At 65.8% G+C, this 40,971-nt stretch carries 34 protein-coding genes and 2 pseudogenes; 12 read left to right on the plus strand and 24 right to left on the minus strand.

The window, feature by feature from the left end; translation table 11 throughout:
• Both AC1DR7_RS12215 and AC1DR7_RS12220 read left to right on the plus strand, forming a co-directional pair.
• Positions 1–1,572 (plus strand): hypothetical protein (locus AC1DR7_RS12215; RefSeq protein ID WP_478076501.1); only part of this gene is annotated, 1,572 nt, incomplete at its 5' end.
• 24 nt (positions 1,573–1,596) lie between these two features.
• Positions 1,597–2,589, plus strand: a complete 993-nt coding sequence (locus tag AC1DR7_RS12220; protein ID WP_457318211.1) for a glycosyltransferase family 2 protein — start codon at positions 1,597–1,599, stop codon at positions 2,587–2,589.
• 95 nt (positions 2,590–2,684) lie between these two features.
• Here AC1DR7_RS12220 and AC1DR7_RS12225 read toward each other — a convergent pair whose 3' ends face one another.
• The 14 genes from AC1DR7_RS12225 to AC1DR7_RS12290 all read right to left on the minus strand — a co-directional run bounded on the left by AC1DR7_RS12225 (position 2,685) and on the right by AC1DR7_RS12290 (position 20,827).
• The gene (locus AC1DR7_RS12225; protein ID WP_478051684.1) at positions 2,685–4,400 is read right to left on the minus strand and encodes a hypothetical protein; all 1,716 of its coding nucleotides are present in this window, start codon (positions 4,398–4,400) and stop codon (positions 2,685–2,687) included.
• Positions 4,397–4,807 (minus strand): GtrA family protein, encoded by a 411-nt coding sequence (locus tag AC1DR7_RS12230; protein WP_457321047.1) that lies wholly within the window; start codon positions 4,805–4,807, stop codon positions 4,397–4,399. The genes AC1DR7_RS12225 and AC1DR7_RS12230 overlap by 4 nt, the downstream gene beginning before the upstream one ends.
• Before the next feature lie 28 nt (positions 4,808–4,835).
• Positions 4,836–6,743, minus strand: coding sequence for a hypothetical protein (locus AC1DR7_RS12235; protein WP_478076502.1), 1,908 nt, complete (start codon positions 6,741–6,743; stop codon positions 4,836–4,838).
• A 77-nt stretch (positions 6,744–6,820) separates the two neighbouring features.
• Positions 6,821–7,765: an NAD-dependent epimerase/dehydratase family protein gene (locus tag AC1DR7_RS12240; protein WP_478052595.1), complete on the minus strand. Its 945-nt coding sequence runs from the start codon at positions 7,763–7,765 to the stop codon at positions 6,821–6,823.
• Between the two features lie 32 nt (positions 7,766–7,797).
• Positions 7,798–8,466 (minus strand): class I SAM-dependent methyltransferase, encoded by a 669-nt coding sequence (locus AC1DR7_RS12245; protein ID WP_478051432.1) that lies wholly within the window; start codon positions 8,464–8,466, stop codon positions 7,798–7,800.
• Between the two features lie 237 nt (positions 8,467–8,703).
• Positions 8,704–9,996: an NAD(P)/FAD-dependent oxidoreductase gene (locus AC1DR7_RS12250; RefSeq protein WP_457319619.1), complete on the minus strand. Its 1,293-nt coding sequence runs from the start codon at positions 9,994–9,996 to the stop codon at positions 8,704–8,706.
• A gap of 69 nt (positions 9,997–10,065) precedes the next feature.
• On the minus strand, positions 10,066–12,366 hold the full coding sequence (locus AC1DR7_RS12255; RefSeq protein ID WP_457319618.1) for a hypothetical protein: 2,301 nt from the start codon (positions 12,364–12,366) through the stop codon (positions 10,066–10,068).
• 1 nt (position 12,367) lies between these two features.
• Positions 12,368–13,099, minus strand: a complete 732-nt coding sequence (locus AC1DR7_RS12260; RefSeq protein WP_457319617.1) for an SDR family oxidoreductase — start codon at positions 13,097–13,099, stop codon at positions 12,368–12,370.
• A 2-nt stretch (positions 13,100–13,101) separates the two neighbouring features.
• A complete protein-coding gene (locus AC1DR7_RS12265; RefSeq protein ID WP_478076503.1) occupies positions 13,102–14,409 on the minus strand; it encodes an FAD-binding oxidoreductase in 1,308 nt (435 codons plus the stop codon).
• Positions 14,406–15,797, minus strand: a complete 1,392-nt coding sequence (locus AC1DR7_RS12270) for a UbiA family prenyltransferase (RefSeq protein WP_478051435.1) — start codon at positions 15,795–15,797, stop codon at positions 14,406–14,408. The genes AC1DR7_RS12265 and AC1DR7_RS12270 overlap by 4 nt, the downstream gene beginning before the upstream one ends.
• 118 nt (positions 15,798–15,915) lie before the next feature.
• Positions 15,916–16,902, minus strand: a complete 987-nt coding sequence (locus AC1DR7_RS12275; protein WP_457321522.1) for a lysylphosphatidylglycerol synthase transmembrane domain-containing protein — start codon at positions 16,900–16,902, stop codon at positions 15,916–15,918.
• A 165-nt stretch (positions 16,903–17,067) separates the two neighbouring features.
• Positions 17,068–18,750, minus strand: a complete 1,683-nt coding sequence (locus tag AC1DR7_RS12280) for an LTA synthase family protein (protein WP_478052592.1) — start codon at positions 18,748–18,750, stop codon at positions 17,068–17,070.
• Positions 18,751–19,142: 392 nt separating this feature from the next.
• Positions 19,143–20,081: an electron transfer flavoprotein subunit alpha/FixB family protein gene (locus AC1DR7_RS12285; RefSeq protein WP_457320411.1), complete on the minus strand. Its 939-nt coding sequence runs from the start codon at positions 20,079–20,081 to the stop codon at positions 19,143–19,145.
• On the minus strand, positions 20,081–20,827 hold the full coding sequence (locus AC1DR7_RS12290; RefSeq protein WP_256775331.1) for an electron transfer flavoprotein subunit beta/FixA family protein: 747 nt from the start codon (positions 20,825–20,827) through the stop codon (positions 20,081–20,083). Before AC1DR7_RS12290 ends, AC1DR7_RS12285 begins: the two co-directional genes overlap by 1 nt.
• Positions 20,828–21,093: 266 nt before the next feature.
• On the opposite strand from AC1DR7_RS12290, the gene rfbB reads away from it, so the two are divergent.
• From rfbB to rfbD, 4 genes are read left to right on the plus strand one after another with little or no spacing between them, the layout of a single operon-like run.
• A complete protein-coding gene (gene rfbB, locus AC1DR7_RS12295; protein WP_457320413.1) occupies positions 21,094–22,149 on the plus strand; it encodes a dTDP-glucose 4,6-dehydratase in 1,056 nt (351 codons plus the stop codon).
• Positions 22,150–22,181: 32 nt separating this feature from the next.
• Positions 22,182–23,069 (plus strand): glucose-1-phosphate thymidylyltransferase RfbA, encoded by an 888-nt coding sequence (gene rfbA / locus AC1DR7_RS12300; RefSeq protein ID WP_256775333.1) that lies wholly within the window; start codon positions 22,182–22,184, stop codon positions 23,067–23,069.
• A complete protein-coding gene (gene rfbC, locus AC1DR7_RS12305) occupies positions 23,066–23,623 on the plus strand; it encodes a dTDP-4-dehydrorhamnose 3,5-epimerase (RefSeq protein WP_256775334.1) in 558 nt (185 codons plus the stop codon). The genes rfbA and rfbC overlap by 4 nt, the downstream gene beginning before the upstream one ends.
• Entirely contained in the window at positions 23,620–24,510 is an 891-nt protein-coding gene (gene rfbD, locus AC1DR7_RS12310; protein ID WP_457318675.1) for a dTDP-4-dehydrorhamnose reductase, read from the plus strand. The genes rfbC and rfbD overlap by 4 nt, the downstream gene beginning before the upstream one ends.
• 110 nt (positions 24,511–24,620) lie before the next feature.
• Here rfbD and AC1DR7_RS12315 read toward each other — a convergent pair whose 3' ends face one another.
• Positions 24,621–26,024: a mannose-1-phosphate guanylyltransferase/mannose-6-phosphate isomerase gene (locus AC1DR7_RS12315; protein WP_457318676.1), complete on the minus strand. Its 1,404-nt coding sequence runs from the start codon at positions 26,022–26,024 to the stop codon at positions 24,621–24,623.
• A 12-nt stretch (positions 26,025–26,036) separates the two neighbouring features.
• Entirely contained in the window at positions 26,037–27,386 is a 1,350-nt protein-coding gene (locus AC1DR7_RS12320) for a phosphohexomutase domain-containing protein (RefSeq protein WP_256775337.1), read from the minus strand.
• 160 nt (positions 27,387–27,546) lie between these two features.
• On the opposite strand from AC1DR7_RS12320, the gene AC1DR7_RS12325 reads away from it, so the two are divergent.
• Together AC1DR7_RS12325 and AC1DR7_RS12330 are read left to right on the plus strand one after the other, a co-directional pair.
• Complete coding sequence (locus AC1DR7_RS12325) at positions 27,547–28,281, plus strand: CoA transferase subunit A (RefSeq protein ID WP_457318678.1); 735 nt, start codon at positions 27,547–27,549, stop codon at positions 28,279–28,281.
• A gap of 1 nt (position 28,282) precedes the next feature.
• On the plus strand, positions 28,283–28,915 hold the full coding sequence (locus tag AC1DR7_RS12330) for a CoA transferase subunit B (protein ID WP_478076504.1): 633 nt from the start codon (positions 28,283–28,285) through the stop codon (positions 28,913–28,915).
• 37 nt (positions 28,916–28,952) lie between these two features.
• Here AC1DR7_RS12330 and AC1DR7_RS12335 read toward each other — a convergent pair whose 3' ends face one another.
• The gene (locus AC1DR7_RS12335) at positions 28,953–31,013 is read right to left on the minus strand and encodes a glycoside hydrolase family 99-like domain-containing protein (RefSeq protein WP_457318679.1); all 2,061 of its coding nucleotides are present in this window, start codon (positions 31,011–31,013) and stop codon (positions 28,953–28,955) included.
• Positions 31,014–31,130: 117 nt separating this feature from the next.
• Between AC1DR7_RS12335 and AC1DR7_RS12340 the strand changes: the two genes are divergently transcribed.
• Positions 31,131–31,721 carry an alpha-ketoglutarate-dependent dioxygenase AlkB family protein gene (locus AC1DR7_RS12340; RefSeq protein ID WP_457318680.1) on the plus strand — a complete coding sequence of 197 codons (591 nt, stop codon included), beginning with the start codon at positions 31,131–31,133 and terminating at the stop codon, positions 31,719–31,721.
• Here AC1DR7_RS12340 and AC1DR7_RS12345 read toward each other — a convergent pair.
• The 4 genes from AC1DR7_RS12345 to AC1DR7_RS12360 are packed head-to-tail and all read right to left on the minus strand — an operon-like array spanning position 31,684 to position 35,231.
• Positions 31,684–32,358: an ABC-type transport auxiliary lipoprotein family protein gene (locus AC1DR7_RS12345; RefSeq protein ID WP_457318682.1), complete on the minus strand. Its 675-nt coding sequence runs from the start codon at positions 32,356–32,358 to the stop codon at positions 31,684–31,686. The two genes, AC1DR7_RS12340 and AC1DR7_RS12345, sit on opposite strands and share 38 nt — an antisense overlap.
• A complete protein-coding gene (locus tag AC1DR7_RS12350) occupies positions 32,355–33,281 on the minus strand; it encodes an MlaD family protein (RefSeq protein WP_457318683.1) in 927 nt (308 codons plus the stop codon). Before AC1DR7_RS12350 ends, AC1DR7_RS12345 begins: the two co-directional genes overlap by 4 nt.
• A gap of 3 nt (positions 33,282–33,284) precedes the next feature.
• Entirely contained in the window at positions 33,285–34,115 is an 831-nt protein-coding gene (locus AC1DR7_RS12355; RefSeq protein WP_256775342.1) for an ABC transporter ATP-binding protein, read from the minus strand.
• Positions 34,116–34,118: 3 nt separating this feature from the next.
• Entirely contained in the window at positions 34,119–35,231 is a 1,113-nt protein-coding gene (locus tag AC1DR7_RS12360; RefSeq protein ID WP_256775343.1) for an ABC transporter permease, read from the minus strand.
• 102 nt (positions 35,232–35,333) lie between these two features.
• On the opposite strand from AC1DR7_RS12360, the gene AC1DR7_RS12365 reads away from it, so the two are divergent.
• Positions 35,334–36,593 carry a threonine/serine exporter family protein gene (locus AC1DR7_RS12365; protein WP_256775344.1) on the plus strand — a complete coding sequence of 420 codons (1,260 nt, stop codon included), beginning with the start codon at positions 35,334–35,336 and terminating at the stop codon, positions 36,591–36,593.
• Between the two features lie 515 nt (positions 36,594–37,108).
• Here the strand turns inward: AC1DR7_RS12365 and AC1DR7_RS12370 are convergent.
• The 3 genes and pseudogenes from AC1DR7_RS12370 to AC1DR7_RS12380 all read right to left on the minus strand — a co-directional run.
• A pseudogene (locus tag AC1DR7_RS12370) lies at positions 37,109–37,480 on the minus strand (H-NS histone family protein); the annotation flags it as partial.
• A gap of 167 nt (positions 37,481–37,647) precedes the next feature.
• The gene (locus AC1DR7_RS12375) at positions 37,648–39,339 is read right to left on the minus strand and encodes a proline--tRNA ligase (RefSeq protein WP_478052141.1); all 1,692 of its coding nucleotides are present in this window, start codon (positions 39,337–39,339) and stop codon (positions 37,648–37,650) included.
• Positions 39,340–39,451: 112 nt separating this feature from the next.
• Positions 39,452–39,832, minus strand: coding sequence for a DUF4124 domain-containing protein (locus AC1DR7_RS12380; RefSeq protein WP_457319191.1), 381 nt, complete (start codon positions 39,830–39,832; stop codon positions 39,452–39,454).
• A gap of 160 nt (positions 39,833–39,992) precedes the next feature.
• On the opposite strand from AC1DR7_RS12380, the gene pssA reads away from it, so the two are divergent.
• Positions 39,993–40,772: a CDP-diacylglycerol--serine O-phosphatidyltransferase gene (gene pssA, locus AC1DR7_RS12385; RefSeq protein ID WP_256775347.1), complete on the plus strand. Its 780-nt coding sequence runs from the start codon at positions 39,993–39,995 to the stop codon at positions 40,770–40,772.
• Positions 40,769–40,971 (plus strand): annotated as a pseudogene (locus AC1DR7_RS12390) (hypothetical protein); the annotation flags it as partial. The gene pssA and the pseudogene AC1DR7_RS12390, both read left to right, overlap by 4 nt.

The following is a 40,971-nucleotide window of genomic DNA, read 5'->3' on the forward strand; positions in this document are numbered from 1 at the left end:
CTGTTTGCACTGTTCGAGCTGACCGGGTGCTGGTTGCGCCGGAGCCTGGTCGATCTGCGGTTGCAGACCGCCTTCGCAGCGTTGGTGTCGTTGCTGTGGTGCTACGTAATGGTGCGCGGCACGTCGTACCTGTATCCAATGCCGGACCTCAACAGTACCGGGCGGCTGGCAGCATTCGGCGTGTTGCTCGCGCCGACCTTGTGCGCCGTGCTGTGCTGGCTGGTACCTGCACGCGCGACCCAGCTGTTGGCATGGACGTTGTTTGCGTTTGCCGGTGCGATGGCGGCAAAACTCAATCCGTCACTGGTCATCGGCTATGCCAGTTATGCCGTGCCGCTGTTTGCGGTGGTGATGCTGGTGCCGTGGTGGAAGACCGGCAGCGTAGGCGGGCGGCTGGGGCGGCCGGCGCTTGGGATGCTTGCCGGCGGCCTGCTGGGCGGCCTGTTGCTGGCATGCGATCCGTACTACCTCCAACTGCTCGCTGAAGTAAGTCCTACTGTTCATCAGTTTGTCGAGAACACCCTCGGCTTGCGCGTGCTGGAGACCTCGCACGACATCAGCTCGGCCAGCGGCGGCCTCGCGCGCGTGTGGGAAGTGCTGCGCTGGGAACTCTGGTACGGTCCGCAGCCGGCGCTATGGGACCAGGGATTGCCTGCGGCCGCACAGATATTCAGTGCAAAGCTGCTCTGGGCGACGCGTGTGGCTGCGGTCCTATCGCTGCTGCTAAGCCTGGCCTTCATGGTGCTGCTGCCGCGCAGACAGCCACAGCGTAATGGCTTCGTGCTGCTGTTCGTGTTGCAGGTAGGTGCGTTGCTGGCCGTGGTGATCGCGCTGCGCTCGTCCAACATCATCTCGCTTGTGCTGGGCCACGAGACCTTGCAGGCCAGTCTGCTCAGCACCTATACCCAGCGCTACGTGGACCTGCTGGCCATGTACAGCGTGCCGATCCACTGGCTGCTGCTGTGCGCCACCGCCGTGCTCGGCTGGGATGCGCTACGCTCCCTGCGCGGCGCGCCGGCTGCGGCCGACGCGGCGCCGCGTTGGGCGGGTTGGGCGGTATTACTGGTCCTGCTCGCCTGCACGTTCGCCTTCCGCAAGATCGATGTCCAGGGCCCGCCACCGAAGAGCATGGGCTGGACGCTGCCGGTCACCGAGAAGAAGGTGCGTCAGTTCCGAGCTGCCGAGGCTCGGCTGCCCAAGGACGCCGTGGTCCTGGCGCCTGCCTACAGCAAAGTGCTCAACGGCCGCGAAGACTGGGTGCTGCCGGCGGGTGAAATCGCCTCCTACCTGCCGTTTGGCGCGCGCGACTACCTATTCAACGTGCGCCTGGGCAGTGGCTACTCCTTGCAGGCCCATGACCTGGACGCCGCGTTCTGCCACGCATCGCGTGCCGACGCGCGCGCGCTGCTGCGTCGGCAGGGCATTACCCACATCATTGCCACCCGCGGCAGTGCCCGCGCACCGCTGTTCGACCGGGAGTACTGTTCGCTGAGCTATCGCGACCTGGGCATCTGGGGCAGTGAGGTGTCCGAGGGCCCGGATGGCATCGTGTTCTACCGTATCCTGCCCTGACCGATGATCCGCCGAGACACGCCGATGAGTTCCCTGCCAGTCACTTCCGTCCATCCGCCGCGCGTCGCCGTGGTCATTCCTTGCTACAAAGTGACCCGGCACATCCTCGGGGTGATCGCGGCAATCGGACCGGAAGTAACCGCCATCTACTGCGTCGATGACGCATGCCCGGAGTCGTCCGCAGACCTGATTGAGCGCCAGAACACCGACGCGCGGGTGCGGGTGGTTCGCCGGGCCGAAAACGGGGGCGTGGGCGCGGCCGTGCTCAGCGGCTATGCGCAGGCGGTGGCCGATGGCATGGATGTCATGGTCAAGATCGACGGCGATGGCCAGATGGATCCGCTGCTGCTGCCGCACTTCGTCAATCCCATCCTTCGCGGCGACGCCGATTACACCAAGGGCAACCGCTTCTGGGATCTCACCCAGATCCGACAAATGCCCTGGATCCGACGGGTGGGTAATCTCGGTCTGTCGTTCCTGGCCAAAGCCTCGACCGGCTACTGGGACACTTTCGATCCGACCAACGGCTACACCGCCATCCACGCGCGCGTGGCCGAGCGGCTGCCGGTGGAGGTCATCAGCAAACGCTATTTCTTCGAAACCGATGTGCTGTTCCGGCTCAACACCATGCGTGCGGTGGTGGCCGACGTGCCGATGGACGCGCGTTATGGCGACGAACAAAGCAACCTGAGCATCGGCAAGGTGCTGGGCGAGTTCGCGGTCAAGCACCTGCGCAATCTACTCAAGCGCATTGCCTACAACTATTACCTGCGTGACCTGTCGATCGCCTCGTTTGAACTGGTCGCCGCCGCCATCCTGTTGGTCGGTGGCGCCACCTACGGCGGCTGGCACTGGTGGCAGGCGGCTTCGCAGGACCTGCCCTCGCCAGTGGGGACGGTCGTCCTGCCGGCAATTGCGCTGGTCAGCGGCCTGCAGTTCCTGCTGGCCTTCATCGGCTATGACATCGCCGCCGTGCCACGCCGTGCTTTGCACGGATCGCTCATTCCGCTGCGCTGAGTCGTACCGGCCCCGAAGGGGCTACGCCCCTTCGGCCGATGCGGAGTGGGTGCCGTTGATTGCACCCACTGACCCGACCCGTCGTGGCGCCTCCCCTACTGGTAGTTGAAGGCGCCGCTGCAGATGCCGGGAAGCACGATCTTCATCGGGCCCGGCGCCAGCGCCGAGCGCGGCGCATAGAGTTTGAAGGGCGCGCCGTAGTCCTTGCTGTCGGCGCCCCTCTCGGGGACTGCCAGGATACCGCGGCCGATGATCCGGTCCTGTGCGTCCAGCAGGTACAGCGTGCTCAGGCTGTGTCCCAGTCGTTCGTCCACCAGGCCGCCCTGCAGGCGTGTCCACCCTTGGGACTGAGGCAGGTCCGTGGTGACCGGGGGCACCACGCCGCAGCCTGCCGCAGGCGCATCAGCGTAGACCGTGCCAATGCTCTCGGAGGCATCGTGGATCCAAGGACTGGCGAAGATGGACAGGTCCTGTGCGGCCGCCTCGTGCGCGATCTGCAGCACGCGTGGTGAATCGGGATACGTCCACATCAGCTGTTCGTCATCGCGGGCTCCCATCTCCAGCGCCATCGCGGCGACGACCCGCTCGAAATCAGCGAGTGGATTGTGCTTGAGCGCGTTCCATTGCAAGGGCACGAAGACCAACGGAATGATGAGCAGCACGCTGGCCCAGTGACCGCGCGCCCAGGCAAAGCGCGTCGACAGGCGGGCCACGCCCAGCGCCAGCACGCAGCCGATGATGAGCAGGGCCGGCGTCGTGTAGCGGCTGGCAACGGCACTCTCCAGCCCGAAAACGATCCGGCTGGTGGCGACCGCGAATGCCGAGGCCCCGAGGTAGGCCAGGAACAGCCCGATGACCAGTTCCATATCCACCGAGACGCGGCGCCGCAGCAACGCGGCCCCGCCAAGCAACGCGGCCAGTACCGTGATCAAGCCGCCACATGCAGCGGCCAGACGGACATTGGGCGCCGCGTCGGGCACCAGGTGTGCGAACGGGCTGCCCAGGTAGGCAAACAGGAACCACAGCACGCCGCGCGGCTGGCGGCCCAGGGTGACCGCCAACGAGTCCTTGCTCGGCGACACGTAGCCATGGAAATAGAGTGCGCAAACGGCGATGGCGACCAGTAGGGCCAAGCCGCTGCGGCGCCAGCCCTGACGGCCTATCACGCAGCCGGCGAAGATCAGCCAGGAGGCGACGACGCCATTGGCCATGCTGCCGGCGGCGAGCACGCCCACGCCCAGGCTTGCGGCAAACCACCAGTGCCGCCGTTGGCCAGGGAGACTGGACTTCCATAGCAACACCAGGCCCACCAGCGGCAACAGCTGGGCAAGGAAGAACTGGCTCTGGAAGCCCCAGGTGAGGTTGTTCTCCTGGGTCCAGAGAAAAGCCAGGCCCAGGATCACCGCCATGGTGATCTTCATGCTGGTGGTGACTGGCGTGGCAATGCGCGATGCGCACCAAGCCAACAGGCCGAACATCACCGCGGCCAGCAGGTAATTGACGATCAACAGGAAGACCGCCTGGCCCCCAAAATACTTGAGGTCCAGGAAGAACAATGCACGGGCCAGCACGATGCGATGCTCGTTGTGCTGTGCCCACCATGCCGATGCATCGATCTGCTGATGCATGTAGAAGCCCAGCGAGCCATCCCACATGTCCCAGAACGGCACGGGACTATGCGCACGCGCACCGGCGATGATGCCAAGCACCGCAAAGGCCAGCGCGAGTGCGAGGCCTGCACAGAACGCGGGATTGTCCGCGAGGTAGCCGAGCACGCCGCGTCGGGAAGCGGCAGACGGTGACGTCGTCATTGACGTGGTTCCTTGGTCTTCTTGAAGGTGAGGTGCTTGTGGCCGAAGTAGCTCACAATCGCCGGCGCCGCGATGCCCAGCGCATGCGCGATCGTCTCAGGGTGGAAGGTCATGCCCAGCCTGGGGAAGACGTAGTGGGTGAACAGCAGGCTGATCAGCAACGTCTGCAGCAGGGCGAGCATGTTCACCGCTACGAACCAGAACACCTGATGGCCCAAGGGCCTGTCTGCGTCCTTGAAGACGAATGCACGATTGAGCGCGAAGGCCGTGGCCATGCCGACGAGGTAGGCAAGCACGATGGACCAGGCGTAGCCCATCACATGGCTGAAGGCAATGCGCGAACCAAAGTTCGCCACCGCCGCAAGGCCGCTGGCGACAACGAACAACATGAAACGCCGATCGATCATGGCGTGGCGTCGCCGCGTTCAGGAAAGGTCATCGGGAGTTCTCCGTGGATGTTGGGGGGACATTGGGCGTGTGCGGCTGCCCGGGTAGATCTGCCGGTGTCAGGCGGTTGTCGAAAAGGCTCTTCTCGACCAGATGTCGGCACTGGGACGCCGACAAGGGCGCATACCAGAGGTTCTCCATCCTGCCCGTCCAATGCACGGCAGGCCCCTCGCTGGCCTGGCCGGACGTGCAGCGTCGAATCTCCGCGCGCCAGTCCAGCGGGGCGTGCGTGAGCCGGCCGTAGAGCACGGTCTGGTGCAGGGGCGCCAGCAGAAGCAGCACGAACAGCACACGTCCCGGCCCGCGTGCATTGAACGCCAATTGGATCAGTATCCAGGCGAGGAATACATAGGGATAGAAGAAGTAACGCGGTCCGGCAGTGAAGGGGTCCAGCGGATCGATGGGTACCCGGGCCGCGGCGGCCGCCACGGACAGGACGAAGCAGGCGACAAGGCCGGCCAGCACATCCGACCCCTGCCGCCTCTGCGCCCAGGCAGCCAGGGCGATGACCAGAGCAAGAGCCGCCCCGAGTCCTGCAAATAGCGCCGGCTGGCTGTTTTCCGGATGCCAGTAGAGGAAATGCCCCATGAACCGCTCAAGCAGGGGCTGGATGCCCGGCAGGGTACGATGGGCTTCCGACGCAATCGGGTTGTACAGCACCAACGCGGCCTGCACCGCTGCCGAAGTCCCGGCCGCCAGCAGCATCCACCACTCGTTGCGTTGGCGAAGCAGCAGCGCGCGCAGACCATACAGCGGTGCCATCATGACGATCAGCGGCGAGGAAAATGCGCCGATCACCAACATCGGCATGCGCCAGCGCAGGGAGGGCGCACGACGTTCATCCCAGAACAACGGGATTACAACGAGGAATGCTGCCCACCACAGCACGTAGGCCGAGGTCGTGAACACTTCAGGGTCTGTCGGGACGGCCAGCACCGCCAGCGCGCATGCCCACGCGCCGCGCAGACGCGTCGGTGCAACGGCAAGGATGACCATAACTGCGACGGTAACCAGCGCAGCCAGGCCAAGGCTGATCTCCGGCAGCCACCGGAAGGAAATCGTCACCGCAAGCGCGTTGATCAGCTTGTTGGGAATCAGGATGTAGCCGGCCACCGGGTGGAAGAATGTCGCCCAGCCGTACTCAAGGAAGTGCGGCAACAGCTCCTTGCCGTCTTCGACCCACACGTAGGGATGGCTCCACTGTGATGGTCTTCGCAGCATCATCGCCGCAAGCGTCGCAACCGAGATGCAGATTGCTGTCAGGACCGATCGTCTACGACTGCGAACTTCCCGTTCGGTCCCCGGCGCTACCGAGCCGCCAAGCCGAGAGAGCCACGGGTAGAGGATCGCCAGCAGTACCAGCGTGATGCTCACCGGAGGCCATCCACCGAATCCGCCGGCAATGCCCACGCCGATCCAGCCGAAACCCTCTTTGGTCTGGTCGCTGACGACCAAACGGCTTTCCTGCGCCTGCAGTGTCGCAGGCACGTCGATGGTCCAGCGCRCCCATCGATCGCCGGCTCGTGGCAGTACGACCGCCTCGCGGTGCCCGTCCGCCCCAATCAATGCGGCGCTGATCCCGGGAGTATCACCGTAGCCGGCGATGTCCACCGTCATCGATCGCGTGCCGGGCGTTATCGGGCCGACGACGAGGTCGGCCAGATCGGCATTCTGCTGGTCGCAGAATGTGATGGCCCTGGGCGAGGCGGACGTGGATTGCTTCAGGAAGTGGGAGTAGGCCTGCGAACACCCACCAGTGATGCTGCCGCGATAGCCATCGTCCGCCAGTCCTATGCTGGCGACGACGATCGCAGCCAGCAGCAGCAGAAGCCGGACGACGGCGGTTTGATTGCTGCCAAGCGCAGCGGCCAGACGTTCGACTCGCATGTTGTTCATTCGTGTTGGTTTCGTGCATTACATGGATGAGATGGACGCCCCACCAGGCAGACACCCCCTCAAGGGTGCGCGAAGGCTCAGCGCTTGAGGACGATGGAGCTGTAGCGCGGGTCGCAGTAGCTCTCACGGATCGCTTCTTCAAACGGCGTCTGGGCCACGCCGAAGATGGCCTCGGTATCGACCCCCTTGAAGTCGTCCCCGGCCGACAGCGCCTTGAGCTGGTCCGCGGTAAACGGAGGCTTGCTGCTGAAGACGCTGTACACCCGCAGCAGGAAAGCAAAGAAGCCGATGGGGATGTGCACGATCACCGTCCGCAGGTTCTTGACCTTCTTGATGGTGCGGATGATGTCCACATAGTCCACCCGCGTGGCGCCGACGATGTCGTAGGTTTCGCCGGTAGGCTCGCGCGCGATGCACTGGGCGATACAACGGCAGAAGTCGCGCTCGTACAGCGGCTGGCGCATGAAGCGGCCGTCGCCCGGGATCGGGAAGACGGGCGTGCGGGCCATGAAACGCGACAACCAGCCCAGGTGCTTGGGATCGAACCAGCCGAACATCAGGGTGGGGCGAAGCACGCAGTGCGCGATGCTGCTGGCGCGTACTTGGGCTTCCTGCAACTTCTTGGTTTCGGTGTAGTCGTCGGTGGCCACCGAGTTGACCACCGAAGAACTGATATGAACCATGAACGGTACCCGGTGCTGGTCGCACGCGGCAAGCACGCGTTCGGTCGCCTGCAGGTTGTTGCGATCGAACAGGGCGCGGAATTTGCCGGTGATCTGGGCATGCAACTGCACCACCACGCGGGCGCCGGCAAAGGCGTCGGCCCACTCGCCCGGTTCGGCCAAGTCAGCCAGGATGGTTGTCACGTCCGGATGCAGGCGGCGCAGGATCGCGAGGTTGTGCTCATGTTTGTCGATCGCCACCAGCTGGGAATACCCCTGCTGCTTCAATTCGACGATGAGGTTCTGCCCCACCAGGCCTGCGGCGCCGGTCAAGACGATCTTGTCATTCTTGTTTGCCATGGACGAACTCTGGAAATGTTGGGAGAACGGGATCAGCGCTTGTACGCCACGACCAGGGCCTGTTTGCCGAGGAAGCGCCACGCCAATGGGATACGCAGGTACAGCGACACCAGCCACGGCGCCTGCGGCAGCCGGCTCTTGGTGGTGTAGGGAAGGAACCTGGGTACGACGACCTTGGGATCCAACCCAGCCATCAGGACGCCTTCGACCAGGCTGCGATCGCTGAGCGCGGTGTGGTGATCGAAGTAGTCCCAGTACTCGTCGTACAGGAAGCGGATGTTCGGCTGCAGAATGATCACGCGGCCGCCGGGGCGAAGCATGCGTGCGCTCTCGCGCAGCGTCTGCAGGACCAGGTCCTTGCTTGGCAGGTGTTCAAGGAAGTTGCTCATGAACACCGCATCGACGCTGCCGCTGGGGATGGAGCTCACCGCCGTGCAGGATTCGTTGATGATGCGGATACCGTCGGCAGCGAACTTGCGCACGTCCGGATTCAGGTCCACGGCAATCTTTTGCGCGGCCGGAATGTTGTTGATGAACTCGCAATAGCCGGCACCGATGTCGACCACGGTCTCATTGGGACTGACGAAGCGGCTGAAATACTGGCCGCACAGCACCTGCCAGATGCGGTTCTTGCTCGCAAGTTCCTGGGGCGAGAACCGGTGGCGGTAGAGGACGTCGAGATCCTGGTCGATATCGGGCATCGGACATGTTCCTGGGAAGGGGGAAGGCGAAAGGAAAAGCGGATCAAGTCCACATCAAGCTGGAGCGAAGCGCTCTGGATGCAGGCACCCTGGCGCATCCGGCCCGCCACGGGGCGGTAACGGCTGTGCGCGCGTGCATCTTCCGTATGCGTTTTGTCAGCCCTTTGGAGAGCATGGTAGGTCAAGAGGACGGGCTGACGCAGTGCGTCCCCCGCCCCAAAATGAATGGGGGTTCGATCAGGCGCTGGCCACTTCCGCCAACCGGGTGCCGACCGCGATGCTCTCGTTGATGGAACGGTCCTCTGGGTAGTAGTAGGCCGTGTCGGCCATGAAGAAGCCTTCCACTGGCGTCTTCATGGGCGGCAGCATGTCCTGGAACCCCGGCGGGCAGATGGTCTGGGCGTACTCATAACGGTGGCAATGGGTGGCCCGGATCCATTCCGGCTTGAACGCCGGGTTGATCATCGGCAGGTAGCTGATCACCTCGTCGATAAGCTGCTGGTTGCTCCACTGCCACTTGGGGTGGGTTTTGGGCATGTAGTACGGGGCATAGACGATGTGCTCGCCCGGCCCATTGCCCGGGTTGAGGTTGCTGTACTCGATCAGCCCCGGGATGGTGATCCGCTCATCGCTGATGTTCATCCAGAAGTTCTCACTCACCGGCTTGGAGAGCTTGAGGATGACGCAGGCCACCGGGATGTTCTCGATCGCGCCGACCTGTGCGGCAAACGCGGCCGGCAGGCCCGGAACGAGCTTGGGCACATACTGGATCGGCGCGGTCGACACCACGCGGTCGTACGCGATGTGTCCGTCCCGGGTGACGATGCCGGTGACCTTGCCGTCGGTCGAGGCGACTTCCTCGATGGGCTGGGACAGCAGAATCCGGCCGCCGAGTTTCTGCACGTGCGCCGCCATCTTCTGCAGCAGCACGGCCGAACCACCGTCCAGGTAGCCCATGCTTTCATTGAAAAGATTGCGCCGCGACAGGGCCACGCGCTTGATGCGGGTACCAATCCAGGAGGCCGACAGGTCGTTCTGGTACTCGAAGAACTTCAGCGCGAAGGCCTTCTCCCACATCACCTTGTAGGCCTTTGGCCCGATCCAGCGGGTGATCCAGTCGCGCGCGTTTTCCTTGTCCAGCGCGGTCCAGTCCTGGATGCCCTTGGTATGCATCACGTGCAGGGCATAGCGGACCTTGTCGATCAGGCCCAGGTGCGGGAAGCCGAGCAACGCGAACGGGGTGCCCCATTTGTGCAGCTTGCCTTCGTAGTAGTAGCCCATCTTGGTGTCCGTCCAGTGCAGGCGGTCGGACAGCTGCATTTCATCCAGCAGCTTGAACAGCGGATAGTCGGTCTTGCAGATGAAGTGGTAATAGCGCTCGATGCGCAGGCCGTCGAAATCGAAATCCGCGGACATGCCGCCAATGCGGTCGTCGCGCTCGAAGATGTCGACCTGGTGGCCGCGCTTGAGCAGCTCCAAGGCTGCCATGAGGCCCATGGGGCCACTACCGATGATGGCGAATTTGCTCATTGAGGTCATGTCCGTTCGTTGCTGTTTGTTCGGCGCTGCAGCACATTTCAGCTCCAGCGCGGCGGTCGATCAGGTTCCAGCGTGTTCCAGTTCTGTGCCTGTCTGGGCGTGCAGACTGCGCGGCGGGCGCTCGACCTCGGCGGCGGTGTGTGGTGCGTGCAAGGGCGGGCTGTATGGGCTGGCCGTGCGCCAGAGGGCCGCCAGCAGCCCGCCGCACAACGCCACCGTCCCTACGAGATAGCCGATCTGCATGCCTGGCAGGAACGCCCGATCCAGGGCATAGGCCCTCAGTGCCACGGCAATGCTGGCCAGCCCAACGACGTAGAACAACACCTTGCTGGTGCGTGCGAGGGCGACCAGGATCGCTGCCTGCATCAGCAGTCCGCCGGCATAGGCACCTTGATGGATGGAGGTGGCCCCGGCGTCAAACATCGCCACCATCCAGAACACCAGGACCAGTAGCACCGTGGCGAGGATCTTCAGCAGTTCAGTGAGGGCAGGATCGCGCACCCCGCGTGCCCGGCTGCGCCAATACAGCGCTGCCAGGCAGGGCGGAAGCAGCAAGGGCGAGGCGAACCACATCGAATAGAACAGGTGGAAGAAGCTGACTTCGATGAACGATGCAGTGGCGGACGCGCTGTTGTTCACCATGACTGAGAGCGCATCCACGGGTGCACTGAGCGCGCCACGGGTGATGATCATGATGTCCTGCAGCCGCGCATGCAGCCACTGCGAAGGCGTCAGGTGTGAGTAGGCATCGACCAGCGCATGCAGCGCGCTTTCGGTGCCGGGTGGCACCTTGCCGGCGAAATGCCATTTGATGAGACGATCACCGGGAGGATCGATGAAACGCTGGTAGGCGATCCAGGGCAGATAACCTGCCAGGGCGACAGCACCGGTGCGGGTCAGCATGACCAGGCCCGCGCGTCGGTACCATGCCAGTTGCATCAGCGAGGCGCCGGCGAGGAAGAACAGGGCGCCCCCGTGGGACAGCATCGCCATTGCAGCCGCGATACCGGCCTGGCCCCAACGTCGCGGCATCCCACCAGCTGGGAAAAGGGCGCCGTAGTAGATGAGGCAGAACGCCGCTGCGAGCAGTTTGGGCCAGACAAACAAGGCGTTGACCAGTACCAGTGCGGACAGGCACAGCGCAAACAGGGTGAGCGTTCGAACCGATCTGCCGGCGAAACGATCCAGCAGGGCCGCCAGCGGAAGCAGGAACAGGGTCTGCGCCCAGGTCGAGATACCCTGGTAGACCAAGCCATGGGCCTGGGGCCAGGTGTCGCGCACCATCAGGTACAGGCCGGCCTGCAGCGGGGGGCGGTCGCTGCTCAGCCAGTCGCCGATCATCGGAACATCGAGCCGGCCCTGCGCGAGCATGTCGCCAAACAGCATGGGCAGCCACGCGTCGATCGGGAGCGGGCGCCATCGGCTGGCGCCTTCTGCGTTTGGCATGCCATTGCCATGGAACGGGAACAGGCCGATCCACAGCACCAGCAGCGCCAGCAGCAACACCGGCAGCAGTTCCTTCTGGATCCCTGCAAGCTCGCCGAACGTGCGGCCAGGGCGCCGTCCGGTCCGCAGGGCCCATGCAAACGGAAGTAGCACTGCCACGGCGGATACCACACTGCCGAGCGCGGCCGATCCGACGAAGGCGATGAACACCAGCAGCCAGATGCACCCTGCGGCAAGCAGCCCCGTGAGCGCCCGTTCGCGAGGTGTGCCGACGCGCGGCAGGCAGAACGACAACACGGTCAGCCACGCATTGCCCAACAGCACCGCCAGCAGCAACGGAAGCAGGCCCTGCTTGAACGTGTCTGCGAGCGTGACGGTGGATGCCCCCAACCCGGCCCATCCGTACATGCCGGTTGCGTGATCCTCAAGCACCACGCTGAATGCTTCCCGTGACACGTCCTCGGGGATGGTGAGATTCACGCGCTGCCAGCTTTCCCGAGGAGTGGGCAGCGACAGGATGGGGGCGGTTCTGCCGGATTGACCGACCGCGCTCAGGTTGATGCCGTGGACAGACGGGTAGCCGGTGAGCATCACGTCGATATGCCGGGTACCGGCAGGATAAGGCTGGGTCTGGATCCTGCCGGTCCAGTCATCGCCACCATCGCAGCGGGTGATGCGTCCTTCGACGGACGCATCAACTGGCAAAAAGGGGAAGGTCGATGGCGAGCAGCCACCCTGCATCGCCCGCGCAGGATCCGTCGGTGTGTTGCAGCCGGCCAGCATCAATACGCAGATCAGCAGGACCAGGCAGCGCGCGCCGAGCATATTTTTGATCCTGGCCCGCGACACGCCACGTCCATCGGCATCGGCATCGGCGGCCGCGCCGGTGCCTCCCCTGTTGTGCAGTGCAGTCATGTCAGAGCGAGATCTTGCGGAAGACAAACTCAGGAATGTTCTTGATCACCATCATGATCGCCCACCAGAAACCCGGCAGGTAGGCCACCGCGCGCCGCCGGTCGGAGGCGCGCACGATGCCCTGCGCGACCTTGTCGGCCGAGGCCCACAACGCGCCCTTCTTGAAGGCCTGCGTCATCGGGGTATCGACGAAGCCGGGCTTGATGGTCAGCACGTTGATGCCCAGCTTGCCCAGGCGCTGGCCTTGCCCGCTCAGGAACGCGGTGACCGCCGCCTTGGCGCTGCCGTACAGGTAGTTGCTGGCACGGCCGCGGTCACCGGCGACCGAGGAGATCACCGCCAGGTTGCTGCCGGCCGACAGGCGCTGGGCCAGTGCCGTGCACAGCGCGATGGTGGAGGTGCCGTTGGTGATGAACTCACGCATCGCCAGATCGACCGACTGGTCGCAGGCGGCCTGGTCGGGCAGGGTGCCGTGGGCGATCAGCACCGTATCGATACCACCGCTGGCCGCCCAGGCGGCGTCGAGCATGGCGGCGTGACCGGCCAGGTCGTTGACGTCAAGCGCATAGGCGTCCACCTGGTGGGCACCGCGCACGCGCAGGTCGGCGGCGATGGCGTCCAGGCGGTTCGCGTTGCGGCCGACCAGGAAAATCGTGCTGGCGCGGGTGGCATACAGCCGGGCCACCGCTTCAGCGATGGCGGAGGTGGCGCCGATGATCAGAACCTTTTGCATGCTTACTCCATGACCCGGCGCCAGAAGCCGGACGAAAAACGGGGATCGATATGGTGGGAGAAGGCCTCCCAGGCCGGGAAGGCCTGGCGGAACAGGGCGCCGGACATGCGCGCATCCTTGGCCGGGTACACCGCCCCGCCCGCCTCGGCGACGATACGGTCGAGCCGCTCCAGCATCCTGAACAGGTCAGGCCCGGTATTCGGGAAGTCCAGCGCCAGTGTCGTGCCCGGGCGCGGGAAGGAAAGCATACCCGGTGCCGGGGCATCCCCGAATTCCTTCAGGACCGCCAGGAACGAGCCGCGCCCGCTGCGCGAGATCTCCGACAGCAGGGCGGCGGTGGCCTCGCGCGCGGTTGCCGGCGGCAGCACGCACTGGTGCTGCAGGAAGCCGGCCGGGCCGTACATCCGGTTCCAGTCGTTGATGCCATCCAGCGGGTAGAAGTAGCTCTGGTAGTGCGACAGGTGGCGCGTGCGGCGGCCGGGCTGGCGCCAGTAGTACAGGGTGTTGAACGGGCGCAGGGTCAGGCCGTTGACCATCGAGACCGGCGGCACGAACGGGATGCTGCGGCGGGGCATCGCGCTGGGCGTGGCCGCCCGCGGGTCGCCCCGGGCATGGTCGCCGCGCAGGAAGTGGCCGCGCCCGAGCTGCTTGCCGGTGGCCAGGCAGTCGATCCACGCCACGGTGTATTCGAAGCCCGCGGCCGAGTCGCGCGAGAGCGTGAAGAACTCGTCCAGCGAGTCGAAACGGATGGACTCGGTTTCGATCCACGGCCCAGGCACGCGCCGCAACTGAAGTTCGGCCCAGGTGATCAAGCCGGTCAGGCCCAAGCCGCCGATGGTGGCGACAAACAGCCCGGTGGCGTCATCGGCACCCAGTGCGATCCGTTGGCCGTCGCTGCGCAGCAGCTCCAAACCCCGCAGGTGGTGGCCGAAACTGCCGGCCCGATGATGGTTTTTGCCGTGCACATCGTTGGCGATCGCCCCGCCCACCGTGGCGTAGCGGGTGCCGGGCGTGACCGGCAGGAACCAGCCCTGCGGCAGCGCCAGCTCGATGATCTCGGCCAGCGTCACGCYGGCCTCGCAACGCACGATGCCGGTTGCGGGGTCGAACGCGATGAACCTGTCCAGCGACCGCGCCATCAACAGCGTGCCGCCCGGGTTGAGACAACTGTCGCCATAGCTGCGCCCATTGCCATGGGGCAGCATCAGGCCATCGACGGCCGGCAGCAGGGCAGCACGGTCGGTGACCGGCGCCAGCTGCTGTGTCGCCCGGGGGTAACGCCCCCAGGACTGGCCGCCGGCAGACCTCATATCGCGGCCAGCACGATCACCACGCCCAGCGCGATGACCATCTGGCTGCCACGGTCGGTGGCGGCGAATACAATCGGGTCATCGTGCATGTCGCCGCGATGGGACACGATCCACATGCGACTGATCCAGTACAGCAGGATCGGGCACAGCAGCCACAGCACCTTGGGATGGCGGTACAGCTCCATGCTCTCGGGGCTGTTGATGTACAGCGCGAACACCAGCACGCCGATGTAACCGGCGGCCGCGCCGAGCGACTGCACCAAGGGGAGGTCGGCGACCGAGTAGCCGCGTCCGATCGCCAGCTCCTTGCCATTGGCCAGGGCCGAAGCCAGCTCGGTGTAGCGTTTGAGCATCGCCAGGCTGAGGAAGACGAACATCGAGAACGCCAGCAGCCAGAACGACAGTTCCGAGCCGATCGCCACGGTGCCGCCGATGATGCGCACGGTATACAGCGCGGCCAGCAGCACCACGTCGATCATGACGATGCGCTTGAGCTGCAGCGAGTAGCCCAACGTCATCACGTAGTAGCACAGCAATACCAACGCGAACGACGGGCTGCACAGCAACGCCAATGCGAACCCGGCCAGGGTCAACAGCGGCGCGACCAGCAGACCGTGCAGCAGCGGCAGCGTACCGGCCGCGAACGGACGTTTGCGCTTGCGCGGGTGCATCCGGTCGGGGGTGAGGTCGAGCAGGTCGTTGAGCAGATACACGCCCGAGGCGCACAGACCAAAGGCCAGGAACGCCGTGCCGGCATCCACCAGTGCTGTGGGGTCGAGGAAGCGGTGCGCGGTCAGCAGCGGCACCAGCACCAGCAGGTTCTTCAACCACTGATAGATGCGCAGCGCCTTGATCCAGGTCAGCAGGCCCCCATTCTGCGCGGGCAGGTGCGCCAGCACCTCGGTGCGCTTGGCCGCCTCGCGGGCCAGGCCCTCACCGTTGTTGACCACGATGGCGCCGCCGGCGTGCGCCCAGACCTGCAGGTCGACCCGGCCATTGCCCATGTAGTCGAAGCCGCGTTCGCCGAAGCGCTCGGCCAGCGCCTTGCCCTTGTTGTGGCCGGACAGGTTGGTGTGGCCATCGCTGGCCATCACCTCTTCGAACAGGCCCAGATGGTCGGCGATCGGCTGCACCAGCATCTGGTCCGACGCGGTGCACAGCACGCGCGGTCGCTGCGTAGTGGTCCGCAGAATCTCCAGCACGCGCTCGTCGTAGGGCAGGGTCTCGGCAGGCAGCTGCACGCGGGATGCCAGCTGGCGCTTGACCGCCGCCTTGCCGCCGAGTAGCCAGAACGGGATCAGGAACAGATACAGCGGGTTGCGGGCGAGCAGGGCGAGGAGCGATTCATAGAGGATGTCGCTGCGCAGCAGCGTGCCGTCCAGGTCCACGCAGAGGGCACGATGTTCAATGGCCAAGATTCAGGACTCCGGCGGTTGTGGGCACGTTGTGCATGGAAAAAGCAGTGTTCTCGTCCAAGGAAATCAAGCTTGCAGTGCGGTGGTCCACTCAGCGCATCCCGTGGCGGCTGGACGGCAGTTCGAGGCTGAGCATGGCCAGCATCCCCACTGCGACGGCCATCCAGAGGCTGACCAGGCGGATACCGACGGCAGCGGCCAGTGCGACATCGAGCGAGGTTCCCAATGCGCCCAACATCACCACGATGGCCGCTTCGGTGGTGCCCACGCCGCCCGGCACGAACGATACCGCACCTGCCAGCATCGCGACCGGATAGATGCCCAGCGCATGCTGCCAGGCCAGGGGGATGCCCATCGCGTGGCACAGGTAGGCGAATGCGGCTGCGGTGAGGGACCAGGCGAGCGCACCCAGGGCGATTCCTGGGCCGAGGGTGCGCAGGTGCAGCAGCGGTCCGGCATCCCTGGCGCCACTGAGCAGGAAGTTGGCGAGCTGACGAACCCGTTTGCCCGGCAGTCGGGCGGCGACGCTGTCCAGGGTGGCCTGCAGCCACGGCCAGGCGACGGCCAGGCACAGCGCCAGAAGGAATCCCAGCACGACGCCGACCAGCAGGCCAAAAGCCGGGATCAGCGTGGCCGCGCCGAGTCCAAGGAAGACTATGACCAGCAGATCGAGCCCACGCTCGTAGATGAAGGTGCCCAGCACCGTCCTGGGCGGCACCTGGAACATCCCGAAATAGCGGATCCGCAGCAGCTCCCCGGCCTTGCCAGGGGATGCGGTAAAGGCGAAGCCGGCCAGGTACGCGCGTAGGCCCGCCCACCACGGAAACGCGCGATGTCCTTGGGCGGACAGCGCGGTATGCCAGCGCTGGTAGCGAATCGCGAAGCTGAGCAGGACCAGTACCGCGCATACGGCAAGAGGGCCCGACAGGTCCGCCAGCCTCGACAGGATCCCGGTGCCGTGGTCCAGATACACCAACAGCCCCAGATAGCCGGCACCGATAACCAGCAGAAAAGCGACCGAGCGCTTCCGCTTGGTGTCCGGATCGGGTGCGAGGGGGCTATCGTGAAGCGGGCGCATGGGTCGGAGCTCCGCTTTCTGGCAGCTGCTGGTCGAACCGGAAATTGTACCAAAATCGGGTGTCGCTTTTGAAGCAGATGGGCTGAAAGGGGTGCCTCACTGCTTCAGATCCCTGGCATCCGTCGTATCCAGCGGAAGCCGGCCGAATCGGGCGATGTCGGCAACTCAGTCGGCGTCGATGACCATATCCATCGACTTGTAGCGTTCGATGACTCGCTTGCTCTCTTCGTAGTAGGTCTTCTGCGACGGCGGGACGTAGTACTCCGAATAGGAGCCGTCGCCATCGGTCAGGATGTATTCGGCGCCGAGGTTGGAGACCTTGTCCACTGCGCACTTTTCGAAAAATGTGCAGCCGAGAAACAGGTTGTGGGCCTTCTTCACCCCGAGCAGGCTGATCAGCGATGGCGCCAGGTCCAGCGAATTCTTGCCGGCCACGTCGATCATCCGGTGCTCGGCACCTTTCCAGTACATCAGCAACGGGATGGTATCGACGAAGTACCCGTGGACGCGGTCATCTGCCCGGACCGCGTTGGGTCCGGGGAAGGTGGAGTGGTCGGCGGTGAACACCAGCAGCGTGTTCTCATGCAGGCGGCTTGCCATGAAACGGTCAATGAACCGGCCGAGATCGCGGTCGTAGGTATGGAAGCGGTTGAGCAGCGGGTTGTCGCCGCCCGCATAGGCGTACTCGCCGTCCAGAAACGCGTGCGTCTGAAAGTTGTAGGCAGCGGCGAAGAAGGGCTGGCCGTGGGGCTGCGACTCAAGTTCGGTCAGCATGGTGTCGAACAACGCGCTGTCGGAGAGATACTTGGGACGCTCGCCTTCGCCACCACCGCTCAGGTAGTGGTCATATAGATAATCACGCCCCAGCACGCGGTCGAAGCCCAGCGTTTCGACCATCTTGTTCAGATACTCCTGCTGGGACAGGAAGAACATGCTGCGGTACCCCTGCGCGCGCAGGACCTCGGGAATGCTGATCCGCGAGATCGCGGTGATATCGTCGGAGACATCGCGCTGCCCGATTCCGGTGCCTTCCTGGTTGTAGCCATCCACCTCCTGGTGGCCCGAGGTCAACTGCCCGCGCAACCCGCGGAAGGTGGCGGCGGTGTGGTTGTAGTAGTTGCTGAACACAAGCGAGCCACCAGCAAGGCGGTCCAGATTGGGCGTTACGCCCGGGTGCCGGCTGCCGTAGGTATCCATCCACCGGGCCGACATGCCCTCGGTGAAGATCACAATGACGTTCGGCCGCTCGGGTAGCGCGTGGGTAAACGCCTCCGGGAAACCCTGCTGATAGACGGTGCGCCGCGAGAACTCGGCGCGCGCCTCGATCAGTTCGGCTGCGCTGATCTGGACCTGGCCACTCATGCCGGCCGACGTGGCGGCCGAGCGAAGGAAAGAAGAGATCGGTGCTTCCCCGCGCGCGACCACGATGCCACGGGCCAGTGGCTGAATGGCCAACAGCGCGGCATAGCCTGTACCCAGCACCAGAATGACAACCGCGGTGATGCGACGCGATAGTGGCTTGTATGTGGTGCGGACCACGCAGGCATGTCCGATGAACGCTGTCAGGAATACCGCCAACAGCGCATAGATGCCATCGAATGCGATCAACCCGACCACTTCCTGGTTGGCGAATGCGATCGGAGGAATGAGGCCGCCGGAAATCCAGATCGAATAGAGCTGGGCCATGTAGATGCAACCAGCAAGCGCGGGCAGCACCAGCATCAGGATGCGCAACGGCACGAAGCGCAAGCGCAGCGTCAGCCGCGTTGCCAAATCCAGCAGCACAAGCTCGAGCGCGCAGCTTGCGGCAAACACAGCGAGGTCCGTAGCTGCCTGGAAGCGCAGCATTCGGAACAGCAGGACAAGGGTCGAGAGTCCTGCGACGCACGTTCCCCACGCGGGAAGCCGCCGGAGGAGGGTCGAATCTGAGATCTTCATTATCTGAACGGACGATCCAGTCGGATCTTCCCTGCAACGCTCCCTGTAAGGCCCTGCTTTCCCTGCGGCCCAAGTTAAGTCCGCGTGATGGGCAGTATCATACGGGGTGTGCCATGGGACTGAAATACTGATCGATCTTTCCGCCACGTTCTGTGTGGTCGATAGCAAATCAAGCGCACCCCAACGTATCCCCGGCACGCACCTCGTCCGATGCTGATACGCGACAACCGGCGTGGCCAAATGAAAAAAGCCGGAATCCACTGGGGATTCCGGCCTTCAAATGCCGCGCTGGCGCGTTTGCCTTACAACGCCGCTTCCAGCTCCGGCAACAACGTGAACAGATCACCCACCAACCCAATATCGGCGATCTCGAAGATCGGCGAATCCGGGTCCTTGTTGATCGCCACGATCGTGCCGGCGTCCTTGATCCCGGTCAGATGCTGGATCGCGCCGCTGATGCCCACGGCCACATACAGCTCCGGCGAGATGATCTTGCCGGTCTGGCCCACCTGCAGGTCGCTGGGCACATAGCCGGCGTCCACGGCGGCGCGCGAGGCACCGACGGCGGCGCCGAGCTTGTCGGCCAGTTGGAAGATCACCTTGAAGTTCTCTTCCGAACCCACGCCACGGCCGCCAGAGACCACGCGCTTGGCGCTCTGCAGGTCCGGGCGGTCGGTGGCACCGGCGGCCAGGCCGACGAAGCGGGTGTGGGTCGGCAGGGCCGCATCGACGCTGGCCGCTTCCACGGTGGCATTGCCGCCCTTGGCGGCTTCCGGCCAGGACGCGGCACGCACCGTGGCGACCACGATCTGGTCGGCCGGCACGTCGACGGTGATGATCGCGTTGCCCGCGTAGATCGGGCGCTTGAAGCTGTGGCTGCCTTCGACGGTCATCAGGTCCGAGACCTGGTTGACGCCCAGCAGGGCGGCCACGCAGGGCATGAGGTCCTTGCCGAAGGTGGTCGACGGGCCGAACACGTGGGTGTATCCCTTGGCCAGCTGCGCGATCTGCGGGGCCAGCACCTGGGCCAGCGCCTGCGCGTTGGCGGGGTTGGCCACGGTCAGCACTTTGGCCACGCCGGCCAGCTGGGCGGCTTCCGCGGCCGCGGCGGCCGGGTCGGCGGCCAGCACCAGCACGTCGATGCTGGCACCGCTGATGGCGGCGGCGGCACTGACGGTCTTGGCGGTGGCGGCGTTGAGCTTGCCGTCGTGGTGCTCGGCGACAACGAGGATCTTGGTCATTACAGCAACCCCTTCTGCTTGAGTGCGGCGACCAGTTCGGCCGCGTCCTTGACCATCACGCCCTTGCTGCGCTTGACCGGCGCGGCGTACTGGGTGGTCTTGAAGGTATCGGCGGCGTCCACGCCGAGGTCGGCCAGCTGCAGGGTTTCCATCGGCTTGGCCTTGGCCTTCATGATGTCCGGCAGCTTGATGAAGCGCGGCTCATTGAGGCGCAGGTCGGTGGTGACCACCGCCGGCAGGTCCACTTCCAGCGTTTCCAGGCCGGCATCGACTTCACGGGTGACCGTGGCCTTGCCGCCGTCGATCTGCAGCTTGCTGGCAAAGGTCGCCTGCGGGCGGCCCCACAGCGTGGCCAGCATCTGGCCGGTCTGGTTGGCGTCGTCGTCGATGGCCTGCTTGCCGAGGATGACCAGGTCCGGCTGTTCCTTCTCCACCAGCTTGAGCAGGGTGCGCGCGGCGGTCAGCGGCTGGATGGCCTGGTCGGTGACCACGTGGATGGCACGGTTGGCGCCCATGGCCAGGCCGTTGCGCAGGTGGGCCTGGGCGTCGGCGGGGGCGATGGTGGCCACCACGACTTCGGTGGCGATGCCCTGGTCGCGCAGACGCAGCGCTTCTTCCAGCGCGATCTCATCGAACGGGTTGGGGGACAGCTTGACGCCGTCGGTGACCACGCCGGAACCGTCCGGCTTGACCTGAATGCGGACGTTGTAGTCCACCACGCGCTTGTACGCGACGAGGATTTTCATCTGGTGCTGGATCCTTCAATAACGGGGGAACGTCCGGTTCTGTAGACAGCAACCGGTTCGGGGGTGGGACCGCGATTCTAACTGGCCGAAGGCAACCATGCGAATGCGTATGGTTATGTTGCGGCGCGGCACAAAATGCGCATCCCAGCGGTTTCGTTCACGTCCGGCAGGCAGTCGTGAAGACCGCCCACCTGTATCCTGTAGCGCTGCATCCGGAGCGCTGCATTGGCGGCCGGAGACTTTAGAACCGAACAGGAGAACGGGTAGTGCCCACATGGCTTGTCACCGGCGGAGCCGGATTCATTGGCGGTAACTTTGTACTCGAAGCGGTCGCCAAGGGCGTCAAGGTGGTCAACCTCGATGCGCTGACCTACGCCGGCAACCTGAAGACGTTGGCGCCGCTGGACGGCAACCCGGATCACGTGTTCGTGCACGGCGACATCGGTGATCAGTCCCTGGTGGCGCGCCTGCTGGCCGAGCACCAGCCCGACGCGGTGCTGAACTTCGCCGCCGAAAGCCATGTGGATCGCTCCATCGATGGCCCGGGTGCGTTCATCCAGACCAACGTGGTCGGCACCTTGGCCCTGCTCGAGACCGTGCGCGACTATTGGAAGGCGCTGCCGGCCGACAAGGGCGCGGCCTTCCGCTTCCTGCACGTGTCCACCGACGAGGTGTACGGCACCCTGGGCGCGACCGGCAAGTTCACCGAAACCACCCCGTTCGCGCCCAACTCGCCGTATTCGGCGTCCAAGGCGGCCTCCGACCACCTGGTGCGGGCGTTCCACCACACCTACGGCTTGCCGGTGCTGACCACCAACTGCTCCAACAACTACGGTCCGTACCACTTCCCGGAAAAGTTGATCCCGCTGGTGATCGCCAAGGCGCTGGCCGGCGAGCCGCTGCCGGTCTATGGCGACGGCAAGCAGGTACGCGACTGGCTGTTCGTCAGCGACCACTGCGAAGCGATCCGCACGGTGCTGGCCAAGGGCCAGGTCGGCGAGACCTACAACGTGGGCGGCAACTCGGAAAAGCAGAACATCGAGGTGGTGCACGCAATTTGCGCGCTGCTCGATGCGCGCCGCCCGCGCGAGGACGGCCAGCCGCGCAGCAGCCAGATCACTTATGTCACCGACCGCCCCGGCCATGACCGCCGCTACGCGATCGACGCCAGCAAGTTGAAGGACCAGCTCGGTTGGGAGCCGAAGTACACCTTCGAGCAGGGCATCGGCTTCACCGTGGACTGGTACCTGGACAACCAGGAATGGGTCAACGGCGTGCTCGACGGCAGCTACCGCCTGCAGCGCATCGGCACCACCGCCTGAGGGCGGTGATCACCAGTAAAGAGGAAATTCGCATGACTCAACGCAAGGGCATCATCCTCGCGGGCGGTTCGGGCACACGCCTGTATCCGATCACCAAGGGCGTCAGCAAGCAGCTGCTGCCGGTGTACGACAAGCCGATGATCTATTACCCGCTCAGCGTGCTGATGCTGGCGGGGATCCGCGACGTGCTGATCATCAACACGCCGCACGAGCAGGCGCTGTTCCAGACCCTACTGGGCGACGGCTCGCAGTGGGGCATGAACATCCAGTACGCCGTGCAGCCGAGTCCGGACGGGCTGGCGCAGGCTTATCTCATTGGTCGTGACTTCGTCGACGGCAAACCGAGCTGCCTGGTACTGGGCGACAACATCTTCCACGGCCATGGCCTGCGGGAAGTGCTGCGCAATGCCGACGAGCGCGATCACGGCGCGACCGTGTTCGGCTATTGGGTCAACGATCCGGAGCGCTACGGCGTGGCCGAGTTCGACAAGGCCGGCAAGGTGATCGACCTGGTCGAGAAGCCGGCCAATCCGCGTTCCAACTACGCGGTGACCGGCCTGTATTTCTACGACGGCAACGCCAGCCACCACGCGGCCGAGCTGAAGCCGTCGCCGCGCGGCGAGCTGGAGATCACCGATCTCAACCAGCGCTATCTGCGCGAAGGCAATCTGCATCTGGAGGCGCTGGGTCGCGGCTACGCGTGGCTGGATACCGGCACCCACCAGTCGCTGCTGGAGGCGTCCAACTTCATCGAGACCATCCAGACCCGACAGGGCCTGCAGGTCTGCTGCCCGGAAGAAATCGCCTTCGGCCAGGGCTGGATCAACGCCGAGCAACTGGAGGCTCTGGCCGCCCCGCTGATCAAGAACGGCTACGGCCAATACCTGCATAAACTGGCTGTACGAGGAGTGGTGCCGTGAAAGTAATTGAGACCAAACTGCCGGGCTGCGTGGTGATCGAGCCGGCGGTGTTCGGCGACGAGCGCGGCTTCTTCTTCGAGACCTGGAATGCCGAGCGTTTCGGCCAGCACGGTCTGCCGACCAAGTTCGTGCAGAGCAACGTCTCCACCTCGGCCAAGGGCGTGCTGCGCGGCCTGCATTACCAGTGGCCGCGGCCGCAGGGCAAGCTGGTCAGCGTGCTCGAAGGTGAGGTGTACGACGTGGCGGTGGATATCCGTCGCGGCTCGCCGACCTTCGGCCAGTGGGAAGCGGTGGTGCTGAGTGCGGAGAACAAGAAGCAGTTCTGGATCCCGGAAGGCTTCGCGCATGGCTTTGCGGTGCTGTCCGAGCGTGCGGTCTTCAGCTACCTGTGCACCGAGGTGTATCTGAAGGACTTCGATGCCGGCGTGCGCTGGAATGATGCCGACATCGCCGTGGACTGGCCGATCAGTGGCCCGACGCTGTCGGCCAAGGATGAGGCCGCGCCGTTCCTGAAGGACATCGCCGAAGACCGCCTGCCGGTCTACCAGCCGTGACGGTGCTGCTGTTTGGCGGCAATGGCCAGTTGGGCCGGGAACTGCAGCGCGCGCTGGCACCGCTGGGCACGATCGTAGCGACCACCCGTAGTGGCGCGCTGCCCGATGGCAGTGCCTGCGAAACGGCCGACTTCAACGAGCCCGCGTCGCTGGTTGCGCTGCTGGATCGCGTTCGTCCGGACGTGGTGGTCAATGCGGCCGCCTATACGGCGGTGGACCGCGCAGAAGAAGAGCGCGATGCGGCCTGGCGCGCCAACGCCGAAGCGCCGGGCGTCATCGCGCGCTGGTGCGCCGCTGCCGGTGTGCCGCTGGTGCATTACTCCACCGATTACGTGTTCGACGGGCAGGGCACCCGCCCGTACCGCGAAGACGATGCCACTGCGCCGCTGGGCGTGTACGGCGCCAGCAAGCTGGCCGGTGAAGAAGACATCCGCGCGGCCGGCGGCCGTCATCTGATCTTCCGCACCGCATGGGTGTATGCCTCGCATAGCGCCAACTTCCTGCGCACCATGCTGCGGGTGGGCGCTGACCGCGACGTACTGCGCGTGGTGGCCGACCAGATCGGCACGCCGACCCCGGCGGCGCTGATCGCCGATGTCACCGCGCAGGCCTTGCAGCATGCCGGTGGCCTGTCGGGCACCTGGCACCTGACCGCTGCGGGTGAAACCAGCTGGCATGGCTTTGCCGAGGCGATCTTTGCCGAGGCGGTGTCAGCCGGAAAGCTGGCGCGCGCGCCGAAGGTGGAAGCGATCACCACCGCCGACTACCCGACCCCGGCCAAGCGCCCGGCGTATTCGCACCTGGACGTCAGCAAGCTCGAGTCGGATTTCGGCATTGCGCTGCCCAGTTGGCAGGATGGTTTGAAGCAGGTGATCGCAGCGCTCTGAAGCTGCACTGCGGATCGCCCGCACCGCGTCAGCCATGCACGGCATGGCTCTACCGGACAATGAAAAACCCGGCCTTGGCCGGGTTTTTTTGTCTCTGCGGTGCCCATCGATCACGTACGACCGTAGGTATCCTCGAACCGCACGATATCGTCCTCGCCCAGGTAGCTGCCGGACTGCACTTCAATCAGCTCCAGCGGCAACTTGCCCGGGTTCTTCAACCGGTGCGTCACACCCAGCGGAATATAGGTGCTCTGGTTTTCGGTGAGCAGCAGCACTTCCTCGCCGCGGGTCACTTCAGCGGTACCGCTGACCACGATCCAGTGCTCGGCACGGTGGTGGTGCATCTGCAGGCTCAGCGTGGCACCGGGTTTGACGGTGATGCGCTTGACCTGGAAACGCTCGCCATGGTCGATCGAGTCGTAGGCCCCCCACGGGCGATACACCTTGCGGTGCCAGGTCGCTTCGGGACGGGCGTCGGCCTTCAGGCGCGCCACCACCTGCTTGATCTCCTGCATGCGGTCGCTCCTGCCGACCATCACCGCGTCATCGGTTTCGACCACGATCACATCATCCAGCCCGACCAGCGCAATCAGGCGCTCGCCGTAGGCATAGGTGTTGCGGCAGTCGATGGCGATCACATCGCCATGATGGGCGTTGCCGTCGCTGTCCTGCGCCGATACATCGCGCAGCGCGGTCCACGAGCCGACATCGTTCCAACCGGCATCCAGCGGCACCACCACCGCATCGGCGGTCTTTTCCATCACCGCGTAGTCGATGGAATCAGACGGCACCGCCGTGAATGCCTCTTTGCCCAGCCGGGTAAAGTCTGCATCGCGCCGTGCCTGTTCCCAGGCGGTGCGGCTGGCCGACAGCATGGCCGGATTGAATTTCTCCAGCTCGGCCAGGTAACGCGATGCCTTGAACAGGAACATGCCGCTGTTCCAGAAATACTCGCCCGAACCGACGTATTGCCGGGCGGTCTCGGCGTCGGGCTTCTCGACGAAGCGATCCACCGCGCGCACCTCGCCGCCCGAGGCGGCCTTGATGTAGCCATAGCCGGTTTCCGGCCCGGTCGGCACGATTCCGAAGGTGACCAGCTTGCCGTCGCGCGCGGCGGGCAGTGCACGCAGCACGGCGGCGCGGAAGGCCGCTTCATCGGCAATCACGTGGTCCGAGGGCAGCACCAGCAGCACCGCGTCCTCGCCGTCACGGGTGGCTTCCAGCGCCGCCACCGCGATCGCCGGGGCGGTGTTGCGGCCCACCGGCTCGAGCAGAATCGCCAGCGGCTGCACGCCCAGCTGCTGCAGCTGTTCGGCGGCCACGAAACGATGCTCTTCGTTGGCCACCACCAGCGGCGCGCGGCCGGCAATCGGTGCAACCCGCTGCCAGGTGGCCTGCAGCATCGTCAGGTCCCCGGCCAGGGCCAGGAACTGCTTGGGGTAGGCCTCGCGCGAGAGCGGCCACAGCCGGGTACCGGAGCCACCGGACAGGATGACGGGGAGCAGATCGTTCATCGGGGCGGTGCCTCAGGAGGCCGTGAGCAGCTGGGAGATTTCATCGGTGCGCTGCTGCAGCAGGGCGGCATCGCCACGCGTTTCGATGTTCAGGCGCAGCAGCGGTTCGGTGTTGGAGCTGCGCAGGTTGAAGCGCCACTGGCCGAAGTCGGCGCTGATGCCGTCGGTGTGGTCCAGTGCCGGCGACTGCGCGGCGTAATGGTCCATCACCCGGGCAACTGCGGCCTTGGCGTCGGCGACCTTGAAGTTGATCTCACCACTGCACGGGAACTTGGCCATGCGCGCTTCCACCAGATCGGCCAGCGAGCGGCCGGATTCGGAGACGAGCGCGGCAATCAGCAGCCACGGGATCATGCCCGAGTCGGCGTAGGCGAACTCGCGGAAATAATGGTGCGCGCTCATCTCACCGCCATACACGGCGTTTTCGCTGCGCATCTTTTCCTTGATGAAGGCGTGCCCGCTCTTGCACAGCACCGGCTGCCCGCCCGCGTCTTCGACCATCTCCACGGTGTTCCAAGTCAGGCGCGGGTCGTGCACGATCTTGCCGCCCGGCTGGCGTGCCAGGATCGCCTTGGCCAGCAGGCCGACCAGGTAATAGCCTTCAATGAAACGGCCGTTGTGGTCGAAGAAGAAGCAGCGGTCGAAGTCGCCGTCCCAGGCAATGCCGAAATCCGCACCGTGCTCGCGCACGGCCTGCGCGGTCAACGCACGGTTTTCCGGCAGCAGCGGATTGGGAATGCCGTTGGGGAAACTGCCATCGGGCTCGTGGCAGATGCGGATGAACTCGAACGGCAGGTGCGGGGCCAGCAGGTCGACGATCGGGCCGGCGCCACCGTTGCCAGCATTGACCACCAGCTTGAGCGGCTTGAGGGCGGTGCGATCGACGTAGCTGAGCAGATGGTCGATGTAAGCACTCTTGTCCGGATGCGTCTGCAGGCTGCCCGTGGCATCGACCGGCGCGGCGGTATCGGCTTCGACCGCGTCGGAGATCGCCAGGAGGCCGGTGTCCGAACTGATGGGACGGGCCTGCTCCTTGACCAGCTTCATCCCGTTGTAGTCCATCGGGTTGTGGCTGGCGGTGACCATCACCCCGCCGGCTGCCTTGAGGTGGTCGACCTGGAAATAGACCTCCTCGGTCCCGCACAGGCCGATGTCCAGCACGTCGCGCCCGGCGCCACGCAGGCCGGCAGCCAGCGCGTCCTGCAGGGCCGGGCTGGTCAGGCGGATGTCATGGCCGACCACCACGGTGCCGGGGGCGAGCTGCGCGTCCAGCGCCACGCCGATGCGGCGGGCCAGGTCTTCGTTCAGTTCGTCCGGCACGCGGCCGCGGATGTCGTATGCCTTGAATGCGGGGAGCGTCATGTATTCCAGTCCTTCTGACAGTCAGTGGATTAGTGTAGCCGCAGCCATGTATGGGAATCGTTTTCATGCCGGGCCGTGGGTGGACGCTTCTCCGGGCGGGCCGGGAATGCCCTGCGTACTCGCTACAATGCCCGCTTACATCAACGAGGTGAGGGCGTAGATGAGCAAGTCCCCAGACAATGCCGGACGGCGTGGCAAGCAGTACGCCAGCGCCGCCGAAGCCCTGGACGGTGTGGTCGCCGATGGCCAGACCCTGGCGGTCGGCGGGTTCGGCCTGTGCGGCATCCCCGAGGCGCTGATCGCCGCGTTGCGCGACACCGGGGTCAAGGGCCTGACCGTGATCTCCAACAATGCCGGGGTGGATGGCTTCGGCCTGGGCCAACTGCTGGAAACCCGGCAGATCCAGAAGATGATTTCGTCCTACGTGGGCGAGAACAAGGAATTCGAGCGTCAGTACCTGGCCGGTGAACTGCAGTTGGAGTTCAATCCGCAGGGCACCCTGGCCGAGCGCCTGCGCGCCGGCGGTGCGGGTATTCCGGCGTTCTTCACCGCCACCGGCTACGGCACGGTGGTGGCCGAGGGCAAGGAAATCCGCGAATTCGACGGCAAGCACTACGTGATGGAAACCGCGCTGCGTGCCGACGTCGCGCTGGTCAAGGCGTGGAAGGCCGACGCATCGGGCAACCTGGTATTCCGCAAGACCGCACGCAACTTCAACCCGGCCTGCGCGATGGCCGGCAAGCTGTGCATCGTCGAGGTCGAAGAGGTGGTGCCGGTCGGCAGCATCGACCCGGACCAGGTGCACCTGCCGGGCATCTACGTGCACCGCATCGTGCACAACCCGCATCCTGAAAAGCGAATCGAACAGCGCACCGTGCGTGCGGAGGGCAACTGACATGGCGTGGACCCGCGATGAAATGGCCGCGCGCGCCGCGCGTGAACTCACCGATGGCGCCTATGTGAACCTGGGCATCGGCCTGCCGACGCTGGTGGCCAACCACATCCCCGATGGCGTGGACGTGTGGCTGCAGTCCGAGAATGGGCTGCTTGRCATCGGCCCGTTCCCGACCGAGGCCGAGGTCGATGCCGACCTGATCAATGCCGGCAAGCAGACCGTGACCGCACGCCCGGGCGCGAGCTACTTCGGCAGCCACGACAGCTTCGCGATGATCCGCGGCGGGCACATCAACCTGGCCATCCTCGGCGCGATGCAGGTCACCGACAAGGGCGACCTGGCCAACTGGATGGTGCCGGGCAAGATGGTCAAGGGCATGGGCGGGGCGATGGATCTGGTCGCCGGCGTGCAGCGCGTGGTGGTGCTGATGGAGCACACCGCCAAGAACGGCGAGCACAAGATCCTGCCCGAGTGCACGCTGCCGCTGACCGGCGTGGGCGTGGTCGACCGCATCATCACCGACCTGGCCGTGTTCGACGTCACCGACGCCGGGCTGGTGCTGGTGGAGGCTGCACCGGGCGTGGGCGTGGATGAGCTGAAGGAAAAGACCGGCGTGGCGTTCGCTGCCGCCTGAGGGGGATGGCGCCGCCCCGGCCAGCCGGGGCGGCAGCTCACCCGCGCTTGGCGTAGGCGTATCGGCCTGCGTCCGATTCGCCCTTGCCAAGGCTGTCCAACGTAAAGCCGGCATGCATGCACACCGCACCCAGCAGGCGCTCGATTGCATGCGCCGCCGTACCGTCGATCTGTCCTTGCTCGGGTTCGAACATGCTGCGGTACAGGTGCGCGTCCAACAGCGGGCGCAGTGCCGCCAGCCGTACCCAGAACATGCTGCCAGCGCTGAAGGGCGCGTCCAGGGGCGCCACTGACAGGCCAAGCCTGGCCTGCAGGCGGACCAGTGCCGACGCGTTGCCACCGATGAAGTCGCGGACCGGCAGCAGGTGGCCTCGCGGTGCCAGCAGGCCCAGCGACGGGTCGTGGCCGAACGCCTCCACGGCCTGTGCGGCGTGGCCATCGAGCAGCAGCTGCCGCAGCATTTCATCGCGCCACTGCGCGCCTTGCTGCATGTGCGTGGAGCGCTTGGTATGCAGTTTGAGCACCACGTCCTCGCCCTGCCCGAGCAGCAGCTCGGCGACCTGGAGGAAGGGCAGGATGTCGCGGCCATGGTTGGGGTAGACCAGCACCTCCCCGCGCAGCTCGGCCTGCCGCAGCGCGGCATCCACCGCGCTGCGATGCTCCGGTGCGGTGGTGACGACCAGGCGGCACGCCAACGCGCTCGTCTTGAGCTGATCGAGAAGTGTCGCCAATTCCGGCATGTGCCAGGCGTGAATCACCACGCACGGTCGCGCCGTGGCCGTGCCGGCCGCCGGCGCCTGCAGCGCCTTCCGCGTCGCCTCCAGATACGCATGCCCCAGCCGTGCATCCGGCTCCAGCACTGCGCCTTCGGCCCACTCGTTCCAGGCGTTGATGAACACCAGGCGCTGGTTGGCCGGCGCGGCGGCCAGGCGCGTGTGCACGGTGGTCGACAGCCAATCGCCATACCCACGCGGCGAGGCGTGCAGGTAGACGCGGCCCTTGCCGGAGCGGCGCGCTTCGTTGTCCCAGCCCGGGTTGACCCCGGGGTATAGCGTGTAGGACGGCAGCGGTCGTGCGGCGATCTCAGCTGCCAGTTCGCGCCAGTCGCGCACGTCGCCGTGGAACTCGGGATTGATCAGGAACTGGTCGGCGGTGAGCGAGCGCGGGTTGCTCATGTTCGGCGGAAACTCGACCGCGGCGTCGAAGCCGATGTCGCGCGGATCCGGACGCTCGAAGCCCTGCACATAGGCCAGGTGGATCTCGCCGATGCCGTTGTCCAGGCACCACTGCCGCCAGCGCTGGGCGGTGGCGCGTGCATCGGGCAGCAGGTGCGGGCGGTAGACCAGCAGCATCGGCTTGCCGTCCACCTTCAAGGCGCGGCGATCGCGCAGGTAGTCGGCGACGTGGGCGATGAAGGCCAGGTCGTCCTCGGCACTGTGCTGCTGGCCGATCAGGATGTCTTCGTCGCGGCCGTCCCAGCGCCGTGCCCAGTTTTCATTGGCCCAGCACAGGCAGAACGGCAGGTCGATGCTGTCGTCGGCCAGCCACTGGCGCAGCGGCGCCTCCATCAACGTGGTGCCGCTGAACCAGTAGTAATAGAAGCAGAACGCGCCGATGCCGTATTCGCGGGCCAACTGCGCCTGGTCGCGCATCACCTGCGGGTTGCGCAGGTCGTAGAAGCCCAGGTCGGCGGGCAGTCGCGGTTGGATGTGGCCCTCAAACTGAGGCAGGGCGCGGGTGACGTTGCGCCACTCGGTAAAGCCCTTGCCCCACCACGCATCGTTCTCGGTGAACGGGTGGAACTGCGGCAGGTAGAACGCCACCAGCGTGGCGGGCAGCTGCTCGGGCAGGGCATCGGCGCGATGCGGCACGTAACCGATCGCGGCTTCATCGGCGCGCGACAGGGGGCGATGGACGGCCGCAGGCGCGGCATCAACACGGCCGCGTGGCGGTGGCGGCACCCAGTCGCCATGGTCGCGCAGGAAGCGCGCGCGGAGTCGATCACGCTGCCCGTCGGACAGCGGCAGTGCGCGGAATCCGGCGCGCAGCGCCACGAAGACCGCCTGACGCAGCCTGGCCTTGAGCGTGGTCACGCGCAACGGGCCTGGACCCAAGGGAAAACGACAGCAGGCATGCAGGCTCCAACACTATAACGGGTGGGCCATTCTCGGGCTTTGCCCGCGCACCGGCAAATGCGGGCGTGCTAGCGTTCGCCGATGGATCTCCACCTTCCCGACGCCCAGGTCCACTGGCACCGCCACTGGCTCCCCGCCACCGACGCCGACGCCCTGCAGCGCACCCTGCGCGAGGACGTGCCGTGGGAGGTCCACCGCATCCGCATGTTCGGGCGCCAGGTCGATTCGCCGCGGCTGAGCTGCTGGATGGGCGACCCGGCCGCGCGCTATCGCTATTCGGGCACCGACTTCGTGCCAGCGCCGTGGCATCCGGCGTTGCTGCCGCTGCGCGAGCGGCTGGCCGCGTTCTGCGGCACGCCCTTCAACAGCGTGCTGCTCAACCGCTACCGCGATGGCGACGATGGCATGGGCTGGCACAGTGACAACGAGCCCGAACTCGGGCCGACGCCCCTGATCGCCTCACTGAGCCTGGGCGCCGAGCGTCGCTTCCTGCTGCGGCGGCGCGAGGACCATGCGCGCAAGGCCGAGGTGACGCTGGGGCACGGCGACGTGCTGCTGATGGGCGGGCAGACCCAACGCCATTACCAGCATGCCCTGCTGAAAAGCGCGCGGCCGCTGGCCGAGCGCATCAACCTTACTTTCCGCTGGATTGACGCAGCCGGGCCGGCATGACCTGCGCCTGCTGGTAGTCGGCCTGGCCGGTTACCAGCGTCCAGCCGACCAGCTCGGTGGTCAGGGTCTGCAGGCTCTGCTCGAACGCACGGGCGACATCGGCGGTGGCGGTGCTCGGCACCGGCTGTTCCTGGCGGAACGTGCGGTCGGACACCACCCGCTGGTCGACCACGTGGATCAGTTTGGCGTTGACCTCGATCAGCGCGGCAGGCGTGGCCTGGCCGCGGTAATCGGCCTCGAAACGACGTACGTCCAGGGCCAGCTTGTAGTCGGCGCGGATGCCGGTGGTGGCGCGGGCGACGCCGGCGATGCGGCCGGAATCCTCGAAACCGCGCACCAGCGCGTCATCGAGCATGTCGGTGGCCGGCTGCGCCCAGCTCACCCCCTTGTACACCTCCAGCTCGGACGGCGAGGGGCGTACGTTGATGCGCGGGCTGTCGACCACGCGCGCGGCACTGGGCTTGACCACGATCAGCTGCCAGTCGACCTTCGGCCAGCCGGGATCGGCCTGGATGCGCACGATCGGCGAATAGATGGTCACCGCGCTGCGTTCGTTGCTGCCCAGCAGCGAGCAGCCACCCAGGGCGGCGATCAGGGCGACCGGCAGGAGGAATCGGGGAAGGGTCGGGCGGCTCATTTGGGTTCGAACTCCTTGGGCGCGTCACGGCCCAGCAGATAGCGTGCCGGGTTGTTGTCGAGGCGGTCGCTGACCCGGCGCAGGTCGCGGATCAGCCCGCGCAGCTCGGTCAGGGTCGGGCCCAGCTGAGCCAGGCCGTCATTGGCGAAGCTGTTGATCGCCGCGCGGTTCTCGCCGAGGATCGAATCGGCGTTGCCAGCGGCAGAATCCAGCTTGGACAGGGTGGTTTCCAGCTTGTCCAGGATCGGCGGCAGCTGCTGCACCAGGTTCTTGTCCAGGCGCCGTATGGTGCCGTTGGTGCTTTTCAGGGTGACATCCAGGCTGCGCGCGGCATCGCGCGCGCTGAGCAGCAGCGCCTGGGTGCCCTGGTCGCGGTCGGCCAGGCCGCCGCTGATGGTCTCAAGGTTGGCCAACGTGGCGTTGATGCTGGCCACGTTGCGGTCGCTGAGCACCTGGTCCATGCGCTCGACGATGCGGTTGGCCACGTCGGTGATGTTCTGCAGCGCCGACGGGGTGGTCGGGATGATCGGGGCCGGGTCCTTGTTCACCGCGGTCAGCGCGGCGGACTGGGGCGTGCCGCCGCTGAGCTGGATGATCGACGGCCCGGTCAGGCTGGTGATGGCCAGCTTGGCGCGGGTGTCGGTCTTGACCGGGGTATTGGAGTTCAGGCGGATCCGCGCGACCACCTGGCGCGGATCGTCCGGCACCAGGTTCAGTTCGGTGATCGAGCCGACCGCGATGCCGTTGTACTGCACCGGGCTGCCGACCGACAGCCCGGTGACCGCCTCGCGGAACACCACCCGGTACTCGGTCCAGGTGCGGTCGGAGGAGTACTTGGCGGCCCACAGGCCGAAGGCCAGCAGCGCCAGTCCCACCACCAGGGTGAACGCGCCGATCAGGACGTAATTGGCTTTGGTTTCCATGGCTTACTCGCTCTCGTGCTTTGCATCGCGCGCAGCGCGCGCGCGTGGTCCGTGGAAATATTCCTGGATCCACGGGTGGTCCAGTTGTTCGATCTCGTGCAACGGGGCATTGGCGATCACCTTCTGGTCGGCCAGCACCGCCACCCGGTCACAGATCGCATACAGCGTGTCCAGATCGTGTGTGATCAGCAGCACGGTCAGCCCCAGCGCTTCCTGCAGGGTCTTGATCAGCCGGTCGAAGGCGGCCGCGCCAATCGGGTCCAGGCCGGCGGTGGGCTCGTCCAGGAACAGCAGCGGCGGGTCCAGCGCCAGCGCACGGGCCAGGCCGGCGCGCTTGCGCATGCCGCCGGACAGCTGCGAGGGCAGCTTGTTGATCGCATCGGCGGGCAGCCCGGCCAGTTTCACCTTGAGCAGGGCCAGCTCGTAATGCCAGCGCTCGGGCAGTTCGCGATGGTGTTCCTTCAACGGCACCTGCACGTTCTCGCCCACTGTCAGCGAGGAGAACAGCGCGCCATCCTGGAACAGCACGCCGGTGTTGCGTTCGATATGCAGGCGGTTGTCCGGATTGTCCGAGCGCGCGTCCACGCCCAGCACCTCGATCTGGCCCGCATCGGGAACGCGCAGGCCCAGGATGCTGCGCATCAGCACCGACTTGCCGGTACCCGAGCCACCGACCACGCCGAGAATTTCGCCGCGACGCACGTCCAGGTCGAGGTTGTCATGCACGGTCTGCGCGCCGAAGCGGTTGGTCAGCCCGCGCACGCGGATGGCCAGACCCGCATCGTCGCCGGTGGTGTCGTCGGTAGTGGCCAGGGCGGCGGTATCGGTGGCCATCGCTTACCAGCCCATCTTCATGAACCACAACGCGGCGAACGCGTCGAGGATGATCACCAGCGAAATGGCCTGCACCACGCTGGAGGTGGTGCGCTCACCGACCGACTGCGCGGTGCCTTCGACCTTCAGGCCTTCCAGGCAGCCGATCAGGCCGATCACCAGTGCGAACACCGGCGCCTTGGACAGCCCCACCAGCATGTTGCGCACTTCCATGGTCTCGTGCATCCGCGCGATGTACATCTGCGGTGGGATACCCAGGTCGAACGCACCCACGGTGATGCCACCGGCCAGGCCGGCCACCATCGCAATGAAGGTCAGCAGCGGCAGGGTGATCAACAGCGCAACCAGGCGCGGCAGCACCAGCAGGTCGATCGGGTCCAGGCCGAGGGTGCGCATCGCGTCGATTTCCTCGCGCGCCTTCATCGCACCGATCTGCGCGGTGAAGGCGCTGGCGGTGCGCCCGGCCAGCACGATGGCGGTCAGCAGCACGGCGAACTCGCGCAGGAAGGCGATGTTGACCAGCTCAACTACATAAATTTCCGCGCCGAAGTCGCGCAGGATGGTCGAGCCGAGGAAGGCGATCACCGCACCGACCAGATACGACAGCAGCGCCACCAGCGGCACCGCGTCCAGTCCGACCTGTTCCATCTGCGCCACCGTGGCGGTGAGACGGAAACGGCGCGGTTCCTTGATCAGGCGCGCGCCCTTGACCAGGTTCTCGCCGAGGAAACTGGCCAGCGCCACGATGTTGTGGCCCATCCCATGCACGCTGACGCCCAACCGCTCGAGCGCGGCCAGTACGCCGAAATCGCGTTTGGCGCGCGGACGGTCATCGGCGACTTCTTCGATGGTGGAGACCAGTGCGCGGTGTTCGTCGCGGAAGCTGACCGCATGCTCGCCAAGGTCGGCGCGACGGGCCACCCGCAGCAATTGCAATACCCCGGCGGAGTCGAGCACGGTGATGCCACTGGCATCGATGCCGGTCAGCCCGTCGGGAATGCCGCGCAGCACTTCGGCCGCGTCCAGCGCGGTGTGCAGGGTCCAGTGGCCGGAGAGCCGGACAAGTCCGGGATCCTGCGCGTCCTGTTCGAGATGGGGGGCTTGGCTTGGCGTCATGGGGCGTCCTGCGCGCAGCATACCTTGTCCGTGTCCACACCAAGTGTGTGCGCTGCGACATGATTGTTCAGCCGGGGCGGCCTTCGGGTAATACTACGAAGCATGTCTGCCGATACCGCCCCCCTTCCCACCCCCCAGGCCACCTATGCGCAGCGCGTTGCGTTCGTGTGCGAGATGGCCGGGCGCCTGCACAGTTACGGCACCACCGCGCAGCGGCTGGAGGCAGCGGTGGTCGCGCTGGCGCAGCGGCTGGACCTGGACTGCGAGCCGTGGTCGAACCCGACCGGGCTGATCCTGAGTTTCAGCGATCCGACCAAGGCGATCGGTTCATCGGATATCACCCGCGTGATCCGCCTGGCGCCAGGTGAAAACGACCTGCATAAACTCAGCATCGCCGACCAGATCACCGATGCGGTGGCCAACGGCACCATGAGCATTGCCCAGGGCCATACGGCGTTGCGGCCGCTGGACAAGGATCCGGGCCGGCGCGGCAAGATCCGCATGATCCTGTCCTACAGCCTGGGCGCGGCTGGCGTGGCCGGGCTGTGGAAACTGCCGTGGCTGGATATCGCCACGGCCGGGATGATCGGGCTGCTGATCGGGGTCATGACGCTGTATACCGATCGGCGCCCGGCCAGCCGCGAGGCCAGCGAGGCGCTGGCGGCACTGGTGGCCGGTACGGTGGCGGCGCTGGTGGCCTCGTTCCTGGGGCCACTGAATCTCAATACGGTCATCATCGCCTCGCTGGTGGTGATGCTGCCGGGGATGTCGCTGACCAATGCGGTCAATGAGCTGGCGAGCCAGCACTGGGTGTCGGGAACGGCGCGGTTTGCCGGGGCGATCACCACGATCCTGAAACTGACGGTGGGCGCGGTGATCGCGGTGACGCTGTCGGGGATCATCGGGCTGGAGCCGCACGTGCGGGCGTCGCGGCCGCAGGCCGACTGGGTGGAATGGAGCGCGTTGCTGGTGGCCGCGTTCGCCTTTGCGATGCTGTTCAAGGCCAATCGCCGCGATTATCCCTGGGTGATGGCGGCCTCGGTGGCCGGGTACGCGATTTCGAAATTCGCCGGTCAGGCGTGGGGGCTGCCGGCCGGCATTTTCATGTCGGCGATGCTGATGACCGCGGCGGGCAATCTGTTCGGTCGTCTGGCACAGCGCCCGGGCGCGATCATCCGCCTGCCGGGCATCATCATGCTGGTGCCCGGCAGCACCAGTCTGCGCGGGGTGCTCACGCTCGTGCAGCAGCAGGACATGAGTGCCGGCCAGACGGTGTTGATGACCGTGCTCAACGTGGTGATGGCGCTGGTGGCCGGGTTGCTGTTTGGCAATCTGTTGATTCCGGCGCGGAAGAATCTCTGAGGGGTAGTGGCGTTTGGCGTTTCTTGCAGAAGCGTCAGAGCGCAGTGCCGCTTGTCCCTTGGCTGGGCGGGGATGTGCAGGTTCGCCGGACGCGCCGTCAACCCATCCATGGGGGCTCGTGTACGGCATCCCTGCCGTACACGGTCCCGCAAACCCACACATCCCCGCCCTCCACAGTGGGTCGGGGGCCATGGAAAAGACAGGGGCGAAAAAGCGCTTGGTGGCCGCTTTTCGTCGCGCACCAGCACCCTGTCAAAGGGTGGGTGCGGGTGGGTTGGCGGGACCCTCAAGCCGCATGGATGCGGCTTGGGAGCCTACACGGACGTATTTACGGCGTGTCCCGCCAACCCACCCGTACCCGCCCAAGCCGGCAGGGGCAAGCACGCGCCAGTCGTTGATCCTGCAGTGCTTTGGCAACTGCCGCTCGCGTAGCTGGAAAAAGCGCAGACCAAAAAAAACGCCGGCATCGCGCCGGCGTTTTCCGTTTCAGTTTCCGATGAAACCGGAAACCATTACTTCTTGATCAGGAACTCTTCGACCTTCTTGCCCTTGGTGGTCAGCGCGGCCAGCCAGCGCGGCTGCTTGCCACGGCCGGTCCAAGTTTCCTTCGGGTTGGCCGGGTTGCGGTATTTCGGTGCCACCTTGCCCAGCTTGCGCACGGCCTTCTTGGCCGGGGCCTTGGTCGCCTTGGCGGCGCGGCCGCGGGCCGGGACGGCGCCACCGAACACTTCCTCGATCGAATAACCGTGCGCCTTGGCCAGCTTGGTCAGCTGGGTACGCACCTTGGTCACCGCCGGGCGCTTGGCCACGATGGTCTGTTGTTTCTTGGCGTTCTTGATCAGGGCGCCCAGCTCTTTGGCGGACAGGCCACTCAGGTCAATGCTCATCAACTGCTCCGGAATCTAATTAAGGACGGGGTCGGCCAGTCCTTGGCTTGCGCGACAGCATACATATCCGGCGGGATGCTGCACAGAGTTAACCGGCATATTCAATCGTCCGGGCAAAAAGAAAAGCCGGGATATTCCCCCGGCTCTCTTTGTGCTGCTGTTTTCGATCAACCCGTCAGGCGCGCGAGCAGGGCATCGCGGTCCAGGCTCTCGGCCTCGCTTGCGCTGCGCGACCGGTACTCGTAGGTGCCGGCGGCCAGGCCGCGTTCGGATACCACCACCCGGTGCGGCACGCCGATCAGTTCCATGTCCGCGAACATCTGCCCCGGACGCAGGCCGCGGTCGTCCAGCGCCGCATCCAGCCCGGCGGCCTGCAGCTGCGCCAGCAACTCGGCTGCCGCAGTGGCCACCGCATCGTCCTGCTTGGGGTTGATGATGCACACCACCACCTGCCACGGTGCCATCGCCGCCGGCCAGATGATCCCGGCCTCGTCGTGGTTCTGCTCGATCGCGGCCGCGACGATGCGCGAGATGCCGATGCCGTAGCAGCCCATCGCCATCACCGCCGCCTTGCCGTTCTCATCCAGCACGGTGGCCTTGAGCGCCTGCGCATACTGACGGCCGAGCTGGAACACGTGGCCCACTTCGATGCCGCGTGCGATTTTCAGCTCACCGCCGTCGGCGGCGCGGTCGCCTTCCTTCGCATTGCGGATATCGGCCACTTCCGGCTCGGGCAGGTCGCGGCCCCAGTTGACGCCGGCGATGTGGAAGCCGGTCTCGTTGGCGCCGATCACGAAGTCGGCCAGCGCCGCGACATCGCGGTCGGCGACGATGCGGATCGGCTGGGCCGGGTTGAGCGGGCCCAGGAAGCCCGGCTCGCTGCCCAGGTGCGCCGCGATCTCCGCCTCGCCCGCCATGCGGTAGCCCTGCAGACCGTCCACCTTGCCCAGCTTGATTTCGTTGACCTCATGGTCGCCGCGCACCAGCGCCAGCACGAAACCGCCTTCGCTCATGATCGCGATCGACTTTACGGTGCGCTCCAGGCCCAGCCCAAGCAGCGCCGCCACAGCTTCGCAGGTTTTCTGGGTGGGCGTTTCAACCTTGCGCTGTGCCTCGCTGGCCGCCGGACGCGCGCCGGGGGCGGCGGCGATCGCCGCTTCCATGTTGGCTGCGTATTCCGAGCCGGTGGAGAACACCAGCGCGTCTTCGCCGGAATCGGCGATCACATGGAATTCCTGCGAGGCATCGCCACCGATCGCGCCCGAGTCGGCCTGCACCATGCGGAAGTCCAGGCCCAGGCGGGTGAAGATGCGGCTGTAGGCCGCCTTCATGTTCTCGTACTCGCGCACCAGGCAGTCATCGTGCAGGTGGAAGGAGTAGGCGTCCTTCATCAGGAACTCGCGCGAACGCATCACCCCGAAGCGCGGTCGGATTTCATCGCGGAACTTGGTCTGGATCTGGAAGAAATTGACCGGCAGCTGCTTGTAGCTGGACAGCTCCTGGCGCGCGAAATCGGCCGCAGCCTCTTCGGCGGTGGGGCTGTAGCAGAACACCTGCTCCTTGCGGTCCTTGATCTTCAGCAGCTGCGGACCGAACTTCTCCCAACGCCCGGTGGCTTCCCACAGTTCCTTGGGCTGGATGGTCGGGATCTGGAATTCGATCGCGCCGGCCCGTTCCATTTCCTCGCGCACGATGCGCTCGACCTTGCGCAGCACGCGCAGGCCCAGCGGCGACCAGGTGTACAGCCCCGAGGCCAGCTTGCGGATCATGCCCGCGCGCAGCATCAAGCGGTGGCTGGTGAGCTCCGCGTCGCTGGGGGTTTCCTTGGTGGTGTGCAGGTGGAACTGGGAGAGGCGCATCGTCGGCTTCGCTGAACGGCAGAAGTCGATATTCTGCCAGCCCAGCCGCTCCCCTGCCCATCACGGCTGCGGTGCAGGCCGCAGGGGCCCGCCGAGCCGGGGTTGGCGTGACTCAGCCGGCCGGCTTGCAGTACGCCTTGATGGCCGCGTCCGCCAGGTTCTTCTGCGCGCCGCGCTGTTCGTCGGTGAGGGCGGTGTCGGCCTTGCCGTCGCCGTTGGTGTCCTGCATGACCGCGCCCTTGCCGTTGAGCAGGGTCAGGTTGCTGCGCGCGGTGGTGCACTCGCTGGATTCGGCCGGCGCCGCCGCCGCCGGGGCCGCGCGGGCGACCGGATCACGGCCCTCGACCTGGCGCGATTCGTACTTCTGCCCGGTCGGGGCTTTCTCCGAATACTGGGTGACGCCGTTGGCATCCTTCCACTTGTAGACGGTCCCGGCACTGGCCGAGGCACTGGCGAGCAGCAGCAGGCAGCACACAGAGGGCAGGGCACGCATGGCAACTCCGGCATCAAGGTCAGGGCGCCGATTGCAGCATCCTGGCCCGGCGCTGGCAAGCCGGCGGCGACAGGCGGGAGGCCGGGCGGTGGCAGCGGTCGCCGGGGCGGCCGGCGGCCGGGCCGCCCCAAAGCCCGCCACACCCACTAAACTGGCCGGTATGGATCAGATGAAACCCCCGCCGCGCTCGCGCAGTATTTACCTGCTGCCCAACCTGTTCACCACCGCCGGCCTGTTTGCCGGCTTCTACGCGATCATCGCGGCGGCCAACGGCGACTTCGTCAATGCCGCCATCGCGGTGTTCGTGGCGGCGGTCATGGACGGCCTGGACGGCCGCGTCGCCCGCCTGACCGGCACCAGCAGTGAATTCGGCGTGCAGTACGACTCGCTGGCCGACCTGGTCAGTTTCGGCATGGCCCCGGCGCTGGTGATGTACCACTGGTCGCTGTCGTGGCTGAAATTCGACGATCCGGTGCTGGGCCGGGTCGGCTGGGCAGTGGCGTTCCTGTATGCGGCCTGCGCCGCGCTGCGCCTGGCCCGCTTCAACACCCAGGTCAGCGTGGTCGACAAGCGCTGGTTCATCGGCCTGGCCAGCCCGGCGGCCGCCGGGTTGATGATGTCCTTCGTCTGGGCGTTCGCCGATGGCAACCTGGGCTGGGACGGCAACCAGCTGCGCTATGTCGCGCTGGGGGTGACCCTGGTGGCCGCCCTGCTGATGGTCAGCCGGATCCGCTTCTGGAGCTTCAAGGGCAGCGGCGAGAAGGGGCCGCGCTCGGACCGCGTGCCGTTCCTGGCGCTGGCCCTGGTGCCGATCGCCATCGCCATCATGGTCATCGACCTGCCGCGCGTGCTGTTCGCGGTGGGCATTGTCTACGCCTTGTCCGGGCCGGGTTACTGGCTGTGGCAGCGCGCCCGCAAGACGGCCGAGCCGCGCGCGTGAGCGATATCGGCCTGCCGCCACTGTGGTCCCCGGCGCAGCAGTCGTGGCTGCAGGCGATGGGCTACACGGTGTTTGTCGACGGGCAGATCGAAGACGTGCCCGCGCAGGCACCGATTGAATTGAGCGTGGTCGCCGCGCCGGCACCGGATGCCGCGCAGGCACCGGCCGAGGTGGCGCCGCCGCCGCCGCGGCGCAGCGC

The sequence above is a fragment of the Stenotrophomonas sp. P5_A9 genome, assembly GCF_056400525.1.

Coding starts and splice junctions, on each gene's coding strand:
- AC1DR7_RS12220 (WP_457318211.1), top strand. CDS start 1,597: ATGAGTTCCCTGCCAGTCACTTCCGTCCATCCGCCGCGCGTCGCCGTG.
- AC1DR7_RS12225 (WP_478051684.1), bottom strand. CDS start 4,400: ATGACGACGTCACCGTCTGCCGCTTCCCGACGCGGCGTGCTCGGCTAC.
- AC1DR7_RS12230 (WP_457321047.1), bottom strand. CDS start 4,807: ATGATCGATCGGCGTTTCATGTTGTTCGTTGTCGCCAGCGGCCTTGCG.
- AC1DR7_RS12240 (WP_478052595.1), bottom strand. CDS start 7,765: ATGGCAAACAAGAATGACAAGATCGTCTTGACCGGCGCCGCAGGCCTG.
- AC1DR7_RS12245 (WP_478051432.1), bottom strand. CDS start 8,466: ATGCCCGATATCGACCAGGATCTCGACGTCCTCTACCGCCACCGGTTC.
- AC1DR7_RS12250 (WP_457319619.1), bottom strand. CDS start 9,996: ATGAGCAAATTCGCCATCATCGGTAGTGGCCCCATGGGCCTCATGGCA.
- AC1DR7_RS12255 (WP_457319618.1), bottom strand. CDS start 12,366: ATGACTGCACTGCACAACAGGGGAGGCACCGGCGCGGCCGCCGATGCC.
- AC1DR7_RS12260 (WP_457319617.1), bottom strand. CDS start 13,099: ATGCAAAAGGTTCTGATCATCGGCGCCACCTCCGCCATCGCTGAAGCG.
- AC1DR7_RS12275 (WP_457321522.1), bottom strand. CDS start 16,902: ATGCGCCCGCTTCACGATAGCCCCCTCGCACCCGATCCGGACACCAAG.
- AC1DR7_RS12280 (WP_478052592.1), bottom strand. CDS start 18,750: ATGCTGCGCTTCCAGGCAGCTACGGACCTCGCTGTGTTTGCCGCAAGC.
- AC1DR7_RS12285 (WP_457320411.1), bottom strand. CDS start 20,081: ATGACCAAGATCCTCGTTGTCGCCGAGCACCACGACGGCAAGCTCAAC.
- AC1DR7_RS12290 (WP_256775331.1), bottom strand. CDS start 20,827: ATGAAAATCCTCGTCGCGTACAAGCGCGTGGTGGACTACAACGTCCGC.
- rfbA (WP_256775333.1), top strand. CDS start 22,182: ATGACTCAACGCAAGGGCATCATCCTCGCGGGCGGTTCGGGCACACGC.
- AC1DR7_RS12315 (WP_457318676.1), bottom strand. CDS start 26,024: ATGAACGATCTGCTCCCCGTCATCCTGTCCGGTGGCTCCGGTACCCGG.
- AC1DR7_RS12320 (WP_256775337.1), bottom strand. CDS start 27,386: ATGACGCTCCCCGCATTCAAGGCATACGACATCCGCGGCCGCGTGCCG.
- AC1DR7_RS12325 (WP_457318678.1), top strand. CDS start 27,547: ATGAGCAAGTCCCCAGACAATGCCGGACGGCGTGGCAAGCAGTACGCC.
- AC1DR7_RS12340 (WP_457318680.1), top strand. CDS start 31,131: ATGGATCTCCACCTTCCCGACGCCCAGGTCCACTGGCACCGCCACTGG.
- AC1DR7_RS12345 (WP_457318682.1), bottom strand. CDS start 32,358: ATGAGCCGCCCGACCCTTCCCCGATTCCTCCTGCCGGTCGCCCTGATC.
- AC1DR7_RS12350 (WP_457318683.1), bottom strand. CDS start 33,281: ATGGAAACCAAAGCCAATTACGTCCTGATCGGCGCGTTCACCCTGGTG.
- AC1DR7_RS12355 (WP_256775342.1), bottom strand. CDS start 34,115: ATGGCCACCGATACCGCCGCCCTGGCCACTACCGACGACACCACCGGC.
- AC1DR7_RS12360 (WP_256775343.1), bottom strand. CDS start 35,231: ATGACGCCAAGCCAAGCCCCCCATCTCGAACAGGACGCGCAGGATCCC.
- AC1DR7_RS12365 (WP_256775344.1), top strand. CDS start 35,334: ATGTCTGCCGATACCGCCCCCCTTCCCACCCCCCAGGCCACCTATGCG.
- AC1DR7_RS12375 (WP_478052141.1), bottom strand. CDS start 39,339: ATGCGCCTCTCCCAGTTCCACCTGCACACCACCAAGGAAACCCCCAGC.
- AC1DR7_RS12380 (WP_457319191.1), bottom strand. CDS start 39,832: ATGCGTGCCCTGCCCTCTGTGTGCTGCCTGCTGCTGCTCGCCAGTGCC.
- pssA (WP_256775347.1), top strand. CDS start 39,993: ATGGATCAGATGAAACCCCCGCCGCGCTCGCGCAGTATTTACCTGCTG.